The sequence below is a fragment of the Vibrio sp. SALL6 genome (genome assembly GCF_002002385.1).
Lineage (GTDB): Bacteria > Pseudomonadota > Gammaproteobacteria > Enterobacterales > Vibrionaceae > Vibrio > Vibrio parahaemolyticus.
Map to the genome: position 1 here is coordinate 115,343 of NZ_MQVK01000001.1, position 51,909 is coordinate 167,251.

At 46.3% G+C, this 51,909-nt stretch carries 51 protein-coding genes; 26 read left to right on the top strand and 25 right to left on the bottom strand.

Annotation, left to right across the window (positions count from 1 at the left end; genetic code table 11):
- Positions 1 to 109: 109 nt before the first annotated feature.
- From cysQ to BIW15_RS00600, 4 genes are all read right to left on the bottom strand, one after another.
- Complete coding sequence (gene cysQ / locus BIW15_RS00585; protein ID WP_005458987.1) at positions 110 to 937, bottom strand: 3'(2'),5'-bisphosphate nucleotidase CysQ; 828 nt, start codon at positions 935 to 937, stop codon at positions 110 to 112.
- A 40-nt stretch (positions 938 to 977) separates the two neighbouring features.
- Positions 978 to 1,547, bottom strand: coding sequence for an ADP compounds hydrolase NudE (nudE, locus tag BIW15_RS00590; protein WP_005459019.1), 570 nt, complete (start codon positions 1,545 to 1,547; stop codon positions 978 to 980).
- 220 nt (positions 1,548 to 1,767) lie between these two features.
- Complete coding sequence (nfuA, locus tag BIW15_RS00595) at positions 1,768 to 2,352, bottom strand: Fe-S biogenesis protein NfuA (RefSeq protein ID WP_005458964.1); 585 nt, start codon at positions 2,350 to 2,352, stop codon at positions 1,768 to 1,770.
- A gap of 97 nt (positions 2,353 to 2,449) precedes the next feature.
- Complete coding sequence (locus BIW15_RS00600) at positions 2,450 to 3,175, bottom strand: ComF family protein (protein WP_077280406.1); 726 nt, start codon at positions 3,173 to 3,175, stop codon at positions 2,450 to 2,452.
- Between the two features lie 84 nt (positions 3,176 to 3,259).
- Between BIW15_RS00600 and bioH the strand changes: the two genes are divergently transcribed.
- Both bioH and BIW15_RS00610 read left to right on the top strand, forming a co-directional pair.
- The gene (gene bioH, locus BIW15_RS00605; protein WP_179115205.1) at positions 3,260 to 4,027 is read left to right on the top strand and encodes a pimeloyl-ACP methyl ester esterase BioH; all 768 of its coding nucleotides are present in this window, start codon (positions 3,260 to 3,262) and stop codon (positions 4,025 to 4,027) included.
- A 123-nt stretch (positions 4,028 to 4,150) separates the two neighbouring features.
- On the top strand, positions 4,151 to 4,615 hold the full coding sequence (locus BIW15_RS00610; protein WP_005459035.1) for a hypothetical protein: 465 nt from the start codon (positions 4,151 to 4,153) through the stop codon (positions 4,613 to 4,615).
- 133 nt (positions 4,616 to 4,748) lie between these two features.
- Here BIW15_RS00610 and BIW15_RS00615 read toward each other — a convergent pair whose 3' ends face one another.
- Positions 4,749 to 7,070: a Tex family protein gene (locus BIW15_RS00615; RefSeq protein WP_029855941.1), complete on the bottom strand. Its 2,322-nt coding sequence runs from the start codon at positions 7,068 to 7,070 to the stop codon at positions 4,749 to 4,751.
- 212 nt (positions 7,071 to 7,282) lie between these two features.
- Here BIW15_RS00615 and BIW15_RS00620 point away from each other — a divergent pair, with 212 nt between their 5' ends.
- The 5 genes from BIW15_RS00620 to envZ all read left to right on the top strand — a co-directional run bounded on the left by BIW15_RS00620 (position 7,283) and on the right by envZ (position 12,652).
- Positions 7,283 to 9,163, top strand: coding sequence for a RimK/LysX family protein (locus tag BIW15_RS00620; protein WP_015296086.1), 1,881 nt, complete (start codon positions 7,283 to 7,285; stop codon positions 9,161 to 9,163).
- Positions 9,164 to 9,317: 154 nt separating this feature from the next.
- Positions 9,318 to 9,809, top strand: coding sequence for a transcription elongation factor GreB (greB, locus tag BIW15_RS00625; RefSeq protein ID WP_005458979.1), 492 nt, complete (start codon positions 9,318 to 9,320; stop codon positions 9,807 to 9,809).
- A 114-nt stretch (positions 9,810 to 9,923) separates the two neighbouring features.
- The gene (locus BIW15_RS00630) at positions 9,924 to 10,316 is read left to right on the top strand and encodes a DUF1090 domain-containing protein (protein ID WP_077280408.1); all 393 of its coding nucleotides are present in this window, start codon (positions 9,924 to 9,926) and stop codon (positions 10,314 to 10,316) included.
- 218 nt (positions 10,317 to 10,534) lie between these two features.
- On the top strand, positions 10,535 to 11,254 hold the full coding sequence (gene ompR, locus BIW15_RS00635) for a two-component system response regulator OmpR (RefSeq protein ID WP_005459027.1): 720 nt from the start codon (positions 10,535 to 10,537) through the stop codon (positions 11,252 to 11,254).
- 105 nt (positions 11,255 to 11,359) lie between these two features.
- On the top strand, positions 11,360 to 12,652 hold the full coding sequence (envZ, locus tag BIW15_RS00640; protein WP_005459014.1) for a two-component system sensor histidine kinase EnvZ: 1,293 nt from the start codon (positions 11,360 to 11,362) through the stop codon (positions 12,650 to 12,652).
- Positions 12,653 to 12,716: 64 nt separating this feature from the next.
- Here the strand turns inward: envZ and BIW15_RS00645 are convergent, their stop codons facing one another.
- From BIW15_RS00645 to BIW15_RS00710, 13 genes are all read right to left on the bottom strand, one after another.
- On the bottom strand, positions 12,717 to 14,108 hold the full coding sequence (locus tag BIW15_RS00645) for a uracil-xanthine permease family protein (RefSeq protein WP_179115206.1): 1,392 nt from the start codon (positions 14,106 to 14,108) through the stop codon (positions 12,717 to 12,719).
- 232 nt (positions 14,109 to 14,340) lie between these two features.
- On the bottom strand, positions 14,341 to 16,422 hold the full coding sequence (gene recG / locus BIW15_RS00655; RefSeq protein WP_029847913.1) for an ATP-dependent DNA helicase RecG: 2,082 nt from the start codon (positions 16,420 to 16,422) through the stop codon (positions 14,341 to 14,343).
- Positions 16,423 to 16,540: 118 nt separating this feature from the next.
- Complete coding sequence (gene trmH, locus BIW15_RS00660) at positions 16,541 to 17,224, bottom strand: tRNA (guanosine(18)-2'-O)-methyltransferase TrmH (protein WP_005478720.1); 684 nt, start codon at positions 17,222 to 17,224, stop codon at positions 16,541 to 16,543.
- A gap of 57 nt (positions 17,225 to 17,281) precedes the next feature.
- Entirely contained in the window at positions 17,282 to 19,402 is a 2,121-nt protein-coding gene (spoT, locus tag BIW15_RS00665; protein ID WP_005459012.1) for a bifunctional GTP diphosphokinase/guanosine-3',5'-bis pyrophosphate 3'-pyrophosphohydrolase, read from the bottom strand.
- A gap of 39 nt (positions 19,403 to 19,441) precedes the next feature.
- The gene (rpoZ, locus tag BIW15_RS00670) at positions 19,442 to 19,714 is read right to left on the bottom strand and encodes a DNA-directed RNA polymerase subunit omega (RefSeq protein ID WP_005379346.1); all 273 of its coding nucleotides are present in this window, start codon (positions 19,712 to 19,714) and stop codon (positions 19,442 to 19,444) included.
- A 181-nt stretch (positions 19,715 to 19,895) separates the two neighbouring features.
- Entirely contained in the window at positions 19,896 to 20,519 is a 624-nt protein-coding gene (gene gmk, locus BIW15_RS00675; protein ID WP_005496750.1) for a guanylate kinase, read from the bottom strand.
- Positions 20,520 to 20,824: 305 nt separating this feature from the next.
- Positions 20,825 to 22,039 (bottom strand): lipopolysaccharide assembly protein LapB, encoded by a 1,215-nt coding sequence (locus tag BIW15_RS00680; protein WP_077280411.1) that lies wholly within the window; start codon positions 22,037 to 22,039, stop codon positions 20,825 to 20,827.
- A gap of 12 nt (positions 22,040 to 22,051) precedes the next feature.
- Positions 22,052 to 22,684 carry an energy transducer TonB gene (locus tag BIW15_RS00685; RefSeq protein ID WP_005458947.1) on the bottom strand — a complete coding sequence of 211 codons (633 nt, stop codon included), beginning with the start codon at positions 22,682 to 22,684 and terminating at the stop codon, positions 22,052 to 22,054.
- Positions 22,685 to 22,688: 4 nt separating this feature from the next.
- Positions 22,689 to 23,096, bottom strand: a complete 408-nt coding sequence (locus BIW15_RS00690; RefSeq protein WP_005458951.1) for a biopolymer transporter ExbD — start codon at positions 23,094 to 23,096, stop codon at positions 22,689 to 22,691.
- 25 nt (positions 23,097 to 23,121) lie between these two features.
- The gene (locus BIW15_RS00695; RefSeq protein ID WP_005458945.1) at positions 23,122 to 23,649 is read right to left on the bottom strand and encodes a MotA/TolQ/ExbB proton channel family protein; all 528 of its coding nucleotides are present in this window, start codon (positions 23,647 to 23,649) and stop codon (positions 23,122 to 23,124) included.
- Between the two features lie 9 nt (positions 23,650 to 23,658).
- Positions 23,659 to 25,020: a MotA/TolQ/ExbB proton channel family protein gene (locus BIW15_RS00700; RefSeq protein WP_021449002.1), complete on the bottom strand. Its 1,362-nt coding sequence runs from the start codon at positions 25,018 to 25,020 to the stop codon at positions 23,659 to 23,661.
- A gap of 3 nt (positions 25,021 to 25,023) precedes the next feature.
- The gene (locus BIW15_RS00705) at positions 25,024 to 25,788 is read right to left on the bottom strand and encodes a DUF3450 domain-containing protein (protein WP_005496754.1); all 765 of its coding nucleotides are present in this window, start codon (positions 25,786 to 25,788) and stop codon (positions 25,024 to 25,026) included.
- Positions 25,789 to 25,860: 72 nt separating this feature from the next.
- The gene (locus tag BIW15_RS00710; protein ID WP_021486907.1) at positions 25,861 to 28,464 is read right to left on the bottom strand and encodes a TonB-dependent siderophore receptor; all 2,604 of its coding nucleotides are present in this window, start codon (positions 28,462 to 28,464) and stop codon (positions 25,861 to 25,863) included.
- Positions 28,465 to 29,284: 820 nt separating this feature from the next.
- Here BIW15_RS00710 and BIW15_RS00720 point away from each other — a divergent pair.
- The 6 genes from BIW15_RS00720 (at position 29,285) to BIW15_RS00745 (ending at position 35,518) form a co-directional block, all read left to right on the top strand.
- Entirely contained in the window at positions 29,285 to 30,310 is a 1,026-nt protein-coding gene (locus tag BIW15_RS00720) for an ABC transporter permease subunit (RefSeq protein ID WP_005458995.1), read from the top strand.
- Position 30,311: 1 nt separating this feature from the next.
- Entirely contained in the window at positions 30,312 to 31,355 is a 1,044-nt protein-coding gene (locus BIW15_RS00725) for an ABC transporter permease (protein WP_069502374.1), read from the top strand.
- A 38-nt stretch (positions 31,356 to 31,393) separates the two neighbouring features.
- On the top strand, positions 31,394 to 33,220 hold the full coding sequence (locus BIW15_RS00730; protein WP_077280412.1) for an extracellular solute-binding protein: 1,827 nt from the start codon (positions 31,394 to 31,396) through the stop codon (positions 33,218 to 33,220).
- Between the two features lie 9 nt (positions 33,221 to 33,229).
- Positions 33,230 to 34,087, top strand: coding sequence for an ABC transporter ATP-binding protein (locus BIW15_RS00735; protein WP_005496771.1), 858 nt, complete (start codon positions 33,230 to 33,232; stop codon positions 34,085 to 34,087).
- 36 nt (positions 34,088 to 34,123) lie between these two features.
- Positions 34,124 to 34,963 (top strand): ABC transporter ATP-binding protein, encoded by an 840-nt coding sequence (locus BIW15_RS00740; protein WP_005458953.1) that lies wholly within the window; start codon positions 34,124 to 34,126, stop codon positions 34,961 to 34,963.
- A gap of 129 nt (positions 34,964 to 35,092) precedes the next feature.
- Positions 35,093 to 35,518, top strand: coding sequence for a phosphate-starvation-inducible protein PsiE (locus BIW15_RS00745; RefSeq protein ID WP_005458957.1), 426 nt, complete (start codon positions 35,093 to 35,095; stop codon positions 35,516 to 35,518).
- A 54-nt stretch (positions 35,519 to 35,572) separates the two neighbouring features.
- On the opposite strand, the gene BIW15_RS00750 is transcribed toward BIW15_RS00745, so the two are convergent.
- On the bottom strand, positions 35,573 to 36,439 hold the full coding sequence (locus BIW15_RS00750; protein ID WP_015296114.1) for a YicC/YloC family endoribonuclease: 867 nt from the start codon (positions 36,437 to 36,439) through the stop codon (positions 35,573 to 35,575).
- Positions 36,440 to 36,653: 214 nt separating this feature from the next.
- On the opposite strand from BIW15_RS00750, the gene rph reads away from it, so the two are divergent.
- Entirely contained in the window at positions 36,654 to 37,370 is a 717-nt protein-coding gene (rph, locus tag BIW15_RS00755; RefSeq protein WP_005459025.1) for a ribonuclease PH, read from the top strand.
- Positions 37,371 to 37,474: 104 nt separating this feature from the next.
- Positions 37,475 to 38,116, top strand: a complete 642-nt coding sequence (pyrE, locus tag BIW15_RS00760) for an orotate phosphoribosyltransferase (RefSeq protein WP_005458955.1) — start codon at positions 37,475 to 37,477, stop codon at positions 38,114 to 38,116.
- A gap of 60 nt (positions 38,117 to 38,176) precedes the next feature.
- Here the strand turns inward: pyrE and BIW15_RS00765 are convergent, their stop codons facing one another.
- The 3 genes from BIW15_RS00765 to coaBC all read right to left on the bottom strand — a co-directional run bounded on the left by BIW15_RS00765 (position 38,177) and on the right by coaBC (position 41,083).
- The gene (locus BIW15_RS00765) at positions 38,177 to 39,127 is read right to left on the bottom strand and encodes a Kdo(2)-lipid IV(A) acyltransferase (protein WP_017449076.1); all 951 of its coding nucleotides are present in this window, start codon (positions 39,125 to 39,127) and stop codon (positions 38,177 to 38,179) included.
- 5 nt (positions 39,128 to 39,132) lie between these two features.
- Positions 39,133 to 39,723, bottom strand: a complete 591-nt coding sequence (slmA, locus tag BIW15_RS00770) for a nucleoid occlusion factor SlmA (protein ID WP_005478760.1) — start codon at positions 39,721 to 39,723, stop codon at positions 39,133 to 39,135.
- Positions 39,724 to 39,883: 160 nt separating this feature from the next.
- A complete protein-coding gene (gene coaBC / locus BIW15_RS00775) occupies positions 39,884 to 41,083 on the bottom strand; it encodes a bifunctional phosphopantothenoylcysteine decarboxylase/phosphopantothenate--cysteine ligase CoaBC (protein WP_005478613.1) in 1,200 nt (399 codons plus the stop codon).
- Positions 41,084 to 41,267: 184 nt separating this feature from the next.
- Between coaBC and BIW15_RS00785 the strand changes: the two genes are divergently transcribed.
- From BIW15_RS00785 to BIW15_RS00820, 8 genes are all read left to right on the top strand, one after another.
- A complete protein-coding gene (locus BIW15_RS00785; protein WP_077280414.1) occupies positions 41,268 to 42,941 on the top strand; it encodes a methyl-accepting chemotaxis protein in 1,674 nt (557 codons plus the stop codon).
- A 113-nt stretch (positions 42,942 to 43,054) separates the two neighbouring features.
- Positions 43,055 to 43,729: a DNA repair protein RadC gene (gene radC / locus BIW15_RS00790; protein ID WP_005482037.1), complete on the top strand. Its 675-nt coding sequence runs from the start codon at positions 43,055 to 43,057 to the stop codon at positions 43,727 to 43,729.
- A 303-nt stretch (positions 43,730 to 44,032) separates the two neighbouring features.
- Entirely contained in the window at positions 44,033 to 44,269 is a 237-nt protein-coding gene (gene rpmB, locus BIW15_RS00795) for a 50S ribosomal protein L28 (RefSeq protein WP_005467944.1), read from the top strand.
- Positions 44,270 to 44,282: 13 nt separating this feature from the next.
- Positions 44,283 to 44,453, top strand: coding sequence for a 50S ribosomal protein L33 (rpmG, locus tag BIW15_RS00800; protein ID WP_004410866.1), 171 nt, complete (start codon positions 44,283 to 44,285; stop codon positions 44,451 to 44,453).
- 175 nt (positions 44,454 to 44,628) lie between these two features.
- Positions 44,629 to 45,105, top strand: a complete 477-nt coding sequence (locus tag BIW15_RS00805; protein ID WP_021486880.1) for a hypothetical protein — start codon at positions 44,629 to 44,631, stop codon at positions 45,103 to 45,105.
- A 102-nt stretch (positions 45,106 to 45,207) separates the two neighbouring features.
- A complete protein-coding gene (gene mutM / locus BIW15_RS00810; protein ID WP_077280415.1) occupies positions 45,208 to 46,017 on the top strand; it encodes a bifunctional DNA-formamidopyrimidine glycosylase/DNA-(apurinic or apyrimidinic site) lyase in 810 nt (269 codons plus the stop codon).
- A gap of 96 nt (positions 46,018 to 46,113) precedes the next feature.
- Positions 46,114 to 46,596, top strand: coding sequence for a pantetheine-phosphate adenylyltransferase (coaD, locus tag BIW15_RS00815; protein WP_005462497.1), 483 nt, complete (start codon positions 46,114 to 46,116; stop codon positions 46,594 to 46,596).
- Positions 46,583 to 47,518 carry a glycosyl transferase family 90 gene (locus BIW15_RS00820; protein ID WP_077280416.1) on the top strand — a complete coding sequence of 312 codons (936 nt, stop codon included), beginning with the start codon at positions 46,583 to 46,585 and terminating at the stop codon, positions 47,516 to 47,518. Before coaD ends, BIW15_RS00820 begins: the two co-directional genes overlap by 14 nt.
- A gap of 49 nt (positions 47,519 to 47,567) precedes the next feature.
- Here the strand turns inward: BIW15_RS00820 and BIW15_RS00825 are convergent, their stop codons facing one another.
- From BIW15_RS00825 to BIW15_RS00835, 3 genes are read right to left on the bottom strand one after another with little or no spacing between them, the layout of a single operon-like run.
- Positions 47,568 to 48,356 (bottom strand): glycosyltransferase family 2 protein, encoded by a 789-nt coding sequence (locus tag BIW15_RS00825; protein WP_023624172.1) that lies wholly within the window; start codon positions 48,354 to 48,356, stop codon positions 47,568 to 47,570.
- Positions 48,353 to 49,120, bottom strand: a complete 768-nt coding sequence (locus BIW15_RS00830) for a glycosyltransferase family 2 protein (RefSeq protein ID WP_005481414.1) — start codon at positions 49,118 to 49,120, stop codon at positions 48,353 to 48,355. The genes BIW15_RS00825 and BIW15_RS00830 overlap by 4 nt, the downstream gene beginning before the upstream one ends.
- A gap of 35 nt (positions 49,121 to 49,155) precedes the next feature.
- Positions 49,156 to 50,211 carry a glycosyltransferase family 9 protein gene (locus tag BIW15_RS00835; protein WP_030000622.1) on the bottom strand — a complete coding sequence of 352 codons (1,056 nt, stop codon included), beginning with the start codon at positions 50,209 to 50,211 and terminating at the stop codon, positions 49,156 to 49,158.
- A gap of 107 nt (positions 50,212 to 50,318) precedes the next feature.
- On the opposite strand from BIW15_RS00835, the gene BIW15_RS00840 reads away from it, so the two are divergent.
- The 3 genes from BIW15_RS00840 to BIW15_RS00850 form a co-directional block, all read left to right on the top strand.
- Entirely contained in the window at positions 50,319 to 50,726 is a 408-nt protein-coding gene (locus BIW15_RS00840) for a diacylglycerol kinase (protein ID WP_005489604.1), read from the top strand.
- 10 nt (positions 50,727 to 50,736) lie between these two features.
- Positions 50,737 to 51,447, top strand: a complete 711-nt coding sequence (locus tag BIW15_RS00845) for a 3-deoxy-D-manno-octulosonic acid kinase (protein ID WP_017449085.1) — start codon at positions 50,737 to 50,739, stop codon at positions 51,445 to 51,447.
- Positions 51,448 to 51,539: 92 nt separating this feature from the next.
- Positions 51,540 to 51,909 (top strand): GDP-mannose 4,6-dehydratase (locus BIW15_RS00850; protein WP_143694951.1); only part of this gene is annotated, 370 nt, incomplete at its 3' end.

A 51,909-nucleotide genomic window follows, 5' to 3' on the forward strand; every position in this document is an offset into this window, starting at 1 on the left:
GTATATGGTAGGTCAAATACTGTTAAAGCTGCTCATGCGGGAAAAAGAAAAGGCCGTGAACTGAATTTACGGCCTAATGATACAAGTTGAGTTACGCAAGTATAAGTACTTAATCTTTGCGTTGCAGGATGTCATCCCAAGGCAAATTCGTATCGCCCAGCACGATAAAGTTCGGGTTCTCTAGCGTTTCCCGTTCGTTGTAAGACAAAGGTTCGAGGTGAGTGCTGAGAATACGTCCGCCGGCTTCTTCCACGATGCATTGCGTTGCTGCTGTATCCCATTCGCCAGTAGGGCCCAAACGTAAATAGCAATCGACCGCTCCTTCCGCCACCAAACACGCTTTTAGTGCTGCAGAACCGAGAGGAATTAAGTCGTAGTTCCAAGCGCTGCTCATGCGGCTGGTGATGCGATTAATGTCTTGGCGACGGCTGATAGCAATGGCAATGTTTTGTCCTGCTTGTTCATGTTTGTGCGTGTGGATTTTCACGCTTTCAGACATGTCTGGGATTTTCCACGCACCTTTGCCGCTGTATGCGTAATACGTGACGCCAGAAACAGGCCCATACACCACGCCCATCGCTGGCTTGTTGTTGTCAATTAATGCAATGATGGTCGCAAAGTCGCCACTGCGTGCGATGAATTCTTGTGTGCCATCTAATGGGTCGACCAACCAATAACGCTGCCATTGTGCGCGCTGCTCTAAGCTGATGTCGGCGGCTTCTTCAGACAACACGGGGATGTCTGGTGTCAGTTCACTTAAACGTTCAGTGATGAGTTTGTGCGCGGCAATATCGGCGCTTGTGACCGGTGTTTCATCACTTTTGGTATACGCTTCATATTGCTTTTTCTCGTAGATATCGAGAATCATTTGTCCCGCACTGCGGGCAATTTCGATAACTTGAGGAAGCAGGTGAGATAGATCTTTTGTCATTGGCATAGGTGATAGTCCTTACTCACAATATTTTCGGTTTACACCGTTATTGATTGTTGTTGTGAGTGGTGTTTGGTAAGTGTTTCAGTGCCAACATTAACGCCGTGATGCTTCGTGCTTCACAGAAGTCCAAATGCGTTAATAGCTCTTCGGCTTGTGCGAGTGGCCAGCGCACAATTTCTAACGGCTCTGGTTCGTCACCTTCTTGCTTTTCAGGGTATAGCGATTGACCTAGAAACAGCGTCATCTTGCTCGAAAAATAAGAAGGAGCAAGGATCACTTGTTTTAACGGGGTGAGTTCCTTACAACCAAAACCAATTTCTTCTTTTAGTTCGCGGTCAGCGGCCTGATGTGGCGTTTCACCGGGATCGATAAGACCTTTAGGAAAACCCAGTTCGTAACGCTCTGTACCAGCAGCGTATTCACGTACCAACAGTAAATCGCCCTGCTCGGTTACCGGTACAACCATTACGGCATCGCGACCACTTGGCTTCATGCGCTCATAAGTGCGATGCTCGCCATTGGAGAAGCGAAGGTCGAGGGCTTCCACAGCAAACAGTTTTGATCGTGCGACCGTCTGACAAGAGAGAATCTCTGGTGGGGTCCTTTTCGACATGGCGCTGACTCCTTGGTGTCGTTGGCTTTTGTAAGGTGCGTAAGATTCTTAATATATGAGAACTCTGCAAGAGTTGCTAGTTTGATTTCATCGCTTCGGCAGTGTTCGCTCGATAACCTTGAAAGAGGTCGTGTGTGACGAAGAATCTCACGTGTTTAATGGATTGTTCAGATACAAAAATGGGAGACCAAAGCCTCCCATTTTTACCGACGATAAGCTCTTAGTAGTAAGAGTGGTCACCACGGTCGTGTTCTGTTGCATCTCGAACTGCTGTTAGCTCACCAACGAACTGGTTTAGTAGCTCTTTCTCGATGCCTTCTTTTAGTGTTACGTCAACCATTGAACAACCGTTACAGCCGCCACCGAATGCGACGATAGCTACGCCTGCTTCAGTAATCTCAACCAAGTTCACGTGACCGCCGTGGCCAGCAAGCTGTGGGTTAACTTGAGTTTGGATAACGTACTCAACACGCTCAACAAGTGGCGCATCGTCCGACACTTTACGCATTTTTGCGTTTGGTGCTTTCAATGTCAGTTGAGAACCCATTTTGTCGGTAACGAAGTCGATTTCAGCGTCTTCAAGGAAAGGTAGGCTTAGCTCATCCACGTAAGCTGAAAAACCTGCGTAAGGGATCTCAGTGTCGGTCGCTTCAACCGCTTCTGGTGGGCAGTAAGATACGCCACACTCAGCGTTTTGTGTACCTGGGTTCACAACGAAAATACGAATGTTAGTGCCTTCTGGCTGTTGGCCTAGAAGGTTAGCGAAATGCGTTTGCGCAGTTTCTGTAATAGTAATATTTGACACGACGAATACCTGAGTAATTTTGTAGGTTACTGCTGCTATTCTACTCCTGTTGACGTATGGGTCTAGTCTTTTTGATGCTAAGGCATGGTGAAGCGATCTAGACAGCACCAGGAGCAGGGGTTCTGCAGATGCAGTAAATATCGACGGTTTCTACGCCAACTTCAAGTAGTAAATGACATAATTGTCGAACCGTGCTTCCCGTCGTGACCACATCATCTACTATTGCGACGTGGTTATACTTTGGTGGCTGATTTAAGGTGAAAGCGCCTTTTAAATTCAGTTCTCGGCTGGATTTCTTGTTCCCGCGCTGCGACTGGGTGTGTTTTACGCGGCGAAACACGTGATTATCAAACCTCACATTAAGGTGGACAGCCAAATGTCGCGCCAGTATGTCGCTCTGATTAAAGCCTCGATACAAGTAGCGTTGCCAGTGCAATGGCACTGTGGTGATAAGCGGAGCGGGAGTTGAAATGCGCTGGGCAAGCAATTGCGTTAAAGCGCGAACATGCCATGTTTGTCCGTGATCTTTGAAGCTTTGTATTTCTCGAGACAGTGGAAAATCGTAGTCTCCCAAGGTAAATAGCCGTTGCCACGGTGGAGGCTCGGAGAGGCACTCGCCGCAAATACTCTCTATATTCGCTTCCTCAGCTTTTAAGCTCAATCCACAGCGTTGGCAGCGTTTTACTGGCGTAAGATATTGATAACAGTGACCACACCAACGCAGCGCATTGGGTTGAGCGGCAGCCTGAATCGGGAAGCGACATAAACCGCATTGACTGCTGAGCACACGATGCATGATGTTTTTCCAGTGATGAGATAACATACCGCTTATTCAAGGTTAGATTTTGCACAGCCTAACGCTTGAGTGAAACGATAAGGAATAAAATAAGTGGGAGAGATTGAGAGCATGAGCACGAATTTACACTGGCAGTCGTTCGGTCAGGGACCGGATTTGGTGTTGCTGCATGGCTGGGGGATGAATGGCGCAGTTTGGCAGCAAACGGTCGAATCTCTGCAGACCGATTTTTGTGTCCATGTCGTCGATCTTCCTGGATATGGTTTTAGCGCTGGGCACCATGGTGAAGACCTCGCACAAATCGCTGCCATGGTACTAAAAGATGCGCCAGAGCAAGCAGTGTGGCTAGGTTGGTCGTTGGGTGGTTTGGTTGCCACGCACATTGCGCTCAATGCTCCTCAGCGAGTGAGTAAGCTGATCACCGTCGCCAGCTCACCAAAATTTGCCGCAGAAAAACCGTGGCGCGGCATTCAACCGAATGTACTGAGCGCGTTCACCTCTCAGTTACTAGAAGATTTCTCACTGACCATTGAGCGCTTTATGGCGCTGCAAGCCATGGGAAGTCCGTCTGCACGTAAAGATGTTAAACAACTCAAACAAGCGGTGCTATCGCGTCCTCAGCCGAACCCAGAGTCACTATTGGTTGGCTTAAATATTTTGGCGGATGTTGACCTGCGTGATGCTTTGATTTCCCTGACCATGCCGATGCTACGTCTTTACGGTCGTTTGGATGGTTTGGTGCCGATTAAAGTGGCGACCGATCTCAGCCAGCAACTGCCTCACACGCAACAGTTTGTCTTTTCTCAATCTTCTCATGCACCGTTCATGACCGAACATGATGAATTTTGTGCGAAAGTTCGAGATTTCGCTCAGGATTAAAATCGTGCAGTGAAAAAAGCTAAAGTTGATTAAAATTTGGTCGATATAATTGTCGGTAAGGTTTTATTCGTAAATAAGGCCAAGCCATATTGACGAGTTGGGCGACTCTGAGGAGGGTTCGCAATGATTGTGTCACCGACCAACGTAAGTGTGCCACTGATCGCCCCATCCGTTAATGTGCAGACGGAACAAGCTGCTCGTGACAACAGAGTCCGAGAACCTGTGACGCCGACGGTCGCATTGGCAAAAACCAATGCCGAGCGCAAAGTAAAAAGTGATGAAAAGCGACGACGTCAGTCCTCTTGGGATCCCTCTGAGCATCCCGATTACGAAGTGGATCATGAAGTTGATGCGCGTTATCACGAGGAGCCGGAAGACACGCTTGAAAGGCTTTTCGATTTACTGGCACTGAAATCGTACAGTGAAGATCAGGGAAAGGGCTATGCGATACGCTTTCGTTTACCGAAGCGCATTTTGGATGCTGCGATCAACCAAGGATTGATGGAAAAGCGCAGGAAGGTGATCAAATTTCATTATGGTCATTCGGTCGTGCCCCATACCCCGTCAGAAGTGATAGCAGTATTATGACGAATCAATATCCTATCCAATAAAAACGCTCCAATCAGCATGACTGACTGGAGCGTTTTCTTTTTTCTTCTGGATGCTTGAAGCCGTCGCCCAGCTGCACCCCAAGATCTCAGTGCAGCCGTTAAAACCTAGACTACTTCTTTGCTTTGGCGAAAGCAGCCGCAAATGCGCCACCCATCGCATTGTTCGATGAGGAATCATCACGGCGAGGTTGACGACGTTGTGACTGATCATTACGACGCGGCGCTGCGGATGAGCGTTGGCTGCGGTTGTCTTGACCCGGCTCGTCGTTTAAACGCATCGATAGACCGATACGCTTGCGCTGTACGTCTACTTCCATCACTTTCACTTTAACGATGTCACCTGCTTTCACCACTTCACGCGGATCAGAAACGAAACGATCCGTCAGGGCTGAGATGTGCACTAAACCATCTTGGTGAACACCAATATCGACGAAAGCACCAAAGTTGGCCACGTTCGATACGACGCCTTCGAGAATCATGCCCGGTTCTAGATCTGCAACCGAGTTAACGCCTTCAGCGAAGGTTGCGGTTTTGAACTCCGGACGAGGGTCTCGGCCTGGTTTGTCCAGCTCTTTGATGATATCGGTCACCGTTGGGACACCGAAGTGCTCATCGGTGTAATCCACCGCGTGCAGACCTTTAAGGAACGTCGAATCGCCAATCAGTGCTTTGATGTCTTTACGGTTCTTCTCGGCAATCGCTTTGACTACAGGGTAGGCTTCCGGGTGCACTGCAGAGGCATCCAGTGGGTTTTTACCATCCATAATACGAAGGAAACCCGCACACTGCTCGAACGCTTTAGGACCTAAACGAGGCACTTTCTTCAAAGTTGTACGTGCTTCGAAACGACCGTTTTCATCACGGAAGTCGACAATGTTCTGTGCGATGGTGCTCGACAAGCCTGCAACGCGCGTCAGTAGCGCTGCAGAGGCAGTGTTCACATCAACACCCACCGCGTTTACACAGTCTTCGACAATCGCATCAAGACGTTTTGCCAGCATAGATTGGCTAACATCGTGCTGATATTGGCCCACACCGATCGATTTAGGATCGATTTTAACGAGCTCCGCTAGCGGGTCTTGCAGACGACGAGCAATCGACACCGCACCACGCAGAGATACGTCCATATTTGGGAACTCTTTCGCTGCAAGCTCAGACGCAGAGTAAACTGATGCCCCCGCTTCACTTACGATGATCTTCTGAACTTTCAGGTTGCCGCGTTTGATCACGTCTGCGACAAAGCTGTCGGTTTCACGCGAAGCCGTGCCGTTACCTATCGCAATCAAATCCACGTTGTATTTGCGCACCAACTGATCAACGATTTGCGCTGATTTGTCGTATTGCTTTTGTGGTGGGTGAGGGTAGATGGTTTCTGTTGCAAGCACTTTACCAGTAGGATCGACAATAGCGATTTTAGAGCCTGTACGCAGACCCGGGTCGAGACCCAGCGTCGCGCGAGGGCCTGCCGGTGCTGCCATCAACAAATCTTTTAGGTTGGTGGCAAACACTTCAATTGCTTCGATTTCAGCACGTTCTTTCATTGCGCCCATCAGCTCGGTTTCCATGTGCATCGATACTTTGATGCGCCATGCCCAACTGATCACTTGTTTACGCCATGCGTCCGCCGGTGCGCTGCTTAGCGTCACGCCATAATGGTCGGCAATGATGGTTTCGCAGTACGATTGGCGTGCACCTTCTTCTTGTTCTGGGTCGGCGTTCATCGCCAACGTCAAAAAGCCTTCATTACGGCCTCGTAACATCGCCAGTGCACGGTGTGATGGCACTTTGCTCAGTGGCTCGTTATGGTTGAAGTAATCTTTAAACTTCTCGCCTTCTTGCTCTTTACCTTCAACGACACGAGAAACCAGTTCCGCGTTGCGGTTTAGATGAGCACGAATTTTTTCAAGCAGGTTCGCATCCTCAGCAATGCGCTCCATGATGATTGCGCGAGCGCCATCCAGTGCCGCTTTGGTATCCGCGATGCCTTTGTCCGCATCAAGATATTTCGTTGCTTCGCTTTCTGGTTCAGTTTGTGGCTGGTTCCAAAGTGTATCCGCGAGAGGTTCTAAGCCAGCTTCAATCGCGATTTGACCTTTGGTGCGGCGCTTTGGTTTGTATGGCAGGTAAAGGTCTTCCAGGCGAGTCTTGCTGTCGGCTTGCGTGATCTCTCGTTCTAGTTCTGGCGTCAGTTTGCCTTGTTCTTGGATCGACTTCAGAATGGTTTGACGGCGATCGTCGAGCTCGCGAAGGTATGACAGACGGCTGTCCAGAGTACGCAGTTGGGTATCATCAAGGCCACCTGTCACCTCTTTACGGTAACGTGCAATAAATGGGACCGTGTTACCATCATCAATCAGGGTGACAGCGGCGTTGACTTGCTCTGGGCGAACATTCAGTTCTTGAGCAATCATGCGACAGATAGCTTGGCTCATCCGTGTATTCTCTTTTAATTCGGTTTGGATATTGGTTGTGTATAGAACATTGGGGTCATTCATAGAATTTGCAATGTTTTAAATTAGCTTCGCAAAAATTTACCGGGCGCTGGTGGACATCGGTCAGATTTATGTCAAAACTGTAATTAAATTGAGAACTTATAAGTTCTGTTGGCGACTAATTTTATATACCTTGGCTCACACGGATAATCATGATGAAAAAAATGTCTTTGGCTCTGGCACTCTCTAGTGCTCTCCTGATAGCCCCGTTTGGTTGGGCGCAATCCATCTCTGCAACCACGCAAGATCCCATCTATCAACTTGATGATAAGTTAGTTTTAGGGCGGGTCGAAAGTGTGTATTACAGCGAAATTCCTGAGCTAAGTGACGTCCCTTTCATCGGTAAAATTGATACCGGCGCTGACACCACCTCCATGCATGCAGAAAATATCCACGTAAGCAGCAGCAATCCCAAATACAAAAATCTTAAAGATGACAAACTGCTGTGGGCAATTGTCGATGATTTAGGTGGCACGCAAGCCAAATGGGAAGCCAACAGTTTTGAACCTTATCAAGTCACCGTCAGTTTCACGATTCAGCATCCTTATACTGGCAAAGAGATCACGGTAACCGACGATCTTGAGCGCATCAGTGCTATCCGCAGTCGCACCAGCAAAAAACCGATTTTGCGTCCAACCGTAAAAATGCCGATGACGATTGCTGGGCATACGGTAGATACCGTGGTGAACCTTACCTCGCGCAAACAGTTCTCTGCGCCAATCCTGATTGGCAAAACTTACCTAGATGATAACGCGTGGGTGTTTGCTGGGTATGACTACCTGCAAGAACAACCCAACGCGAAAATGATTGGTAAGAAAGAGACGGTAGAAATCGAAGGCATTCCCTACAAAACCAGCGTTTCGACAAGCAGCCGTTACACCAACGTTCACGCTCTTGACATCAAAGTGGATAAAAAAGCCAAGCAAGTGTCGTTTACTTTAGAGGGTGAGAACGGCAAGCGCCATCCTATGACACTGCCATTGGTGCGCATGTTGAAAACCACCAAGAGCGAGCGACCTTTGGTGTATCTGCCTGTCAAGATTGACGAAAACGAAACTCAGCAATGGTTGGTGTACTTACGAGACCGCAGTAAGTTCAGTTCGCAAATCCGCCTGGGCCGAGACGTAGTGAGCCAACATTTCGTGATAGATACCGACAAAGAGAATTTGCTCGGCGGCGTGGAAAAAACCTTTAAGAGTGCACTGAAGTCCAAACCATTGGTGATTTCACCGGAAGAGGAAGTGAACATTGATGGCTACGTGGTTCCCGCTTATCCAACCTTTACCGTGAAAACGCCATTATTACGCGTGAATGGATTTGAACTGAGTGAAAAGGGCAAAGACGAAGTCGCGACGTTCTATTTGAGCAATGAAAAAGGCAAAGAAGAAAAAATCACCAAACCCGTGCTGAAGAAACTCAAAGTCGGCGATATGGTGCGTCCTGTGGTGGAAGGTGACTTCTTGTTCGGGAACAAAGAAAAGTCGATGGAGTTTGCTATCGACGTGCTAGATAAAGATGAAGAGCAGCCGTTTTTCGTTTTCGGCCACAACATGGCTAAAGGTGGCGTGCTACTGAATACGCGCGCTGATCACTTGCTCGATGCAAAACCTTTGTTCCGAGCCGGCCACATCGAAGTGGCCGAAGTGGAAGGCATGTCTTTCCCGGTCAAACTGGACACCGGTGCGGATGTCAGTTCTATCAATGCTAAGGACATCAAACTGTTCCAAAAAGATGGCAAAGACATGGTGAGCTTTACCTACGAAAATGACCTCGGTATGCAAAAGGCCTTTACTCGCGAAGTGGTAGACGTAATGAAAATTACTGCGAAAAAAGGCGAGAAAGCAAACGTCCGTCCGGTGGTGGAAATGCACGTCAAACTGGGTGACTTAGAGAAGAAAATTCGCGTGAATTTGCAAGATCGCGGACGCTTTCATTACAGCATGATTTTGGGTAAAAACTTCTTAAAGCACGGTGCGTTAGTGGCGAGTGAAACCAATTACATCGTGACGAAAAAACCAGATTACGAAAAATAGTCGAACCGTCGCCTAACCTAATTGCCAATACCCAAAGTCCGCTCTGAGAATCTTGTGGCTTTGGGTATAATTCTAGGTTTAGGATGAAGATCGCGTAAGCGTCGATGCTGCTGAATGTGCGGCATTTTTTATGCCGAAATGAATAGGAGCCAAATTGAAAACTAAGCTGATTACCCGTGAAGGTTATAACAAACTCAAGCAAGAGCACGATTACCTCTGGAATGAAAAGCGTCCAGAAATCACCAAGATCGTGACGTGGGCGGCCAGCCTTGGCGATCGTTCGGAAAATGCTGACTACACCTTCAATAAACGACTGCTGCGTCAAATCGATCGACGCGTTCGTTTTCTCAGAAAGTTTTTACCTGAAGTCACCATCGTTGATTACTCACCTCAACAAGAAGGCAAAGTCTTTTTTGGTGCTTGGGTCGAGATTGAAAACGAAGCCGGCGATGTGAAGAAGTTTCGCATTGTGGGGCCAGAAGAAATATATGGCGATGCCAAAGATTACATCTCCATTGATTCCCCTATGGCCAGAGCCATGTTGAAAAAGCAAGTGGATGAAGAATTTACCGTTCGAACGCCGGAAGGTGACAAAGAGTGGTTCATTAATTCGATTGAATACAACAAGCAAAGCGCAGAATCTTAACTTCCTCGACCTTGAAACATTCGGCGAGCGAAGTGCGTTTGCCAATGATGTTACCCTTTTTTTTTATGCGCCCTCATTTGAGGGCGCGAGCTGTATTTACTGGAGAGGTTTAAAATGAAAGCCGTGATTTGTGGTGCTGTGTTAACGATGGCTATTTCGTTTCCTACTGTCGCTCAAGAAGAGCTAAAAGGGTGTGATGCCAAAGCGTTTGCACTTGAGCAGCAAATTGAATACGCCACAGTACAAGGTAATCAAAAGCGCATTGATGGATTAAAACGAGCCCTTGCTGCGATTGAGGATGAATGCTCGGAAGAAGATTTACGCGAAAAACTGCAATCAGAAGTCGAACAAAAAGCGCAAAAAGTAAAAAACCGCGAGCTAGAATTGGCAGAGGCACAAACGTCGGGTTCGAGCGACAAAATCGAGAAAAAGCGCCGAAAGTTAGATGAAGCGCAAAAAGAATTGTTAGACGCTAAACGTGAGTTGGAATGGAATTACGGCCAGTAGGCACTCCGACCTTCGCGGCGGTTAACACTACCTCTCATCGCGTTTTTGTGGCGTTGTTCACATCTCGAAACAAAGTCAATATCGCTAAATACTTAGGGCGGCGCGCAAATAATTTCCCAAAACCGCGTCTAAGATAAAAAGAGTAACAATTTGCACAAGCACGTTTGAAAAAACAGTGATACATTTTCGTCAATAGATGCTTCTGAAAGGATGTTTCAATGCAGGAAAATCATAAAATTTTAGTGGTTGATGACGATGCTCGTTTGCGTGCTCTGTTGGAGCGTTACCTTTCTGAGCAAGGTTTTCAAGTCCGTAGTGTAGCAAACGGCGAACAAATGGATCGCCTACTAACACGCGAAAACTTTCACCTAATGGTATTGGATTTGATGTTGCCAGGCGAAGATGGCTTGTCGATTTGTCGCCGTTTACGCCACGCCAATAACATGTTGCCAATTCTGATGCTGACAGCAAAAGGTGACGAGGTTGACCGTATTGTTGGTTTGGAAGTTGGTGCGGACGATTACCTACCTAAACCGTTCAACCCGCGTGAACTACTCGCTCGTATTAAAGCGGTTTTACGTCGCCAAACGGTTGAGCTACCGGGCGCGCCAAGTACAGAAGAAAAAGTGGTCGAGTTTGGTGAGTTTCGTTTGAATCTAGGCACGCGTGAAATGTTCCGTGGTGATGAGGCTATGCCATTAACATCGGGTGAATTTGCGGTGTTGAAATCACTGGTAACCAACGCGCGTGAGCCAATGTCGCGTGATAAGCTGATGAATATGGCGCGTGGTCGTGAATACTCGGCGATGGAGCGTTCTATCGACGTACAAATTTCTCGTCTACGCCGCATGCTGGAAGACGATCCGAGCAAACCTCGCTACATCCAGACCGTATGGGGTTTAGGTTACGTATTTGTCCCAGACGGCAAAGAGTCGTAACTCTTACTCGCTTAACCGGCAATCGGTTTTTAAAACTTCGACCATCAAATTTCCTTCTTATTTGGTGGCCGAGGTTTTCGCAATTAGGAGCATTAGGAAATTTCCATGCGAATCCGAAGTTCACTGACACAATCTATTCTACTGTTCATCTCCTTGCTTCTCGCTAGCCAAGTCTTTTCTTATTACGCCGTTTTTAACTACGCGTTGATGCCAAGCCTGCAACAGTTCAACAAAATTCTTGCTCATGAGTTGAATCTGGTTCTCGATGAAGATGGCCCGCTAAAATCGGATGCACCATTGCGTCGCCAGTTATTAGAAAGGTTGGGCGTGACAGTTCACAGCATCAACAGCGAGAAGGCGGTTGAGTTTAACCATGCGATGTCTATTGATTTGATGTCGGAGGAAATGACTCAAGAGCTAGGCTCACCAACCGAAGTACGCCTGCTGCTAGGTAGTGAAAGCTACATTTTGTGGATGCACATCGAGAAGCTGCCCAATTCCATTATTCGCATCCCGCTGTCTGAGCTGCAAGAAGAGGACTTTGCGCCGCTATTTCGTAACAGCCTGATCATGGCGCTATTAATTATCGCAGGTGGTTGGTTGTTTATTCGCTTGCAAAACCGGCCATTATTGGCGTTGCAACGAGCGGCAGAAGGCGTTGGGAGAGGGGAAATTCCCCCACCGCTACCAGAAAAAGGCGCATCGGAAATTCGTTCGGTAACTCGTGCGTTTAACCAGATGTCGAAAGGGATTCAAGAGCTCGAAGAAGACCGCGCTCTGTTAATGGCAGGCATCAGTCATGATTTACGTACGCCGCTGACGCGAATTCGTCTCGCTACTGAAATGATGTCGCCAGAAGACAGCTATTTGGCGGAAGGGATCATCAGTGACACGGAAGAGTGCAATGAGATTATCAGTCAATTTATGGATTATCTAAAGCCTGTAAACAAAGAATCGTTTGAGTCGGTTGATGTCAGTACCATCGCTAGTGACGTGGCGAGCTCTGAAGGGGGATATGAAGTCGAGATTGAAACGGACTTGAACATGCACCTTCCTCCAGCGAAAGGCAGCCCGATTGCCATTAAGCGAGCGGTGAGTAACTTAGTTGTCAACGCACTGCGTTACGGCAACGGTTGGGTTAAAATCAGCACAGGCGTGACGGCAGACAAACAATTGGTTTGGATATGCGTAGAAGACAACGGGCCTGGGATTGAGCAGTCGCAGATCGCGAAGTTGTTCGAACCGTTTACCCGTGGTGATACGGCGCGTGGCAGCGAAGGTACTGGTCTGGGTTTAGCGATTGTAAAACGTATTGTTATCCAACATTCAGGTTCGGTGGTGATGCGTAATCGCAGTGAAGGCGGCTTGATCGCCCAAATCAGTTTCCCGACCAAATAATCCTCTAAAACCAAAAAGCCCAACCAAAAATGTGGTTGGGCTTTTTAATTTCTAAGTACAGGTATTAAGACTCTTTCACTTCTTGAGCGACAAGTTCATCTTCTTCTGTCAGTTTTTCTGGAAGCAGCAAGTTCAGCAGTATCGCGGTGATACCGCCAGCAGCCACACCAGTTGAGAAGATACTTTTAATAAACTCAGGCATAAACTGCAGAATCTCAGGTTTCTGAGCGATACCTAACCCCATCGAGAATGACAACGCCATAATCAGAATCGCGCGGCGGTCGAGGTCAACACGCGAGATAATGCGCACGCCTGCAGCGGCAATGGTGCCGAACATCACGATGGTAGCGCCACCAAGTACAGGTTCTGGGATCAGCTGAACAAAACTGGCCACGCCCGGGAATAGACCAAGAATCACTAACATGCCCGAGATAAAGTAACCCACGTAACGGCTTGCGACGCCCGTTAGCATGATAATGCCGTTGTTTTGACTGAAAGTAGAGTTTGGAAAGCTGTTGAATACCGCAGCGATAGCCGAGTTCAGACCATCCGCTAATACCCCACCTTTGATACGCTTCATGTAAATAGGGCCTTTAACAGGCTCGCCAGATACTTCAGACGTTGCGGTAATGTCGCCGATCGCTTCCAACGCCGTGATAAAGAAAATCAGCACCAGAGGGATAAATAGTGACCAGTCAAATGACAAGCCGTACTGCATCGGAATCGGTAGCGCAACGAGGTTGGTTTCCCCCAATTTTGAGGTGTCGACCATACCCATGAAGTATGCCATTACATAGCCAACTAGCATGGCAATCACGATCGAAGCCACACGAATGTATGGGTTTTTAGAACGATTCAAAATCACAATTAACCCAAGTACGGTACCAGCGAGCGCCAGTTTGTCTAAGCTACCAAAAGTACCGTCGCCTATTGCAGCATAGCCTCCACCCATAGAAACCAAGCCAACTTGGATCAGCGTCAGGCCAATCAGAGTTACGACAATGCCAGAGACGAGAGGTGTGATGATGAGACGTGCATGCTCAAGCACACGAGACAGTAAGATCTCGGCAAAGGAGGCAACTAAAATCGTCCCGAAAATCGCCGCCATCATGGTGCTGATGTCCGCGCCACCTGCTTTGAGTGATAAACCCGCACCGATGATTGGACCCAAAAAGTTAAAGCTGGTGCCTTGCACCGATAGCAAGCCGGAGCCGACAGGGCCAAAGGTACGGATTTGGATAAAGGAAGAAACACCAGATGCAAACAGCGACATGCTGATAATGGTGTTGGTTTGATCGGCCGGAACGCCCAAAGATTGGCAAATGATTAAGGAAGGTGTAATCACCGCAACGAACATCGCCAATAAATGCTGAAGTGCAGCAAAAATCGTTTGTGGCAGTGGTGGGCGATCATTTAATTGATAGACCAGTTCCGAAGATCGGTTTGAAGTTGTCATGATTTGTCTCGCTAGTCGCAATGTGTTCCCAGATCTCGCTGAATGGGAGGGCTGGGTGGAGTTGACGTCGTTACCTGTGATTGCTGTTAATCAGTGTCAACTCAGGTTGGTGAAGTGTGATGAGGCACACTCTAGAAATTTTGAGCGCGATTATAGAGAGATTTATCCAAAAAGCAATCGTTTGCCATTGGTGGCAGCACTAAAAAACGAGCCATTTGGCTTGCTTTAAGATTTACGCTTTGGAGTAGATATCACGCTCGCCTAGCCAGCGTTCGATGATGGCGGCTGCATTGCTTGGGTAATTGTCGTGAATATGACGTGCAATACGCTGAACTTCTGGGATTAAGCGTTGATCTCGAACTAAATCGGCAATTTTGAAATCAGCCAAGCCTGTTTGTTTGGTGCCCAACAATTCGCCGGGCCCGCGGATCTCGAGGTCTTTCTGCGCAATAACAAAGCCATCGTTACTTTCACGCAGCACACCGAGTCGTTTTTGTGCGGTTTTCGACAGGGGGGCGTGGTACAGCAGGACACAGTGACTGGCAACCGAGCCTCGACCGACGCGGCCTCTTAACTGGTGTAATTGAGCCAACCCAAGGCGTTCAGGGTTTTCGATGATCATCAAGCTAGAGTTTGGCACGTCTACGCCAACTTCTATCACCGTCGTGGCTACGAGCAGGTGGAGCTTGTTGTCTTTAAACTCTTGCATGACAGCTTGCTTTTCGGCGGGCTTCATACGACCATGAACTAGGCCAATTTTTACATCTGGCAGTTTGCGCTGTAACTCTTCGGCGGTGTCTGCTGCGGCTTGCGCTTCTAACACTTCCGATTCATCGATCAGCGTACACACCCAATACGCTTGCTTGCCTTCGTTAAGACAAGCGTTTCGTACCCGCTCGACAATGTCGTCCCGTTTGGTATCTGGAATGGCGACGGTTTGAATCGGCGTTCGGCCTGGTGGTAATTCGTCTATCACCGACGTTTCCAAATCAGCATACGCTGTCATTGCTAGCGTGCGAGGAATCGGAGTCGCCGTCATGATGAGCTGATGCGGATACGCGCCTTGTTTTGCCCCTTTCTCACGTAACTCTAATCGCTGATGGACACCAAAGCGGTGCTGCTCATCAATGATGACTAAAGCTAGGTGATGAAATTCCACATGTTCTTGGAAGAGGGCGTGAGTACCCACTATCATTTGCGCTTCACCGCTGGCAATGCGAGCCAGTTCCGTCTCTTTGGCTTTGCCCTTGAGCTTACCAGCAAGCCAGCCAACTTGAATGCCCATGGCATCAAACCAGTTGGCGAAATTGATGGCGTGTTGTTCGGCGAGCAGCTCAGTTGGTGCCATTAGTGCGACCTGATAACCGTGCTCGATAGCTCGAACCGCAGCCAGTGCCGCGACGAGGGTTTTCCCTGAGCCTACGTCACCTTGGACAAGACGCATCATTGGGTGCGGCTTTTCGAGGTCGGATTCAATCTCTTTCACCACGCGTGCTTGAGCATTGGTCGGAGAAAACGGCAGTTGCGCCAACAGCTGTTTTTTCAGTTTGTCACATGGTGCGAGCGGTAAGGCGATATCTTGCTGGCCTTTGCTGCGAACCGCCAACATCGACAAGTTCTGAGCGAGCAATTCTTCCATGATCAAACGGATTTGAGCGGGGTGCTTACCTTCATCAAATTCATCTAAATTAATGGTTGGCGGCGGGCGATGAATGGTGTGCAACGCCTGCGACATAGTAATCTGATGGTTATACAAGCCAGAAGGTAGCAATTCTTGCACTGCCGCTTTATCGAGTAGCGCCAATGCTTGCTCAGTAAGGTTACGTAAAGTGATTTGACGCAGGCCATCTGTGGTTGGATAAACCGGGGTTAAGCTTTGTTCCACATCTGGCTTTTGTTCACTGGCGTAAAATTTGTAGTCAGGGTGCACAATTTCCAGCCCCATACCACCACGCTTAATTTCTCCGTAAGCGTGTACTAACTTACCCTGTGAAAAATTGTTCTTCATCGCTGCAGTAAAGTTGAAAAAACGCAGCGTGATGGTGCCATTGCCGTCACTGATTTTGACTGTCAGCATTTTGCGTTTACCAAAAATGGTATCGACGGTCATGACTTTACCTTGTACCGCAGCCCAAAGGCCTGCGTGCAGTTTGGCAATAGGATAAATGCGGGTGCGATCTTCGTAGCGCAGAGGCAGGTGGAACAACAAATCTTGAACGCTATGCAAGCCGACTTTAGCGAGTTTTTCTGCGACTTTGGCGCCAACTCCTGATAGAGAAGTTAAAGGAACAGCAGATAGCATTTGGGCAGACATAGAAAGCTCAAGAAAATGGTTAACATAGCAGTATGTTAACCATTGAGCTGTGTTTTTGTACAGGAAAAACTATAAGAAGTGGCGTAGAAAGCGAGGGCTTTCGACGTTATGTTTCAGCTTAAGCTTTTTGCATCTCTTGCCACCATGCCTCATCTGCGATGATTTGACCTTCATCGTCGAGTGGCGGGTATTCCAGTTTCTTGCGTTTCGCTACTTTGGCAAGCACTGGGTGACCACGTTCAAATAAGATGCGATGAATGGTTTCTTTTGGTAGTGCGCTTTCTTCTCGATCATACATGCCTGCCGCTTCACGTTGGCGTTGCGCTTCATACAGAATGACTGCGCTGGCGACCGAAACATTCAAAGATTGCACCATTCCAATCATCGGAATAATGATGTCTTGATCGGCGAGTTTTTTCGCTTGTTCAGACGCGCCAATTTTTTCACTCCCCAGGATGATTGCAGTCGGTTTGGTGTAGTCGATTTCACGAAAATCGACCGCGGTGTCCGATAAGTTGGTCACCAATACTTGCATGCCTTGGGCTTTGAGCTCGGTAATGGCGGTTTCAATCGAGTTGTGAGTTTCTACTTCAACCCAGTTACGAGCACCAGCAGAAGTGTGGGTTAAAGTGCGCATTTTATCAGGCCAGATAGCATGAACTTTGTGTAAGCCCGTGGCGTCAGCCGTACGAATAACGGCAGAGACGTTATTAGGTTTATGAACCTCTTCTAGGCACAATGTAAGGTCGGTTTGGCGTGCTTTCAGCACTTGATGGATACGGTGGTAACGTTCTAAATTCATAGTAAATAAATAGGGTATAAAAAAATCGCCACCCAGTGTGAGTGGGTGGCGATGAGTTTAGTTCTTTCTTCGTCTGACTCGGGTCGCCTGCGGCATCGCTTTGATTTTTCGCATGATGCCTGCAAGGTGGACACGATCTTTGGTCGTCAGCAGAACGGTGACAGTATACAGTCGGCCATCACGTTCTTCGGTCGACAGGCCATGGATATTGGAGCCTGTTTTCGAAATCACGTTGGTCAATTCTGCCAGAGCACCTTGGTGGTTGAGCATGTCGACTTTCAGTTCTGCGATAAACTCTTTGTCGTAATCGTCAGACCACGCAACGGCCATGTATTTGTCCGGCTCTTTTTGGTAACCGCGCACATTTGGACACGTTTCACGGTGAACAACCAAGCCACGGCCAGGAGACACATGCGCAATGATGTGGTCATCTGGAATTGGGTGACAGCAGTTAGCAAACGTCAGCAGCAAACCTTCCGCCCCACGAATTGGAAGTTTCTTTTTCGAGTCGGTTGGAATGGAACTTGTTGTCGTTAGTTCTTCAGTATCGCCCAGCAAACGACGAGCAATCACAATGCTCATGAGTTCGCCTAAGCCAATTGCTGCGAGTAAATCGTCTGTGCTTTCTAAGCGCAGATCGGTCAGTACTTCTTGAATATTCTCTGGGTAGATGGAGTCAATCGAGTGACGACCCAAAGCGTGATTCAATAGGCGGCGGCCGAGCGTGATGGATTCTTCACGGCGCATGGTTTTCAGTACTTGACGAATCTTAGTGCGAGCGCGAGAAGTCACGACATAGTTCAACCAAGCGGCATTTGGACGCGCACCTGGCGCACTGATGATTTCTACTGTCTGGCCGTTCTTCAGCGCCTTACTTAGTGGGTAAGGGTTACGGTCAACACGAGCACCAACACAGGAATTACCTACATCGGTATGTACCGCGTAAGCAAAATCTACAGCTGTCGCGCCAAGTGGCAGTTCAACAATACGACCTTTTGGTGTGAAGACGTAAATCTCATCTGGGAATAGATCCGATTTTACGTTTTCAATGAATTCGAATGAGTTACCGGCACTTTGTTGTAGCTCAAGCAAGCTTTGCATCCAACGCTGCGCTTTCACTTGTGCGGTCGTGCCCGACTTATCGCCCTTGTCTTTATAAGACCAGTGCGCTGCGACACCTTTGTCCGCCATTTGATCCATATCTTCAGTACGGATCTGCACTTCAACAGGCACACCGTGTGGGCCAACCATGGAAGTGTGAAGCGATTGGTAGCCGTTTGCTTTTGGTACCGCGATGTAGTCTTTCATGCGACCTGGGCGCGGCTTATACAAGCTGTGCACTTGGCCTAGAACGCGATAACAAGTATCGGCAGTATCAACAACCACTCGGAAAGCGTAGATATCCATGATGGTGTGAAAACGCTGTTCTTTGGTTTTCATCTTGTTGTAGATGGAGAACAGGTTCTTTTCACGACCTACGACGCGTGCATTCAAACCAACATCTTGCAGTCGGCCTTCGATTTCACTGTGAATACGCTGAATCATCTCTTTGCGATTCCCGCGAGCCGCTCTCACGACTTCTTTGAGTACGCGATAACGGTTTGGGTACAGCGCTTCGAAACCCAGCTCTTCTAACTCAGTTTTGATATTGTGAATACCAAGACGATGAGCTAATGGGGCATAGATTTCTAATGTTTCACGAGCGATGCGACGTTTTTTGTCTGGTCGAAGTGCACCTAACGTGCGCATGTTGTGCGTACGGTCAGCCAGTTTGATCAGGATAACGCGGATATCTTGCACCATCGCCAGAACCATCTTGCGAAAGTTCTCAGCTTGAGCCTCTTTCCTGTCACGGAATTTGAGTTTGTCCAGTTTAGATACACCATCAACCAACTCAGCGACGGTGTTGCCGAATTTCTCTTCGAGATCTTCTTTTGTAACGTCACAGTCTTCAATGACGTCATGCAGCAAAGCAGCTTGGAGGGTTTCAATATCAAGGCGCATTTCGGCCAAGATACGAGCCACAGCGACAGGGTGGATGATGTATGGTTCACCGCTAGAGCGGGTTTGCCCTTCATGGGCATCTCTCGCTACCACATAAGATTGACGCAGAGCCTCAATTTGAGGCTCTGTTAGGTATTCTTGGGCAACGTCTTTGAGGCTATCGAATAGATACAAATTATAGGCCCGGGAGGTTGTTGAATTCTAAAGACAGAATTAACGGTTGTGAGCGATGCTGCTTACTGCCGCTAGCTCTGCCGCTTCTTGCTCTTGCTGTTCTTGACGTTCACGAGCGTCTAGAACTTCTTTAGTAATTAAACCTTCTTCGATTTCGCGTAGAGCGATAACCGTTGGCTTATCGTTCTCTTCTGGCACTAGTGCATCTTTACCGCCAGTTTGCATTTGACGAGCGCGGCGAGCCGCAATCAGTACTAGGTCGAAACGGTTGCCAACTTTTTCAACAGCGTCTTGAACAGTTACGCGTGCCATGAGGACTCCAAATAGTTAACTAAATTTTAGAATGACGAGAAAGTATACAACCTAACTACTTTATTTACTAGCAATTAGACAAGCCACAATGTGTGGGCTTTCTCTCTTGTTTATTATGGCTACTTTGCACAATACAAAGTAGCGGAAATTCTGGTTAAACAGACTGACTCTTTGGTGAGAGCTATTCTGCTAATAACGCGTCAAGCATACCTTTATATTTAGCAGCTTGTTTTTCTTCCTTCAATCTTTCTGCACGAAGGATAGCTTTAAAGTCCATTAATGCTGTGTCGAAATCATCATTCACGATGACGTAGTCATATTCGCTGTAATGTGATATTTCCGATTTTGCTTCAGCCATGCGCTTGGCGATGACTTCTGCGCTGTCTTGACCACGAGTATTTAAACGACGTTCAAGCTCACCGTTTGAAGGTGGCAGAATGAAGATGCTTTTTGCTTCTGGCATTTGCTCACGAATTTGGCGAGCACCTTGCCAGTCGATATCTAGGAATACATCGATGCCTTTCTCTAGCGTTTCTTCAATCCATACGCGAGACGTACCGTAATAGTTACCAAACACTTCGGCGTATTCTAGGAAGTCGCCTTTAGCAATCAGAGTTTCAAACTCTTCTTTTGCGACGAAGTGGTAGTGGACACCGTCTTCTTCACCAGGACGCATGTTGCGAGTAGTGTGAGACACAGACACTTTCATTGCGTATGTTGGATTACGTTCCAACATTGCTGAGATCAAGCTAGATTTACCTGCGCCGCTAGGTGCAGATACGATATAGAGAGTACCTTTGCCCATTGTACTGTTCCACTTTTGATTGGATTGATTGAGTGCCGAAGGAAAGTCTCGACAGTCTTATAACGATAGCACTGGCGGCAAGGAATCAGCCATTATGGAAATGGTGATTGGTGATAATCCCGCCAGAAAAATGGAGGCGAAGAGTATCATGATCTCTATGTGGTTACCAGTTGATCTTTTGGTTTGCGTACCCTTCAATGACAACGGATTGAGAACTGAAAAACGACGAAAAAAGGGGAAGCTTTCACTTCCCCAGGCGTGCGACTGACTCACACTTAATTTTCGTGCCATGCTAAATGCATGACTTACCCTTGTGACTCTAGGAAATTAATCCAAGGGCTCGCCATTGCTCTCATATCTGGAGATTGAGCCGCACTTTTCATTGCTTTAAGAGCATTACTCGGTTGGTTTAACTCAAAATATGCCATGCCACGAATGTAAGAGAGCTCTCCTTTTTGTTCGTGCTTAGCATCTGGGGCGGCGTTTTGCGTAAATTTCGTCGCCTCCTTATATTGCTTGTCTAAAATCATTAGACGAGCAATTTTTATTTGAGTTTTTGCTTGTGGAGCAAGATTGTAAGCTTGCTGATAGACGTCGATAGCCTGTTCAAGTTCTTGTGCTTGCTGCCAAAACGAACCAAGTGTTTCCAAATTTTTTGCGTTGCGTTCTACATGACCATTATCAAAGGCTGCTTGAAGTGTTTTCGCTGCGCGGAAAGGCACCCCTTGATAAGCTTGGAAGTTTACTAAACGCAGGTATTCTTTCTCACCTTCTAATAGACCCAATTTATGAGCCATTTCTAGTGTTGAAAGGGCATTGCGCTCTTGATTTAACTCCATGTAAATACCAGACAATTGAGTCCAGTAACGCTTATTTTTTGGATATTTAGTGGTTAATATTTTCAATACACCCGCAACGCTCTTGAACTGCTTAAGTTCATAATGCGCAGACATCAGTAGCTGATACCAAGATTCACTAGGTTCTTTACTCATAGCGATTGCTTGCTTAGCTGGTGGAATCGCGTTTTTGTAATCTTCTAGCTGAACATAAGCACTCGCTAGAGTGATGTATGCATGCGCTTGTGGCTTTTCTTCGGTGGTTTCTGCAATTTTGAACCACTCATTCATGGTTGCGACTGACTTTTTAAATTGCCCTTCGGCTAAGTAAAGCTGCGCCAAGCTATAACGAACTTGCTGGGCTACAGGCACTGGAAGTGCGTTTAAACTTAACGCATCAGCAAAATACTTTGCTGCTTTCGGGTAGTCATCTTGCAGAGAGTACAAAAAGCCCATCTGTTGCAGTAAGACTGCACGGTCATATTGTTTTTTGCTTGTACTACTTAATGCTGAGTTCAATTTAGAAAGGGCATCAGCGTACTTTTCTGTAGCAATGAGTTCCTGAACTTTGTTTACCGTTCGAAACGTTTTGTCTGACAACTCCGGAGTGTTGGCAAAACCAGGCGCGCCATACGCGCCTGACAATAACACTAGAGAAGCCAACAGTTTGGTATATGCTTTCATACGTATGACTCCTTAGTTTGTAGAGAACTCAATTTCTTGAGAAAGGCGAGAGCTAACCGCTTTACCATCAACCATCTTGGGTTTGAAGGTCCACTTAGATACGGTTTTCTTCGCGGCTTGTCCCAAGCCCAACTTACGTGGTGTCTCTTTTAAAACTTTGACGTCCTCGACGCTACCACGTTCGTTAACAGTAAACTCTACAAGTACGATACCTTTCTCAAGTCCAGAACGGGCGGCCTTACGAGGCATCTGAGGTTGGAATGTTGCTAAAGGCACAGGGCCTCCGCTACCTGCCAGTCTCGCTCCGCCACCTTGACTGTAATGACCGAGCACTGAGCCACCAGTGACGTTTACTGGTAGATCGAGTTTTGGCATATCCATTGGAACTTGGTCCATCACCGGTTTTACTGTCGACGTCACCTTCATTTCTGGTGGCGGCGGCGGACGCTTAGGTGGTGGCGGTTTCGGGAGTTCGCGTTTTTTCTCCTGTACTTTTTCGTCCGGTTTAATGCGAATGAAATCGACCATACGCTGATCATCATTCGACACTAGCTCGTGGCGCTCTTTGTTTACCAGCTTGTCCATCCCCCAGAATAATCCGAGGGAGACAATGAGCGCCAGTGCAATTGAGGCCAGATACCGCATAAGCTTAATCCTTATTCGTTGCGGCAATGGAGATGCTTTCGACACCTGCCATCTTAATCTGGTCCATAACCTTCACGACTACCCCTGCATTGGCCTCGGTATCCGCTTGGATAACAACAGCGCCATCAGGGCTTTCTGCGCGAAGACGTTCGATGTTGGCGCGAACAGCGTCGACTTCAATGCGTCGTTTATCAACCCATACGTCTCCAGCGGCACCGATGGCAACCATAATGTTCCCTTTCTTCACGGTTTGTGCTGAGCTTGCTGTTGGGCGGTTTACTTCCAAACCTGCTTCTTTAACGAACGATGTTGTTACGATAAAGAAGATCAACATGATGAATACGATGTCGAGCATCGGTGTCATATCGATAGCTGTTTCGTCACTGCTATCACTGCTATAGCGTCTTTTCATGACCTATACCTCTAATTCCATTTACTCAGGCAATATGCTTTAGCTTATCTTCCAGCTTTTGCGTTGTGACTTTGGCTAAATGATCAAGACGTGAACTAAAGAACAGTCCTGACAGAGAAGCCACCATCCCGGCTAAAGTTGGGATTGTTGCCTTTGAGATCCCCGAGGCCATTGCTCGAGGGCTTCCTGTTCCGGTTACCGCTAAGATGTCGAATACTTGGATCATGCCGACTACGGTGCCGAGCAGGCCAAGTAGGGGACAAAGCGCAATCAGTACTTTAACGATTGGTAGCCCCTTTTTATTCTCAATATCCTGACGAGATACAATTTCTTGTCGGATCATCTTTGCGTTCCAGCTTTGATGTTCTGAACGCTCACTCCAAAGAGTCACGGCTTTTTTAGCGGCTCTTGGAGCGACGGCGGCAAAGTAGAACCAGCGTTCTAGCAGCACTGCCCATAACATGAAGCTGAGGATGAAGATAGCGACGAGTACATCGCCACCCATTCCCAAGAAGCGCCTAATTGATTCAAGTTCTCCAACTAACCACCACATAACGCCTCCTTAGCTTTCGGCTTTATGTAGTTTTTCCTGATAGCGAGCGATGAAACCTGCACTCTGTTCTTCAAGAGTTTGAACCAAACGGCGACCCTTACTGTGTACGATGGTGTAAAGGAACAGTAGAGGAATTGCGACAACCAGACCTAGCATGGTGGTTACCAATGCTTCAGAAATACCACCAGCCATTAGTTTCGGATCGCCGGTACCAAATAGCGTGATTGCCTGGAAGGTACCGATCATACCCATTACTGTACCTAGTAGACCCAGTAGTGGTGCTACAGAAGCAAACAGTTTGATTGAGCTGATAAAGCGTTCAATGCTTGGTGCATTGCGTAGGATGATTTCGTCCAACTTCGCTTCCAGATCTTCAAGGTTGTCGCCTTTGTGATCTTGGTAAGCTTGGATAACTTCACCTAGAGGGTTGCCAGGGATAACTGTGTCTGATTTCGCCTGTTTACGCATTTTGCCACCGATGATCTGAAGGCGTAGGAAGCACAATAGCGCGATGATGACACCAACAGCGCCCATTGCTAGGATGACGTAACCAACGATACCGCCTTGGTCAATACGCTCCTGAACGGTAGGGCTCTGTACTAGTAGCGATAGAATTACGCCACGAGATGGATCAAGGAATAGCGGCTCATAAGTGCCTTTTGCTGATTCAAAACCAGCCACTTGGCTTGTGATGTTCTTGCTTGGCTGACGTGATAGTTCTTCGAACTTGCCAGTTTGAGGTACGTAAATGACGTATTTGCCATCTGCAATTGCGTTAAATTCTCCTACTAGCGTTACGTCGCGAACGGCTTCTTTACCTTCACCGTAAACAACCGTTGCTTGTGTTGTTGATGTATCACCAGATACGACAACTTGTTGAAGAATAGTGTGCCAGAATGCTTCCAGCTCTTGAGTTGATGGTAGTTCTTTACTTTCTGCCAGTTTCGTCAGCAGTGCATCACGCTCTGGGAACTGAACGGCATTTTGCGAAGCGGCAAACAGACCTTTAAATTCGCCTGCGTATTGACGAACCACACCAAACATTTCACCCAAGGTACCGGAGCGAACACGCAGTGTTTCGGTTAGTTCAGTCAGTTGTTTGTCGTTTTCGTCGAAAGTGGCTTTTAGTTGATCGCCAAGCGCTTGCTGTGCAGCTAGCTCTTCACGAGCCTGTTGTAATAATGCAGCTTGTTGGTCGCGATCGCGCTTGAACACAGCTTCGCGTTCTTTGTTTTCTTTTGATTCAACAATGCTTTCTGATTTTACGTTTTTTAGTAGTTCAGAAAGTGTTTGTGGGGTTTCAGCTTGAACGCCAGAAACCATAAATAAGCTGGCTAGTAGACCAGCGGCTAGAGTTTTGAATCCTTTCATCTCTTATTCCTCCCCAGCAAATACAGGCAATTTGATTAGCGCTGGTGGCGCTTGCTTCTTCGCAATACGAAGGCCTTGCTGTACCGCAATACGGTAGCTTTCAGGTAGTGTCTCCCATTGACGTGTTTGTTGGTTCCACATACCTGTTTCACCGCCGTCTGGAGATTGGAATAGAAGTGCTGTGCGACCAATACGTAAGAAATCGTACGTTACGATTTCGCCGTTACGATCTAAGCTCGCTTTGTAAGACTCAATTGAGCGAGAGAAGCCTTCTTCAATTTGGTACGCTTCCATCACTTTACGGAATTTTTCAGAAGTCGTTACGTCTGCGCGATCCATCAGGCGGCGTAACTCTTGAACGCGTTTGTTGCGTTCTTCTTTTTGGAAAGGCAAATCGAGTGTAACGAACTCATCTAGCGCATCGATCATTTTTAGTGTTAGAGGAACAACTTCTGTTGCCGTTTGATCGATTTGAGCAATTTGGTTATTCAATGAGTCCAGTTCGCCCTGTTGCGATTGAACCATTCGATTAATTTGCTCGTTGTAGACTTTCATACTATCGATTTGACGAAGTAAGCCCTTATATTCTGCCAACATACCTTCTGTGCTTTCAGCGTAAGTATCGATTTTTTGCTGAGAAGCTTGAGAAGACTTCGTTGTTTGTGCTTGATTGGCGACTACGGTTCCAGAGTCTGCAGCAATCGCTGCACCACTTACCGAGAGAATCGCGGCAGTAACTGCACTTACGCCAAATTCCTTTAACGTCATAGTAGCATCCTTGTTAGTGTAAATAGTCAGTCGAATAGGGCGCAGGAAATACTCCTGCGCCAAAGGTTTTAATTAAAAGTTTTGAGAGTATTTCAAGAAGTAAACGCGGCCTTGAATGCTGTATAGGTCTGAGTTGTAAGTTACACCATCAGATTCAAATGCAGGATCTTCATCAGTAAGGTTACGAACACCTGCCGTGAATTTTGCATCCCACGGAGCTAGGTAGTTGTACGCAATGTTCCACGTTGTTTGTGAAGATATGTGACCGATTTTATTGTAGTTGTCGTCAACATCTTGAGCTTGGTCTGCGATGTGGTCTGCAGATAGATAGATGTCATGGTCTTCTAGGAAGTTTAAGCCAACACCAGTGTTAAAACGGTACTCAGGCAAACCATTACGACCTACTTGATTATTTACTGGGCCACCAACGTATTCAGGTGTGCTGTAGTCCAGAACATAGCTTCCCATGAAGTCGTAACGAACTGTCGCAAAATCAAAGTCGTAACTGTAGCCGACTTTGAGGTCAATACCTGAAGTATCGAGTGTACCTAAGTTTTGCAGCCCCGCTGTTGCTTCAATGATGCGGCCATTTGCATCACGGATGATGTTCGGGTTAGAAACACCAGAGCTACGCTCTTCGTCGATCATGCTTTGCAGAGTATTCAGTGTGATCATGTCATCAATACTGATGTTGTAGTAATCCACTGTTACGTCTAGGTCGTCGATTGGTGAGTAGCTCACACCAAAGTTAAACGATACTGATGTTTCTGCTTCTAGATCTTCGTTTGCTGTACGAGTTACATCATATTGAGTTTCTGGACAGTCTGCGTATGCAATACCATTTGCTGAACAGTAGCTGTAGTCTTTTGCGAAGTCTGACGAGTAGCTGTCAGCCGCGTAAAGGTCAGATAGTGTTGGAGCACGGAAACCCATACCAGCACCAGCACGGAACATCAGATTATCAAGAGGCTGGTAACGGAAAGATACTTTTGGCGAGATCTCATCACCGAAGTCGCTATAGTGGTCGTAACGAGCCGCAATGTTCATTTCCAGCTCATCAGTAAACGCGATCATAGATTCTGCGTAAAATGCATAAGTTTCTCGATCGCCACCCGCAGAGTTACCAGCACTACCGATGATGTTGCCTGCTTCACTTTGTGGGTCGTATTTATCGAAGTAATCGTAAGTGGTAAATTCAGCACCAACATACAATGGAATAGTGATGTCACCAACTTCTGCTAGGTCAAATTGAAGGCCGCCAGAAAACTGATGCATTTCCATTTGGGATTCACGACTAGTACCTGCAGACAACTGATTTGTTGCATCTGCACTGAACTCGCCATTCACAAACTGACCTGATTCAACTAGGTTCGATGCCGCTGAACCGAATACGTAACCAGTACCAACTTCATTACTGTTAGAGAAGTTTAAGTGGTAACCAGCTTCCCAAATTACCTCACCGAAAGAGTCGGTATAAAGCGTGCCATCAAGACCTGCTTTGAAATCAGCTTGGAAATCTTTAACTGTAGTATCACGAGTTCCCACGTTGTTAAAACGGTAGTATACAGAAGCTGGACCTTTGGTTGTATCAAGGCCATTCTCTGCGAAGAAATCAGCGCCACCACTCGTGTTAGGATCTACGTCGAATGAGCCTGCTGCAGGTGCGAAACGACCAAAACTTTCATTGCGGCTTAAAAGCATTTGTGCATTAAAAGTAGTGTCGTCAGACAAGAAGATATTACCGTTCATAAATACGGTATTACGTTCTAAAGATGCCGTTTGAGCAGCTTCCGATGTGTAGTCGTAGCCACAGATATCGCCCAAACCAGGGTAGTTTGTTAAGCCTACAAAACCTTTTGAAGGATCACATGACGCGTTAGTGTCGTAGCCCTTAAGTGCTTTCAACTCGCCATCATGGTAAACGTTGCGACCAAAGATACTAACGCCTGACATATCGAAATAGTTTGCAGAGCCGGTGTTGGTTGAACTTAGGTAATCACGATCGCGTTGGTAGATTTCGTCTTTGCTATCATGCTCGAAAGAGAACATGATGTTGCCTTTCTCACCGCTTGTGCCCATCACGAGTGCAACGTTTCCTTCGTCGCCGCCGTCTTGACTTGGAATGCCAGAACCCACACTTACGTTGATACCATCAAATTCTTCTTTAAGAATGATGTTTACTACGCCTGCTACAGCATCAGAGCCGTATACAGCAGAACCGCCGTCAGCCATCACTTCCACGCGTTCTACGATTGCCGATGGAATTACGTTGATGTTTGCAGCGCCACCACCCATGGTTGCAGAGCCTGGTAGACGTTTGCCATTAATCAAAACTAGAGTACGTGAAGAGCCCAAACCACGTAGCGACATGGTTGCTTGGCTTTGCCATGAGCTGCCTGAACTTTCACTGTAAGAACCAAATGAGTTAAAAGATGATTTACGCAATACATCGGCAATCGATACGTCACCAGCGCGTTCAATTTCAGCCCGACCAATTACTGCTACTGGAGTGCTTCCTTCCATAGATGCGCGCGTTAGGCGCGAACCAGTAACTTTCATCTTTTGAAGTTTTTCAACTTGTTGCTCTTCTGCCTGTGCTGTTAGAGGGGCCACTGCTGCCGCTGTCCCCAAAGCAAGACTGATCGCAACAGATAAAGCGGTTGTGTTTTTATACATCCTTGTTGCTCCGATTATTATTATTTCCTATGTCTGGTCGCATAGCGACCAAATGTGACGTTAATATTTCGTTAACGGTCGGCCAATGTATAACCGAGAAGAAAAAAGGAAGTCAAACCAGTGGTAAACGGAGATGTGGAAATGTAAAAAAGATGTAAACAACTAAAAGTGATTTAAATCACGGAATAATTTACTGTGTAGGTTCTATAAATCGAGATCAAATTTTAATAAAACACCGTATTTTGTGTTTCTTGTAAACTTTAATGACATATATTGCCTATGGTTTTTAAGCGGGTAATTGAATCTGAAAATACTCATTTATCCAGTGAATTATTCTAAAGGTGGAATTTTATCGAATGCTAACCATGTTGACTTGGTTGCACTGGGTGGTATCAAAATATGATACCCATTGCTGTAAAAGGGCTCACTCGTATTTTTCAGTCAAATGTAACCACAGCTTATGTGTCTATTTATTCTTGCTATGTGCATTTTTATATAGGGTTTTGGCTCTAAAGTGCCTAGATTGATATTCTGCAGGAATTCTTTTTGTGGTTTTTTATAATTTTTTACAAAAACATTTCTGTTTTTCGACATCGGAGGAAGTTTGTCATGTTTTGGTTTCAAACACTTGAAGCTGATGTGGATTCAAGATAAATATGACGCTGAAATTATTGCCGTAGAAGAAAAAACTAGTTATTGAATCGCAGGGAGTGTGTTTCAACAGCTTTAGTTACTACGCGGATAGATATGCACCATTTTGGGCCGGAAACTTCCCACCAAACCCGCCTAATTTGGACAGTAGACAAGGAGCAAGTTGTATATGCTGTCGTACTTTTTACGCCGTTTAGCGTTAGTCATTCCGACGTTTCTCGGTATCACCATTCTTATCTTTGCCATCACTCGATTTGTACCGGGTGGGCCAGTTGAACGCATGCTGTCACAAATGCAGTCTCAGGGAGACGGCGCAGCATCGATGACGTCAGCGGGTGGCAATACTGCACTGTCTGATGAGCAAATCGCTGAGCTAAACGCATTCTACGGGTTGGATAAACCTGTGATGGAAGCTTACGTTGATTGGTTGAGTCGACTAGTGACGTTGGACTTGGGTGAATCAACGCGTTATTACGAACCAGTATCGGATATGATTGCAGAGCGTCTGCCTGTTTCGCTGTTCTATGGTGGCATGACTTTCTTTATCAGCTACTTCATCTCGATACCGCTTGGCTATTACAAAGCCCTCAAGCACGGTTCTGTGTTTGATTCTACCTCCTCCATTTTGATATTCGTCGGTTATGCCTTGCCTGGCTATGTGGTTGGCGTGTTATTGATTACTTTGTTTAGTTATCACTTGGAATGGTTCCCTATGGGGGGCTTTGTCGGTGATGATTTCGATGACTATGAAACCTTCTTTGAACGCGCAAAAGACGTGATGTGGCATGCTGTGCTTCCGCTGATCTGTTACTTGATTGGTGATTTCGCAACGCTCACCATGACGATGAAAAATAACCTGATGGAAAACTTATCATCGGATTACATCCGTACCGCGATCGCAAAAGGCTTGCCGTTTAAGAAAGCGGTACGCAAACACGCGCTACGCAATAGCTTAATTCCAATTGCTTCTCACTTTGGCAACTCACTGTTGTTCTTCATGACAGGGGCATTTTTGATCGAAGTTATCTTCAACATCGACGGCATTGGTTTATTAGGTTACGAATCCATTATGGAGCGTGATTACCCAGTAGTGATGGGCATCGTTGCTATCAACGCGGTATTGCTGCTGATCGGCAATATTATTTCGGATATCTGTGTTGCTTTAGTCGACCCACGTGTGAAGTTTGGAGCGTAATATGATTAAAGTAAGTCCATTAACTCAAAAGAAAATCCGTCACTTTAAAGAAATTAAACGTGGTTATTGGTCGTTTGTGATCTTATCTATCATGTTGATTCTTTCACTATTTGCCGAGCTGTTAATCAACAGTAAAGCGTTGATCGTGAAGTACGATGGTCGTTACTACTTTCCGGTTGTCAGTGACGTTCGTTTAGGTAGCGAGTTTGGTCAAGATTCTTCAAGTGAAGCTGATTACCGAGTTCTCCAACAAGTCTTTGAGGAAGAGGGGGGGGACAACTTTGTGATTCTACCTATCGTTCCTTGGAACCCATACGAACAAGACTTCAGTGGCGATTTCCCTCCGACCGCGCCAAGCGCTGAGAATAAACACTATCTAGGTACTGACGTTATTGGTCGCGATATTTTAGCGCGCTTGGTGTATGGCTTCCGTACTGCGATGGGGTTTGCGTTGTTAACGATGGCGGTGTCCTACGCTATTGGTACCGCTGTAGGCTGTGCCATGGGCTTTTGGGGCGGCAAGTTCGACCTATTTGTCCAACGTTTGATTGAGGTTTGGTCAATGGTGCCATTCCTGTACGTCATTATGATTTTGGTGTCCATCGTTCAACCGACTTTCACGCTCTTTGTCGCCATCAACGTGTTGTTTGGATGGATGGGGATGACATGGTACATGCGTACCATGACTTACAAAGAATCTGCACGCGAATACGTAATGGCAGCTCGTGCGTTGGGCGCCTCGACAGGCCGAATCCTGTTTAACCATATTCTGCCAAATACCATGGTCATGATTGTTACCTTGGCGCCATTTACCATTGCTGCCAACATCACCGCACTGACAGCGCTTGATTATCTTGGTTTAGGCTTGATGCCACCAACACCAAGCTGGGGTGAGTTACTGCAGCAAGGTAAGTCCAACTTGGACTCGCCATGGATTGTGGCGTCTGTTGTGACTTCCATTGTACTGGTACTTGTAATGGTCACCTTTATCGGTGAAGCGATTCGAGCGGCATTCGACCCGAAAAAATTCACACGCTATGTTTAAGCATGCATTGTGAGCAAAACATAAAAAAGGGAAGTTTTATGAAAAGAATAATTTTAGCGTCCACGCTAAGCGCCCTAAGTTTTGGTGCGATGTCAGCGACGCTACCGACTGACTTAAACTGGCAAACGAACTGGGATGAGCCTCAATATGGCTCTCCTGAAGCAAAGCGTGGCGGGACTTACCGCACTTTCATGTCGAGCTTTCCTCAGACTCTACGCAGTGTTGGTCCTGATGCAAACTCTGGTTTACGTTCTTTCATCTTGGATGAAACGCCAGGGTTGGTGGTTCGCCACCCAGATACGCTTGAATTCATCCCTGAGCTAGCCAATGAGTGGGCATTAGCGGGTGACAATAAAACGGTTTATTTCAAACTAAACCCACAAGCTAAATGGTCGGATGGCAAGCCAGTCACGGCAGACGATTTTGTTTTTATGCTTAAGTTTTACCGCTCGAAAGACATTTTAGAGCCTTGGTACAACGACTATTACAACAAAACGGTTGCTGATGTTATCAAATTTGACGATCACACCTTCGCCGTGAAGGCCGCGAAAGAGCTCAATCCAGAAGAGTTGTTGTTGAGAATGGGGGCGCTACGTCCTCGTCCTGCTCATTTCTATGCGAATCCGAAGAAAGACGCGAACGGTGACGGCATTCATGATGATTTTGTGCGCTACTACAACTTTAAAAGTGAACCAACCACCAGCGCTTATTACTTAGCAGACGTCAAAAAAGGTAAAAGCGTTACCTTTAAGCACGTAGGTGAGGACTGGTGGGGTTACACCAATAAGTACTACGAGAATCGCTATAACGTCGACAAAATTCGTATCACGGTTATCCGCGATAGTGATATTGCGATGAAGCACTTTGAAAAAGGTAAGTTGGACGCATTTGGATTGGTTTTGCCAAGTCTATGGCATGACAAATCCAATACTGCCCCTTATCAAAAGGGGTACATTGAGAAGTTCTGGGGTTACAACCAATATCCAGTTGGTGCTGGTGGCGTGTGGATAAACACGACCATGCCTCTACTTGATGACTTAAACATTCGCAAAGGGATCACTTACGCGACAGATTTCGACGGCATGATCGAGAATGTTATGCGTGGAGACTACAGTCGTAAACCCAACCCAACGGGCTTTGGGCATGGTAAGTACACGTTACCAGATGTGAAAGCGCCAAAGTTTGAACCAGAAAAAGCGGCGGCAGCGTTTGAAGCTGCGGGCTTCGATAAGATTGGTTCCGATGGTATTCGCGTGAATGATAAAGGTCAGCGTTTGAGCTTTGAATTGACGTACTCATCTCCAGTTCATACACCGCGTATTGCTTTCTTGCGTGAACAGGCAAAATTGGCAGGGTTGGACATTGAGCTGAAGCTGATTGATGGTTCATCGATGTTTAAGTATGTGCGTGAGAAAAAACACGAACTTGCTTTCTTCGATATGGGGACTTCGGAAATCCCAACTTATTGGGAATACTTCCATTCCGTGAACGCGAACAAACCACAAACGAACTCATTCACTAACTACAGCACGCCAGAGCTAGATGAAAAGATCATTGCGTATCGCTTTAACATGGACATGGATAAGAAGATCCAACTAGGTCATGAGATTCAGCGAGACATTATTGATGCGCACGTGATTGTCACTGGCTACATGGTGCCTTACGTTCGTTATGGACACTGGCGTTGGTTGAAATTGCCAGAGAAACCAATGAATCGAATGACAGAAGCATTGTTCAGTGGCGGAATTATCGGTGATGGCACGTATTGGATCGACAAAGACGTGAAGAAAGAAACCCAGAAAGCGATGAAGTCGGGTAAAACCTTTGAACCGGTTGTTGTCGTTGATGACACGTATAAGCTGTAAGGATGTGTTATGGAAAACGATGTAATTTTGAGTGTAAAAGACCTCGAAGTGGAATTCATCACGGATGATGGCCCGGTAAAAGTACTCCATGGCGTGAACTTTGATGTTCGTGCAGGACGAACGCTCGGTCTCGTTGGTGAGTCTGGCAGTGGTAAGAGCGTGACCTCAATGTCCATCATGGGACTGTTGCCAAAGCCTTACGGCAATATTGTCAATGGTGAAGTTAACTACCGAGGTACCAATCTGGTGTCGCTACCAGCGGAAGAAATGTACGCCATGCGCGGCGACCGCATTTCGATCATTTTCCAAGACCCAATGACGGCGTTGAATCCAGTGCATACCATTGGCCGCCAACTGTGCGAAGTGTTGGAATTACACCGTCCTGAGCTAGGTAAAAAAGAGCGCGAATCCTACGCGGTAGAAATGCTGGCTAAAGTGAAAATTCCAATGCCAGAAAAGCGCCTCAACGAATACCCACACAACCTATCTGGTGGTATGCGTCAGCGCGTGATGATCGCAATGGCACTCGCATGTAAACCAGACATTTTGATTTGTGATGAGCCAACGACAGCACTGGATGTAACGGTACAGGCGTCTATCCTTGAACTAATGAATGAACTTCAAGAAGAAACGGGTATGGCAATGATCTTCATTACCCATGATTTAGGCGTAGTCGCTGAAGTGTGTGATGACGTTGCGGTAATGTATGGTGGTCGTATTGTCGAAAAAGCGGAGATTTTTGAGCTGTTTGACAATCCGCAGCACCCTTACACGGAACGTTTGATGGGCTTAATGCCAAGCTTGGACAACGAACCTAAGCAGATGATTGATATCAAACCAATCGATGCCAGCATGTTTGCGAGCTAACTGGTGCAAAGTGAACAAGTCATAAAAGAGGATGTTATGGCCAAAGAAGTATTAAGAATTGAAAATCTTAAGCAGCACTTTGTATCTGGTAAAGGACTGTTTAAGAAGGGCTACACGATCAAAGCTGTAGACGGCGTTTCCTTGTCGGTTTCAGAAGGAGAAACATTGGGACTCGTTGGTGAATCCGGCTGTGGTAAAAGTACCTTAGGACGTACGATTCTAAAATTGTACGAGCCCACAGAAGGTAAGATTTTCTTTGAAGGCAAAGACATTACAAAGTTCTCTGTCAAAGAGATGCGCTCGTTGCGTAAAGACATGCAGATTGTCTTTCAGGACCCAATGGAGTCACTTAACCAGCGTCACACCATTGGTATGATTTTGGAAGAGCCGTATATCATCCATAAAATAGGCACTCCTGCAGAGCGTAAACAATGGGTGAAAGAGCTGTTAGTGAAAGTTGGCTTGCCTGAAACGGCTGTGAACCGTTATCCGCACGAATTCTCTGGTGGCCAGCGTCAGCGTATTGGTATTGCTCGTGCGATAGCACTGAAGCCAAAGCTGTTGATTTGTGATGAATCAGTATCTGCACTGGATGTATCGGTTCAGGCGCAAATTCTAAACTTGTTGCTACAACTTCAACAAGAAATGAACCTTGCCATCATCTTCATCTCTCACGATTTGTCGGTGGTTAAGCATGTCTCCGATAAAGTCGCGGTGATGTACTTTGGTAAAGTGGTGGAAGCGGGGAATGCGAAAGAAATTTACGCGAACCCACAAAACGATTACACCAAGAAACTGCTTTCCGCGATTCCGATTACCCATCCTAAATATCGCAAGAAAAAGCGTGTGGCAGAAAAAAAGCAGCAAGTGGCGTAAGCCGTGCCACCATCGCATTCAAGAAAACACGCTCCGTTAAATAAACGGGGCGTTTTTCTTATGTATCCTTTTTTATCTTGCATGCTAAACTCAAAACTTATCTCTTTGGTTTTGCTTGGATAATTGGTTATGCCATCAAATTTACCTAAATCGTTCAGTCGCCCATTTTTAAAGATGTTCCACATCTTAGAAGCGGTTCTGTTGGTCGCTATTACCTTGGCAACTATTTATGCCATGGCTCAAGAGTTCATTCACGTCTTTGTTGAGAAGCGAGTGCTGTTGACGGACATCTTATTGATGTTCATCTATCTTGAGGTTTTAGCGATGGTGCAGCAGTTTGTGATGAACGGTAAAATCCCTGTTCGCTATCCTATCTATATCGCGATGATGGCCATTGCTCGCTACATCACCTTAGGTATGAAAGAGTTGGATGCCACTTTGGTGGTTTGGCTTTCTATAGCGGCGTTTATCTTGGCGGCAGCGACCTTGGTGATTCGCGTTGGACACCACTATTGGCCGTATGTTGACAACCGAACCTTGGAAAAAGACGAATAAAATAAAGCCCCGCATTAAGCGGGGCTTTCAATATGTAATCTAAATGTTTTTAGATTATTCGATGTTTTGGATCTGTTCGCGCATTTGCTCGATCAGAACTTTCAGTTCAACGCCCGACGCAGTGATGTCGGTGCTGATCGATTTAGAAGCGAGCGTGTTTGACTCACGGTTGAATTCTTGCATCATGAAATCCAGACGACGACCGACTGCGCCACCTTTTTTCAGGATGTTGGTCGTTTCTTTCACGTGAGAATCCAAACGATCTAGCTCTTCTGCAACGTCTGACTTTTGCGCTAGCAATATAAGCTCTTGTTCCACACGAGAAGCATCTAGTTCAATTTTCGCATCTTCAAATTTTGAGAATAGACGCTCACGTTGCCATTCTAGGATTTCAGGCATGCGAGCACGAACTTTCACCACTTCTGCGGTAATCGCGTCTAGGCGTTGTTCGATCAGCGCTTTCATGTTGTCGCCTTCACGGCCACGCGCTTCAATAAATTCACTAATTGCTTCATCAAATGCAGCAAGCAGCTCTTTGTTGACCTCATCCATGTTTTGCTCTGGAGTTTCCATCACACCAGGCCATTGCATGACTTGAAATGGATTGATGCGGCTGAGCTCACCAGTCATGTGCATAACTTGTTCAGCAGCTTTAATCACTTGGGTTGCCAACGCTTCATTGATGCTAAGCTCGGCTTTTGCTGCAGGGTTCGCTTCGAAACGAAGGCTACATTCCACTTTTCCTCGCGCTAGACGTTTACGAAAACGCTCACGTAGAACTGGTTCTAAAGCTCGGAATTGTTCTGGCATGCGGAAATAGGTTTCTAGGTAACGCTGGTTTACACTGCGGATTTCCCATACCGCTGAGCCCCAATCGCCTTTTACTTCTTTGCGCGCATACGCAGTCATACTGTAAATCATCGAATTTTCCTGTCTTCATTTTTTGAAAATTACCTAGAGAGTGTATCACGGAGCGGCAAGAGGTGCGCGGGCTGTCTTACATCAGTGTCTCGCAAATATGCTCCCAGGAAATGTTTAGAGGGAGTGAAGCTGTGACCTAGGAATCCGAAATCGATTCCGCTATAATCTTCGCCCAACCAAATCGTCTTCTCCTCATTATTTAAGGTAGATGCCCATGCGTCCAAACGATCGCAAGGCGGACCAAGTTCGCCCAATCAAAATTACTCGTAACTACACGGCTTACGCTGAAGGTTCAGTGTTAGTTGAGTTCGGTAACACCAAAGTGTTGTGTAATGCGACCGTCGAAGAATCAGTGCCACGTTGGTTAAAAGGCCAAGGTAAAGGCTGGGTGACCGCTGAATACGGCATGCTACCTCGTGCGACTCACTCGCGTACTCGCCGTGAAGCGGCAAACGGTAAGCAGGGTGGCCGTACAATGGAAATCCAACGCCTTATCGCGCGTAGCCTACGTGCAGTTGTCGATTTGCAAGCTATGGGCGAATTCATGATCACGGTTGACTGTGATGTAATTCAAGCTGACGGCGGCACACGTACTGCATCAATCAGTGGTGCAAGCGTTGCAATGGCAGATGCATTCCAACATCTAGTCGATAGTGGCAAGCTAAAAGCAAACCCAATGAAAGGCCACGTAGCGGCAGTATCAGTTGGTTTGCTTGGTGACGAAGTGCTGTGTGACCTTGAGTACGTTGAAGATTCAGCAGCAGACACCGACATGAACGTTGTAATGACAGAAGAAGGCAAGATGATTGAGATTCAGGGCACCGCAGAAGGTGAACCGTTCAGTCATGAACAGCTGATGGCATTACTCGAATCGGCGAAAGTCGGCATTACGGAAATCGTCGCGGCGCAGAAGGCGGCGTTAGCCAATTGATTTAGATAGCTCCCATTATGGGGGCTATTTTTTTATCTCGGGAATAGAGAATTGAATGATTGCCGAGAAGAGATAAAAGAAACCAAGGAAATAGAGAGAAAATAATGAAAGCATACCAGCGTGAATTTATTGAGTTTGCACTTGAGAAAGAAGTTCTTAAGTTTGGTGAGTTTACTTTGAAATCTGGCCGTAAAAGCCCGTACTTCTTTAACGCTGGTCTTTTCAATACAGGCCGTGACCTAGCGCGTCTTGGTCGTTTCTACGCGGCAGCACTTGCGGATTCTGGTATCGAATTTGATGTTCTATTCGGCCCTGCGTACAAAGGGATTCCAATCGCGACAACTACGGCGGTTGCACTTGCGGATCACCACGATATCGACACGCCTTACTGCTTCAACCGTAAAGAAGCAAAAAATCACGGCGAAGGCGGTAATCTAGTCGGTTCTGCTTTAGAAGGTCGTATCATGCTGGTGGATGACGTGATTACAGCGGGTACCGCGATTCGTGAATCGATGGAAATCATCAAGGCGAATGGTGCAGATCTGGCTGGCGTATTAGTGGCTATCGACCGCCAAGAGAAAGGCAAAGGCGAACTTTCTGCGATTCAGGAAGTTGAGCGCGACTTCGGTTGTGCGGTGATTTCTATCGTGAGTTTGGGTGACTTAATCACTTACCTTGAAGAAAAAGGTAACGCGACCGAGCATCTTGAAGCGGTGAAAGCATACCGCGCGGAATACGGCATCTAATTTCCCACTTTTTCAATTCAATAAAAAAGGTATCCAATCGGATACCTTTTCTTTTGCGATTTATTTGTAGCGAATGCCTTTGGGCTCGTTTTCATCTTGCATGGTTTTGTAGCGTTTGTGCAGCCACATCCATTGCTCAGGTGCTCGCAAAATCACTTCTTCCACGTACTTGTTCATGTAAGCCGCTGCAGCCACTTCATCTTTTTGTGGGTAATCGGCTTCAATGCACTTATCAGCGATGATTTCGTATTTGCCTTCGTCATTGCGGAAACCAGAACCTGGAATGATCGCGCATTTTGATGTGTAGGCTAAAATGCTGGTGCCGGTTGTTGTACAAGCGTCATCAATGGCAAAAAACGGCACGAAGACCGATTTATTGCGGCCGTAATCGTGGTCAGGTAAGTAGAACAAACGCTCGCCGCTGCGCAGTACACGAATCATCTTTTTCACATCTTTGCGATCAATCAGTTTGTTGCCGTTGTGCGTGCGCCCCCAATATTGGATGAAGTTGTACGCTGGGTTGTTGTGAGGACGAAATGCGCCGTAACCCGCAACACCTAAAACAGCAAAAGCTCGCGCGGTAATTTCTAAGTTAAGAGCGTGCACACAACACAACAATACGCCTTTCCCTTCCGCGCCTTTTTCTTTTAGAGCGTGGATGTCTTTCTCGACAATGAGCGTTTTGAAGCGCCATGTAGGCCAAAACCATGTAATACCGGTTTCGATCAGTGCCATCCCGGTATTCTTGAAGTTTTCTTCCACGATATGTTGCACTTCTTCTGGCGTTTTCTCGGGGAATGCCAGTTCAAGGTTGCGCTTCGCGATATGCACGCGCTTTTTGCCATAGCGCATGCCTAGCTTGCCAAGTGAGCGCCCCAAAGACAGTAATAGGCGATAAGGAAGAATATTGACGATGATAGCCAGTAGACCAAACCCAAGCCAAACTCCCCAGTTACGAGGATGGAGAAGGGAAAGAGAAAACTCGGGCTGTGTGTATTTGTCTTTACTCATAATCTCTACTTAATTTGTGCACTGAGTAGTGCCCAATACTCGTCAAAGTTTGCAGTAGGTTGGTACTTGAAATCGCTGCGCACAAAACGGTTCAGGCTGCCTTCAACTTGCCCAAGAATTTGCGCAGCAAGAATACGCTCTTCTACAGGGAAAGATTTACCTTCACGAATTTTACGCTCACGCAGAATCTGACGTAGTTGGGTTTCGATACGTTCAAACAGCTGGTTGATGCGTTCACGTAGACGTTCGTTTTCAAACATTAAAGCATGACCAGACAGAATACGTGTCAAGCCAGGGTTACGTTCTGAAAATGCAAGAATCAGGTGCATTACCATACGAATACGCTCTAGTGTATCTTTCTCGTCATCTAAAATGCGGTTGATGCGAGTCATCAAGGCTTCTTCGATGAACTCAATCAAACCTTCAAACATGCGAGCTTTACTTGGGAAATGACGGTACAACGCGGCTTCGGAGACGCCGACTTGTTTTGCCAATTTTGCCGTAGTAATGCGTGAAGCGCCTTCTGCAGATTCAAGCATTTGTGCTAATGCTTGCAAGATCTCTTCACGACGATTGGATTTTTTACTGCCGGCCATTAGTTACTTCCTTTCAAAATACAAAGTTGAGCGGAGGGGATTATAAGATGCTAAGTCGCATCACACTAGACTGCTGAGGGCGGAATGGGAGATTTAACACCCTCAGTTGTCATGTTTAGACTAAATTTGTGCCAGTTCTTAATTAGAAAATAAGTGCGAATTACATCAATTCACGCATTTTCTCGAGGATTTTGAAGCTCAGGGCTTCTTTTGACTCTAGAGCTAATGCAAGCTCACCATCAGGCCAAAATAGGGTGATGGCGTTGTCATTACTATTGAAGCCTTGGCCTTCGACTGACACATCGTTAGCGCAGATCATATTGAGGTTTTTCTTCGCCAACTTTCCTCGGGCATAAGTTTCGACATCGTTGGTTTCTGCTGCAAAACCTACCGTAAATGGGCGCTTATCAGTCAGTGCTGCGACGGACGCTACAATATCAGGGTTTTTCACCATTTTGATGGTCATCTGATCGTTGTCTGCCGTCTTTTTCAACTTTTGAGACGCAATGGCCTCTGGTCGATAATCCGCTACTGCTGCGCAGCTGATGAACGCGTCGTGACTGATGGCTTGAGCCATCACGGCCTCATACATTTCTTGTGCGCTAGACACGTTAATGCGCTCCACTCCCATCGGTGTGCTCAGGTTGACAGGGCCGCTCACTAGCGTGACTTTTGCGCCTAACTGCGCGGCAGCGTTTGCTAGTGCATACCCCATTTTCCCGGAGCTGTGGTTCGTAATGTAACGCACTGGGTCGATGGCTTCTCGCGTTGGGCCTGCTGAGATCAGAATGGACTTGCCTTCCAAGACTTTAGGTTGGAAAAACTGCTCACACAGATGCACCAATTGCATTGGTTCAAGCATTCGACCCGGACCAACATCACCACAGGCTTGTTCACCTGCTGCTGGACCCCAAATGTTCATACCGCGGCGAGCTAAAGTCGCAATGTTCTCTTGCGTCGCGATGTTGCGATACATCTGCTGATTCATTGCTGGAGATACCGCAACAGGCGAATCCGTTGCCAACACTAACGTCGTCAATAAATCATTGCCCATGCCAGCTGACATACGAGCAATGAGGTCTGCCGTAGCAGGAGCAAGCAGCACTAAATCCGCCCATTTAGCTAACTCGATGTGACCCATTGACGCTTCAGCCGCCGGATCTAGCAAGCTATCGGATACTGGTCGTCCTGAGACGGCCTGCATGGTTAACGGAGTAATAAACTCTTTTGCAGCTTTCGTCATGACGACTTGAACTTGTGCCCCTCTCTCTATTAGGCGACGGGTTAGCTCCGCACATTTATACGCGGCAATACCGCCACTGATGCCGAGTAGAATTTTCTTTCCTGCTAGTGTTTGCATGTGAGATCTCCAATTTTTCTGGCAGCGAGTTTAGCATAACGGACTGTTTCAGCACCCAAGCAAATCAAATCCACATCAAACTCCACAGCATTAGTTGCGCAAGTGGAGAAAAAACTCCCGCCTATCTCACAGACAATTTGAGCTGATTTTGCAAGATTGAAAAGAAAAAAGAGGTGGTACAAACATGGTGTTGAAAAGTCGAAACAAATTGCTGCTGATAACCTTAATTCCTCTGTTGTTGATCACGACATTGATCTCTGTGGTGTATTACATCAACAGCAGTAAGAGTTTGGAGGCGGAGCTCGTCCGAGACAGACAGGAGCTGATTGATGCGCGTAAGAAAGAGCTAAAAGCCTACATGATGATGGGTGTAACGGCGATTAAGCCGCTGTATGACTCTGACGTTAATGGCAGTAATAAACAAGCGGCGAAAGAAATCTTAAAAGCGATGCGCTTTGAAAGTGATGGTTACTTTTTCGCGTATGATTCTCAAGGTATCAATACCTTACATGCCATCAAACCGTCGCTGGAAGGTAAAAATCTGTATGACCTTAAAGATGAAAATGGCGTTGCGGTGATTGCTGGCTTGATTGATGCATCGCAAAAAGGCGATGGCTTTTTGTATTTCTCTTGGCACAAACCAACCATCAACGCTCAGGCGCCGAAATTGGGTTACGCTGAGTATCTACAAAAATGGGACTGGGTGCTTGGTACCGGTATCTACATTGATGACATCGACCAACAAGTTGCCATGCAGCGTGAATTGCGCACGCAAGAGTTAAATCAACACACTTTATCTGCTGTGACAATCTCGGTGATTGGCCTGATTATTACCAGCATCTTAACCAGCATTGCTGTTTCGAAAGGCATTAAACCACTTCAGCACGTCGCCGATTCTCTCAAAGATGTTGCTGCGGGTGGCGGTGACTTAACTGCGCGTCTAAAAGTGGAAAGTAAAGACGAAGTTGGCGAAGTCGCGGCTGCCTTTAATGAATTTATGGATAAACTTCACCCACTGATGCAGGACATTCATCGTTCTGCTTCTGCCGTTCAAACAGTTTCTGAAGAACTGAATGATCAAACGCGCACAGCGAGCGGTCAAATGCAGAGTCACTGTTTGGAAACGGATAAAGTGGTGACAGCCGTAACAGAGATGAGCATGACGGCAAAAGAAGTCGCGAGCAATACAAATGCCACTGCGCAGGCCATTGACGATGCGAACGATCTGGTCACCGAAGCCCAGCGAGAGGTTGAACAAGCGATTCAAGGCATTACTGAGTTGGTTACAGAGATCAACAGCACATCGGATGCTATCTCTGAGTTGAGTCAGCAAACGGAGCAGATTACCAAAGTATTGGATGTGATTGGCGAGATTGCTGAGCAGACCAACTTATTGGCGCTCAATGCGGCAATTGAAGCCGCGCGAGCGGGCGAGCAAGGGCGTGGATTTGCAGTGGTGGCAGATGAAGTGCGTTCACTAGCGAGCCGTACGCAAAATAGCACTCACGAAATTGGCGATATGCTTAAACAGCTACAAAGTGGGGTATCTCGAGCCGTCACGACCATGTCCGCCAGTCAAGAACGCGGCGTGAAAACGGCTGAAGAGTCGTCACTGATTCAACAGTCTCTGTCTGGTGTTCACCATTCTATTGGTACAATTCGCGATATGGGAATTCAAACCGCATCAGCGGCAGAAGAACAAAGTGCGGTGGCGGAAGACATCAACCAGAACTTGGTGGCGATTCAACAGATCGTCAACAACATCAATGATACCTTGCAACACGCAGAAACGATCAGCACTCAGTTGTCACAATCCGGCACGGAAATTCACGATCTGGTCGGCAATTTTAAACTCTGATGAACCATTAAATTGCACATAAAATCAGTGTGGAACGAAGAAAGCGAAAGTCACCCTCGACTTTCGCTTTCTGTTTTGTGGAATAGGGATTCTTACCTTCAAAGAGAGTTCCGATGATACTCAAAGCTTTGCCAAATGAGTCGATGCCACGAGAGAAACTTCTGCAACGTGGGCCGCAGGCGTTAACAGATGCCGAATTACTGGCGATATTTCTCCGTACGGGCACGCAAGGCATGAACGTGATTGAGTTGGCCGATTTCCTTATTCAAGATTTTGGTTCGCTTAGGCAGCTGTTCTCTGCTTCAGAACAAGAGTTTTGTCAGCATAAAGGGTTAGGGCAGGCCAAATATGTGCAATTGCAAGCGGTGTTAGAAATGACTCAGCGATATTTGGCGGAAACCCTCAAGCGTGGCGACGCCTTAACCAGCCCTGAGCAAACTAAATTATATCTTTCCTCTATATTAAGAGACCGCCAAAGAGAGGCTTTTTACATTCTTTTCCTCGATAACCAACACCGAGTAATAAAAGATGAGATTTTATTCGAAGGAACCTTGGATGCCGCATCAGTTTACCCTAGAGAAGTAGTAAAAAGAGCCCTGCACCACAACGCGGCTGCTTTGATTTTGGCGCATAACCACCCGTCCGGTGTCGCCGAGCCAAGCCAGGCAGACCGCAGGATTACAAGGCGATTAATTGATGCGTTGGCGCTGGTGGATATTCGCATTTTGGACCATTTCGTTATTGGCGATGGGGAAAGTGTCTCTTTTGCTGAAAGAGGATGGATATAACTGTGCGTTTTTTAGGTTGTTAGTTGCTAAAAATCTGCTATCATCCTCGCCACTAAATTTTTAACTGAATTCAGCTTGGACTGCTAGAAAAAACCTGCTGTCTAAAAAAAGATCACGAAAACCTGTAAAAAGGATCTGTTCGGGTCTTGAGCAATGCATATCAAGTTAGTATAATGCGCGACCTTTGATAGCCTTGTATGGATTTTCCATAGCGGTTCTTAACCTCTAACTTCTTTTCGAGAGATAGAGAGGTTCGGCCACCAAGGTTGATATCGAGCTGAAACGATTTTGGAGAAGACATTCATGTCACGAGTATGCCAAGTAACTGGTAAGCGTCCAGTAACGGGTAACAACCGTTCACACGCACGAAATGCTACTAAGCGTCGTTTTCTGCCGAACCTACAAACTCATCGTTTCTGGGTAGAGAGCGAAAAACGTTTTGTTAAACTACGCCTTACTGCAAAAGGTATGCGCATCATCGACAAGAAAGGTATCGATACTGTTCTTGCTGATATCCGTGCACGTGGCGAAAACGTTTAAGAGGAAATAGGCAATGGCAAAGAAAGGCGTTCGTGAGAAAATCCGTCTAGTATCTTCAGCAGGTACAGGCCACTTCTACACAACTGATAAGAACAAGCGTAACATGCCAGGCAAATTTGAGATCAAGAAATTTGATCCAGTTGTACGCCAGCACGTTATGTACAAAGAAGCTAAAATCAAATAATTGGTTTTGTCTCTTTGACGATTTGAAAAACCCAACTTTCGAGTTGGGTTTTTTATTATCTGAAATCCTCACTATTCCTTCAAATCCACCTTCACCATGTTTACATGCTGATGCTCTAGTCAATTCCTGTAACCTTTGTTAGTTTGTCACTAGAACTAAGATAGTAGGAACCGTTATGCGTATTAGTCCGACTCGCCGTCGCCGTTGGAACAATATTCTAATATTGGGCATTATTGCGTTTATCGTGATCTTAAATGCACCGATGTGGATCAAAACGTACTTGTTGTCAGAGAACGTTGATCCTTATCCGCATTTACTTCGAACTGATCATTCGGTTAGCGCTATTTATTCCAATAGTCTTGAATTGGAGTTTCGCGATGGGCGATGGCATGCGAATGCAGATGTTCCTCTCCCTCTATCTGAACTTATTGCTCGCTGGCAAGCGCTCGAAGGTACGGAGTTATCTGCGCAGCAATACGACACTCTTAAAGATAAGTTAGGCACACCAGAAACCATCGAAGTCTGGTATCAAGGCGTCGAAGAACCGCAGCGAATTACTCTTTATCGTCTTCATGATTTTTGGTTGTTCAAGAATTGGCAAGACAAGTGGATCGCGATTTCTGTTGATAGCAATTACATCATGCCTAAGTGAGAGGTGGTCAATAACCTCGTAGGTAAGCAGTGTTTACGCTTGTACTTTTCGATTATGCTAACTGCCTTTCAGTAAGGCTTTGAGTGTTTTAAGGAGAATTAAATGCCTGAATTACCAGAAGTTGAAGTAAGCCGGATGGGTATTAGTCCACATATGGTTGGACAAACGATTAAGGCATTTGTTTTTCGCACACCCAAACTGCGCTGGGATATCCCGCAAGAGCTGAAATTGCTTGAAGGGCAAGTGATTCGAGCCATTCATCGTCGCGCAAAGTATTTGCTCATAGAAACGGATGCAGGGACTGCCATTGTGCACCTTGGAATGTCAGGCTCGTTACGTGTGTTGGATGCTGATTTTCCTGCGGCTAAGCACGATCATGTCGATCTCAAACTTACAAATGGTAAAGTGCTGCGTTATAACGACCCTCGACGCTTTGGTGCTTGGCTATGGTGCGCTCCTGGTGAGTCCCATGCGGTACTTGAGCATATGGGACCAGAACCTCTAACTGATGCGTTTAATAGCGAGTACATTGCTGATAAAGCACAAGGTAAGCGTGTCGCGGTAAAGCAGTTCATCATGGACAACAAGGTCGTGGTCGGTGTGGGGAATATTTACGCCAATGAATCTCTGTTTAAATCTCGTATTCTCCCAACCCGACAAGCAGGTCAAGTGACACCCCAAGAGTGGGTGCTGTTAGTGGAAAACATCAAAGCCACGCTAAAAATTGCCATTAACCAAGGTGGTACGACTTTAAAAGACTTCGCTCAAGCCGATGGCAAGCCGGGTTATTTTGCTCAAGAACTTTTAGTGTATGGAAAAGCGGGTGAGCCTTGCCCAAAATGTGGAGAGCCGCTTCAAGAGCTAAAAATTGGCCAACGTAATACCTTCTTCTGTAATGAGTGTCAGCAATAGAAATACGATCGCGTACGGTGTATTGCCATCAAGCAGTTGTAATCGCCGACCTTTCCTTCAATAATTCATACAATTTTGAATAGATCAGTACATCCTATGAAAGTCATTTACCCAGGTACATTTGATCCAGTGACCAATGGTCACTTAAATCTTATCGAGCGCACTCATGAAATGTTTGATGAAGTCGTTATTGGAGTAGCTGCAAGCCCTTCAAAGAACACTATGTTCACATTGGAAGAGCGCGTCGCTTTGATGGAAGAGGTAGTGGCACATTTACCTGGCGTGACAGTAAAAGGGTTTTCTGGATTGTTAGTGGATTTTGCTCGCCAAGAACAAGCCAAAGTGCTGATTCGCGGGTTAAGAACGACAGTCGACTTTGAGTATGAGTTTGGTTTGACTAACATGTATCGAAAACTACTACCTGGGATTGAGAGTGTATTTCTGACTCCAGAAGAAGAGTTTGCCTTTTTATCTTCGACCATCGTGCGTGAAGTTGCTATCCATGGCGGCAGTATTGAGCAGTTCGTTCCCGCGGCCGTTGCTAACGCTATTGAGAAGAAAGTAAATGAAAGACAGTAAGTTTCCTTATTATTTCTCAAACGCACTTTCGATGCTGGTTCCTCGTTTTGTATATCGAGCACAGGCAAAGCGTTTACTTTCTACTCTGACTGAAGCGGAGAAGCAGTACTGTCTTGAGCGAGTAAATTACTACAACAAGTGTGGGCAATCATTTACGGTCGATAGCCGAGAACAGAGTTATGCTAAAATTGGCGAATTCAAAAAAACAAAAGGTTGGACTTATTTTTTCGATACGCGCCAAGTCATACGCTATTTCCCGTCTGAGTTTAAATTCAACTACATCAATGGCGATGTGACGCATATTCCCAATGTTCCGAGCTTTATTAAAAGTCGCCCTATTCACGGCGACAATCAGAATTCTGTCGTTTTAAAGCTGAATCAAATCCGTCATTTTAAATTTGTCGATGACGAAATGAGCTACCACGATAAGAAAGACATGGTAGCGTGGCGAGGTGTCGGCTTTCAGCCTCACCGTCAAACGGTAATTCATGCTTTCTACGATCATCCGCAGTGCAATATTGGCCAGACTCGACCGCAAGAAGGACAGCCTTGGGAAAAAGGCTTTATGAGCATTGAGGAGCAACTTCAATACAAGTTCTTGCTGTGTATTGAAGGTAATGATGTCGCAACCAACCTGAAGTGGGCAATGTCTTCTAACTCATTGGTTATTATGTCGAAACCTAAGTACGAAACGTGGTTTATGGAAGGTAAGCTAGAAGCTGGCATCCACTATGTAGAAGTGCAGGATGATTATTCAGATTTGCCTGAAAAGATGGACTATTACCTAGCGAATGAGCAAGAAGCATTAGCGATCATTGAGAATGCGCACCAATGGGTTGAGCAGTTCAAAGATAAACGTAAAGAGCGTTTGATCTCATTGATGGTTGCCGATAAGTACTTCACCTTATCTCATCAACAATAAAAAAGGGGCGAAACGCCCCTTTTTTTATTCTTGTAAGCTTCCAAAGTTTTTAAGCTTCTAGAAATTGGTCGACACCATTCTCACAACGTTTAAGCTTGTTTTTAATGGTGTTCTCTAAGATTTCATCGTTTTGGCTCAATGACGCGCGCGAGTTTTCTACGTGGTACAAGTGGTAGCCTACACCTGCGAATTTTAGGTAAAGACGTGACTTACCCGCATTCAACATGCGATGAACAAACTCGCTGTCTTCGCGCCCCCATCCAACAAAATCTTGGTTGAAGCCATTCACCTCGATGACATCTTGTCGCCAAAACGCCATGTTACAGCCGCGAGTTGCTTTATCGTTGTTGCGTTCGTATGAGAACCAGTTCGATAGCAGTGAGTTTGTGATGCAGTTCTTGCGGTTGCGGATCCCTTTGCTAAACACCGAAGGAACCAATCCGTTTTCCATAATGTCACGACTACACGTTTCGTCCGTCAGAACTCGACCGCCTTGAACAAACCAATTTGGTTTTGCCACGCGTTTGTGGGATTCGATAAAAGTTTGCGACAACACCATATCGCCATCGATCATGATCAGGTAGTCACCTGATGCTTTAGCGATTGCACGGTTACGGCTCATGGAAAGCTGGAAGCCATTATCCTCGTGCCAACTATGAATCAGTGGAACCGGAAAACCTTCGCGCATTTGGTCAACCGTTGCTTTGGTGTCTTCTCGAGAACCATCATCTGCCACAATCACTTCGTCAGGCAAAACGGTTTGACGTTTCACGCTTTCTAACACCGCTTTTAATGCTTCTTTCCAGTTATAAGTGGTGATTATTAAAGTCGTTTTCATGATTTCTTTGCCTGTTCACGTAAGTAAAGATCAATGTATTTCACAAAGGTAGAGTGCATGCTAAGCCACGCCAGAATAAAGCCATGTTTACCATCAAGAAAGCCTCTCTTGAGGATGTACATTTTTAAAAAACTGGCAAGAGCATGAACAATTGCAGTGGTTAAGCCGGATTTCTTTTTACCTTCACGCTCATCCGTCCAGGCCTTGAGGTAACCAGTGGTTTTATTGATGTAATGATGAAGATGCTCGTAAGTATAGTGATGCAATCGACCATCTAACTTTTCAGTCTGATAGCTTTTCTCATCGACTTTTTCATGCACGAGTGAATCGTTGTAGTGCGTATATTCAGTGCGATACAAGCGAACAATCCAATCTGGAGACCAGCCAGAATGGTAGATGAACTTTCCGAATGCTGAGCTAAGTCGATTTAGTTTATACAAAACGTTCGGCTTATCTGCTGAAACAGCCTGTAAAATGCTTGCTTTTAGCTCAGGAGTAACCTGTTCATCGGCATCTAACCACAATACGTAGTCGGCCGTAACATATTGCTGCGCAAGTTGGCGTTGTTTTCCAAACCCCGGCCAGTCTAAGTTGGTATAGAACTTATCAGTGTATTGTCGGGCAATTTCTTCAGTGCGGTCGGTACTGCCCGAGTCGAGGATGACAATCTCATCAACCCAACCTTTTACGGTGTCTAGACAAGCTTTTAAATGCTTCTCTTCATTTTTGACGATTAAGGCAACGGCTAAAGTTGGCTTGGACAAATTGACTTCCTTCTTAACAAATCTATACAGGGAGTTTACTGGTATTGCGGGTACAAATCTTCAACGACTTGATTGAACATTGTAATCACTTGCTTGCTTGTGATGCGATTCATTGCTTTTTCATCTTTCGCACGAGTTCTCCAGCTTAGTTGTTGGCTGGTTTTTCCTGTTTCAGCCAAGATGACTTCCTCATAAACTGAGACGGCATACTGTAGATAGCGATATGGGCCCACTCGAACCGGATTATGGTGGGCGTATAAACCAATGATCGGTGTGTTCATGGCGCTTGCCATGTGAGCTGGCCCGGTATCAGGCGCGATGACCATGTCTACTTTGTCAATCAGAGCCAGCATTTGCAGGATTGAGCTTTGCCCAACTAAATTTAGACATGGCTCTTCCAGTCGAGATTGAATGGCATCTGCCAAATCCAGTTCGACTTGAGCTGGGCTGCCAGCCAGAATTACATTCCAACCTTGTGCTCTCGCATGGTGGATGACGTCTATGTACCCTTCAGCATTCCAGTTTTTATATGCTTTACTGGCTCCTGGCACAATCAGTAGGTTGGGTTTGTCGCAAGAAACATGACTCTCTGCCCACTCTTGGTCTTGTGTGGAGTAGGAAAGTGCCCAGTCTAACTCCGTGTTAAGGATGCCAATTTTATGAGCAAAAGCCATCAAACCATCCGCCACGTGCAGAGATTGTGGTGAGGGAACTTTGACATTAGTGAATAGTGTTTGAAAATCTTGGCTTCTGTCAGATGAAAAACCAAGTTTGTATTTTGCCTTAATGCCCAAAGTCGCGACGCTCGCTCGAATCGCATATTGCATATGTAACAGAGCATCAAATTCTCGGCCCTTTAACTGTTTCCACAAGGCTTTATAGCCATCTAAACCAGCTTTTTTATCGAATACAATGACTTCGATCCCCTCAATCGCCGCTAGCAACTGAGCTTCCAACTTGCCAGTAATCCAAGTTATTTGCGTGGTTGGCCACTGTTTCTGGATTGCTTGCACAGTAGCGATGGTATTACACACATCTCCAATAGCGGATAAACGCAAGATGCATAATGACGATGGGGCAGAAGTGAACATAATTATTGTCTGACTAGATGAATAGAGGCAGGTAAATTATGCAGACATCCCGAATAAATGTAAAATACACGGCTCCAATATAACGAAGTACCGATAAGTGTTCTGCAATGTCAAAGACAACACCGCATCAATCGCAAGAATCTGGAAAGCCAGGCAATACTGGGGTAAAGCGCATTATCAAAGCGACAGGTTATTCTATACAGGGATTAAAAGCCGCTTTTAAACATGAAGCTGCTGTTCGACAAGAGCTCGCTTTGCTAAGCATTGCTGTTATTTTGGCGTGCGTGGTTGATGTCGGGATGATAGAGCGCATCTTATTGATTGGTGTTGTGGTATTAGTTCTGATTGTCGAACTGATTAACTCCGCGATAGAAGCAGTGGTGGATCGCATTGGTGTTGAACGTCATGAATTAAGTGGTCGCGCTAAAGATATAGGATCGGCAGCCGTTATGGTTGCGTTAGCGTTCGCAGCTTTTAGTTGGCTATACATATTGGCCAGTCGCTACCTAGGCTAGAGGTTACAACATGATTCAGCAGTATCGAGATAGCAACCAAGTCATTTGGTTTGATGAGGAGCTTATTGAAGATCCTAGTCAGCCTATTTTTGATGCCGAGTATTGGCAATCCACCAACAAAGTAACTGGCAGTGCGTCAGGGCGTGGCACGACTTGGTTTGTTCAGCTTGATACGATGCAAGCTGCTCTGCGTCATTATCGACGTGGCGGCTTATTTGGTAAGTTAGTTAAAGACAATTATTTGTTTTCAGGTTGGGAGCAAACGCGTTGTGCGCAAGAGTTCCAACTATTACTTACACTGATTAATGCAGGTGTTCATGTGCCAAGGCCAATTGCTGCGAGAGCTGTGAAATCTGGATTGACATATCAGGCCGATTTATTGAGTGAGCGCATTCCTAACGCAAGAGACTTGGTCAGTATCTTGCAGGAAAAACCGTTACCGGAAGGAATGTATCAAAAAATAGGGCAAGAAATTGCCAAAATGCACAACGCTGGCGTTAATCACACAGACCTGAATATCCATAACATCTTGATCGATGACAAAGATAAAGTGTGGATTATTGATTTTGATAAGTGCCGCAAACAAGAGCACGGCGACTGGAAAAAGCAAAACCTAGAAAGGCTTCTTCGCTCATTCAAAAAAGAACTGCTCAAACGCCAAATCATTTGGCAAGCGTCCGATTTTGATCATGTACAAAAAAGTTATACTGAAAATACGTAAAGTGAGCTTTTTGTCAGTTATTCGTGAGACAATCCAATAGCGCATTTCGGTACACCCACTAAAAGTACCCATTAAAGTAGGTAACATTTGCAATGAAAATACTAGTAACAGGCGGGGCAGGCTTCATCGGCTCAGCTGTCGTTCGACACATTATTCGTGACACCCAAGATAGCGTCGTGAATTTAGACAAGCTCACCTACGCAGGGAACTTGGAGTCGTTAGTGGATGTCGCGGGCAGTGACCGTTACTACTTCGAGCAAGTGGATATCTGTGACCGAACTGAACTAGACCGCGTTTTTTCAGAACATCAACCCGATATGGTGATGCATTTAGCGGCTGAGTCGCATGTCGATCGCTCTATTGATGGTCCTGCTGCTTTTATTGAGACCAACGTCATGGGCACTTACCATCTTCTTGAAGCGGCGCGTCAATATTGGTCAAACCTTGAGGAAGCGAACAAAT

Bases quoted from the DNA above. Each gene is read 5' to 3' on its own strand.
- cysQ (WP_005458987.1), bottom strand. From the start codon at position 937: ATGCCAATGACAAAAGATCTATCTCACCTGCTTCCTCAAGTTATCGAA.
- nudE (WP_005459019.1), bottom strand. From the start codon at position 1,547: ATGTCGAAAAGGACCCCACCAGAGATTCTCTCTTGTCAGACGGTCGCA.
- BIW15_RS00600 (WP_077280406.1), bottom strand. From the start codon at position 3,175: ATGTTATCTCATCACTGGAAAAACATCATGCATCGTGTGCTCAGCAGT.
- bioH (WP_179115205.1), top strand. From the start codon at position 3,260: ATGAGCACGAATTTACACTGGCAGTCGTTCGGTCAGGGACCGGATTTG.
- BIW15_RS00610 (WP_005459035.1), top strand. From the start codon at position 4,151: ATGATTGTGTCACCGACCAACGTAAGTGTGCCACTGATCGCCCCATCC.
- BIW15_RS00615 (WP_029855941.1), bottom strand. From the start codon at position 7,070: ATGAGCCAAGCTATCTGTCGCATGATTGCTCAAGAACTGAATGTTCGC.
- BIW15_RS00620 (WP_015296086.1), top strand. From the start codon at position 7,283: ATGATGAAAAAAATGTCTTTGGCTCTGGCACTCTCTAGTGCTCTCCTG.
- BIW15_RS00630 (WP_077280408.1), top strand. From the start codon at position 9,924: ATGAAAGCCGTGATTTGTGGTGCTGTGTTAACGATGGCTATTTCGTTT.
- ompR (WP_005459027.1), top strand. From the start codon at position 10,535: ATGCAGGAAAATCATAAAATTTTAGTGGTTGATGACGATGCTCGTTTG.
- envZ (WP_005459014.1), top strand. From the start codon at position 11,360: ATGCGAATCCGAAGTTCACTGACACAATCTATTCTACTGTTCATCTCC.
- BIW15_RS00645 (WP_179115206.1), bottom strand. From the start codon at position 14,108: ATGACAACTTCAAACCGATCTTCGGAACTGGTCTATCAATTAAATGAT.
- recG (WP_029847913.1), bottom strand. From the start codon at position 16,422: ATGTCTGCCCAAATGCTATCTGCTGTTCCTTTAACTTCTCTATCAGGA.
- trmH (WP_005478720.1), bottom strand. From the start codon at position 17,224: ATGAATTTAGAACGTTACCACCGTATCCATCAAGTGCTGAAAGCACGC.
- rpoZ (WP_005379346.1), bottom strand. From the start codon at position 19,714: ATGGCACGCGTAACTGTTCAAGACGCTGTTGAAAAAGTTGGCAACCGT.
- gmk (WP_005496750.1), bottom strand. From the start codon at position 20,519: ATGGGCAAAGGTACTCTCTATATCGTATCTGCACCTAGCGGCGCAGGT.
- BIW15_RS00680 (WP_077280411.1), bottom strand. From the start codon at position 22,039: ATGAAAGCATATACCAAACTGTTGGCTTCTCTAGTGTTATTGTCAGGC.
- BIW15_RS00685 (WP_005458947.1), bottom strand. From the start codon at position 22,684: ATGCGGTATCTGGCCTCAATTGCACTGGCGCTCATTGTCTCCCTCGGA.
- BIW15_RS00690 (WP_005458951.1), bottom strand. From the start codon at position 23,096: ATGAAAAGACGCTATAGCAGTGATAGCAGTGACGAAACAGCTATCGAT.
- BIW15_RS00695 (WP_005458945.1), bottom strand. From the start codon at position 23,649: ATGTGGTGGTTAGTTGGAGAACTTGAATCAATTAGGCGCTTCTTGGGA.
- BIW15_RS00700 (WP_021449002.1), bottom strand. From the start codon at position 25,020: ATGAAAGGATTCAAAACTCTAGCCGCTGGTCTACTAGCCAGCTTATTT.
- BIW15_RS00705 (WP_005496754.1), bottom strand. From the start codon at position 25,788: ATGACGTTAAAGGAATTTGGCGTAAGTGCAGTTACTGCCGCGATTCTC.
- BIW15_RS00710 (WP_021486907.1), bottom strand. From the start codon at position 28,464: ATGTATAAAAACACAACCGCTTTATCTGTTGCGATCAGTCTTGCTTTG.
- BIW15_RS00720 (WP_005458995.1), top strand. From the start codon at position 29,285: ATGCTGTCGTACTTTTTACGCCGTTTAGCGTTAGTCATTCCGACGTTT.
- BIW15_RS00725 (WP_069502374.1), top strand. From the start codon at position 30,312: ATGATTAAAGTAAGTCCATTAACTCAAAAGAAAATCCGTCACTTTAAA.
- BIW15_RS00730 (WP_077280412.1), top strand. From the start codon at position 31,394: ATGAAAAGAATAATTTTAGCGTCCACGCTAAGCGCCCTAAGTTTTGGT.
- BIW15_RS00735 (WP_005496771.1), top strand. From the start codon at position 33,230: ATGGAAAACGATGTAATTTTGAGTGTAAAAGACCTCGAAGTGGAATTC.
- BIW15_RS00740 (WP_005458953.1), top strand. From the start codon at position 34,124: ATGGCCAAAGAAGTATTAAGAATTGAAAATCTTAAGCAGCACTTTGTA.
- BIW15_RS00745 (WP_005458957.1), top strand. From the start codon at position 35,093: ATGCCATCAAATTTACCTAAATCGTTCAGTCGCCCATTTTTAAAGATG.
- BIW15_RS00750 (WP_015296114.1), bottom strand. From the start codon at position 36,439: ATGATTTACAGTATGACTGCGTATGCGCGCAAAGAAGTAAAAGGCGAT.
- rph (WP_005459025.1), top strand. From the start codon at position 36,654: ATGCGTCCAAACGATCGCAAGGCGGACCAAGTTCGCCCAATCAAAATT.
- pyrE (WP_005458955.1), top strand. From the start codon at position 37,475: ATGAAAGCATACCAGCGTGAATTTATTGAGTTTGCACTTGAGAAAGAA.
- BIW15_RS00765 (WP_017449076.1), bottom strand. From the start codon at position 39,127: ATGAGTAAAGACAAATACACACAGCCCGAGTTTTCTCTTTCCCTTCTC.
- slmA (WP_005478760.1), bottom strand. From the start codon at position 39,723: ATGGCCGGCAGTAAAAAATCCAATCGTCGTGAAGAGATCTTGCAAGCA.
- coaBC (WP_005478613.1), bottom strand. From the start codon at position 41,083: ATGCAAACACTAGCAGGAAAGAAAATTCTACTCGGCATCAGTGGCGGT.
- BIW15_RS00785 (WP_077280414.1), top strand. From the start codon at position 41,268: ATGGTGTTGAAAAGTCGAAACAAATTGCTGCTGATAACCTTAATTCCT.
- radC (WP_005482037.1), top strand. From the start codon at position 43,055: ATGATACTCAAAGCTTTGCCAAATGAGTCGATGCCACGAGAGAAACTT.
- rpmB (WP_005467944.1), top strand. From the start codon at position 44,033: ATGTCACGAGTATGCCAAGTAACTGGTAAGCGTCCAGTAACGGGTAAC.
- rpmG (WP_004410866.1), top strand. From the start codon at position 44,283: ATGGCAAAGAAAGGCGTTCGTGAGAAAATCCGTCTAGTATCTTCAGCA.
- BIW15_RS00805 (WP_021486880.1), top strand. From the start codon at position 44,629: ATGCGTATTAGTCCGACTCGCCGTCGCCGTTGGAACAATATTCTAATA.
- mutM (WP_077280415.1), top strand. From the start codon at position 45,208: ATGCCTGAATTACCAGAAGTTGAAGTAAGCCGGATGGGTATTAGTCCA.
- coaD (WP_005462497.1), top strand. From the start codon at position 46,114: ATGAAAGTCATTTACCCAGGTACATTTGATCCAGTGACCAATGGTCAC.
- BIW15_RS00820 (WP_077280416.1), top strand. From the start codon at position 46,583: ATGAAAGACAGTAAGTTTCCTTATTATTTCTCAAACGCACTTTCGATG.
- BIW15_RS00825 (WP_023624172.1), bottom strand. From the start codon at position 48,356: ATGAAAACGACTTTAATAATCACCACTTATAACTGGAAAGAAGCATTA.
- BIW15_RS00835 (WP_030000622.1), bottom strand. From the start codon at position 50,211: ATGTTCACTTCTGCCCCATCGTCATTATGCATCTTGCGTTTATCCGCT.
- BIW15_RS00840 (WP_005489604.1), top strand. From the start codon at position 50,319: ATGTCAAAGACAACACCGCATCAATCGCAAGAATCTGGAAAGCCAGGC.
- BIW15_RS00845 (WP_017449085.1), top strand. From the start codon at position 50,737: ATGATTCAGCAGTATCGAGATAGCAACCAAGTCATTTGGTTTGATGAG.